46 protein-coding genes are annotated in these 51,827 nt (G+C 37.9%); 4 read left to right on the top strand and 42 right to left on the bottom strand.

Features of this window, described 5'->3' with window-relative positions; genetic code table 11:
* Positions 1-370: 370 nt before the first annotated feature.
* Positions 371-1,450, bottom strand: a complete 1,080-nt coding sequence (locus ACO6FI_RS09045; protein WP_485457048.1) for a hypothetical protein — start codon at positions 1,448-1,450, stop codon at positions 371-373.
* A gap of 384 nt (positions 1,451-1,834) precedes the next feature.
* Here ACO6FI_RS09045 and ACO6FI_RS09040 point away from each other — a divergent pair, with 384 nt between their 5' ends.
* The gene (locus ACO6FI_RS09040) at positions 1,835-2,413 is read left to right on the top strand and encodes an OB-fold protein (RefSeq protein ID WP_485457047.1); all 579 of its coding nucleotides are present in this window, start codon (positions 1,835-1,837) and stop codon (positions 2,411-2,413) included.
* Between the two features lie 125 nt (positions 2,414-2,538).
* Here the strand turns inward: ACO6FI_RS09040 and ACO6FI_RS09035 are convergent, their stop codons facing one another.
* The 17 genes from ACO6FI_RS09035 to ACO6FI_RS08955 all read right to left on the bottom strand — a co-directional run bounded on the left by ACO6FI_RS09035 (position 2,539) and on the right by ACO6FI_RS08955 (position 21,040).
* Positions 2,539-2,751, bottom strand: a complete 213-nt coding sequence (locus ACO6FI_RS09035) for a hypothetical protein (RefSeq protein ID WP_485457046.1) — start codon at positions 2,749-2,751, stop codon at positions 2,539-2,541.
* 112 nt (positions 2,752-2,863) lie between these two features.
* The gene (locus tag ACO6FI_RS09030) at positions 2,864-3,313 is read right to left on the bottom strand and encodes a hypothetical protein (protein WP_485457045.1); all 450 of its coding nucleotides are present in this window, start codon (positions 3,311-3,313) and stop codon (positions 2,864-2,866) included.
* Position 3,314: 1 nt separating this feature from the next.
* The gene (locus tag ACO6FI_RS09025) at positions 3,315-4,673 is read right to left on the bottom strand and encodes an AAA family ATPase (protein ID WP_485457044.1); all 1,359 of its coding nucleotides are present in this window, start codon (positions 4,671-4,673) and stop codon (positions 3,315-3,317) included.
* A 494-nt stretch (positions 4,674-5,167) separates the two neighbouring features.
* Positions 5,168-7,408 (bottom strand): DNA internalization-related competence protein ComEC/Rec2, encoded by a 2,241-nt coding sequence (locus ACO6FI_RS09020; RefSeq protein ID WP_485457043.1) that lies wholly within the window; start codon positions 7,406-7,408, stop codon positions 5,168-5,170.
* Positions 7,408-8,334 (bottom strand): GerMN domain-containing protein, encoded by a 927-nt coding sequence (locus tag ACO6FI_RS09015; RefSeq protein WP_485457042.1) that lies wholly within the window; start codon positions 8,332-8,334, stop codon positions 7,408-7,410. Before ACO6FI_RS09015 ends, ACO6FI_RS09020 begins: the two co-directional genes overlap by 1 nt.
* On the bottom strand, positions 8,331-9,791 hold the full coding sequence (locus tag ACO6FI_RS09010) for a sensor histidine kinase (RefSeq protein WP_485457041.1): 1,461 nt from the start codon (positions 9,789-9,791) through the stop codon (positions 8,331-8,333). The genes ACO6FI_RS09015 and ACO6FI_RS09010 overlap by 4 nt, the downstream gene beginning before the upstream one ends.
* Position 9,792: 1 nt before the next feature.
* The gene (locus tag ACO6FI_RS09005) at positions 9,793-10,659 is read right to left on the bottom strand and encodes a DegV family protein (RefSeq protein ID WP_485457040.1); all 867 of its coding nucleotides are present in this window, start codon (positions 10,657-10,659) and stop codon (positions 9,793-9,795) included.
* Positions 10,659-10,838 carry an ErpG protein gene (locus ACO6FI_RS09000; RefSeq protein ID WP_485457039.1) on the bottom strand — a complete coding sequence of 60 codons (180 nt, stop codon included), beginning with the start codon at positions 10,836-10,838 and terminating at the stop codon, positions 10,659-10,661. Before ACO6FI_RS09000 ends, ACO6FI_RS09005 begins: the two co-directional genes overlap by 1 nt.
* Positions 10,835-11,815, bottom strand: a complete 981-nt coding sequence (locus ACO6FI_RS08995; RefSeq protein WP_485457038.1) for a dipeptidase — start codon at positions 11,813-11,815, stop codon at positions 10,835-10,837. The genes ACO6FI_RS09000 and ACO6FI_RS08995 overlap by 4 nt, the downstream gene beginning before the upstream one ends.
* A 1-nt stretch (position 11,816) precedes the next feature.
* The gene (locus tag ACO6FI_RS08990) at positions 11,817-13,184 is read right to left on the bottom strand and encodes an MATE family efflux transporter (protein WP_485457037.1); all 1,368 of its coding nucleotides are present in this window, start codon (positions 13,182-13,184) and stop codon (positions 11,817-11,819) included.
* Positions 13,185-13,202: 18 nt separating this feature from the next.
* Positions 13,203-15,224 (bottom strand): glycoside hydrolase family 13 protein, encoded by a 2,022-nt coding sequence (locus ACO6FI_RS08985; protein WP_485457036.1) that lies wholly within the window; start codon positions 15,222-15,224, stop codon positions 13,203-13,205.
* A complete protein-coding gene (gene ftsH / locus ACO6FI_RS08980; RefSeq protein ID WP_485457035.1) occupies positions 15,225-17,051 on the bottom strand; it encodes an ATP-dependent zinc metalloprotease FtsH in 1,827 nt (608 codons plus the stop codon). It abuts the gene before it with no gap.
* 11 nt (positions 17,052-17,062) lie between these two features.
* Positions 17,063-17,593: a hypoxanthine phosphoribosyltransferase gene (gene hpt / locus ACO6FI_RS08975; RefSeq protein WP_448946902.1), complete on the bottom strand. Its 531-nt coding sequence runs from the start codon at positions 17,591-17,593 to the stop codon at positions 17,063-17,065.
* Positions 17,577-19,085 (bottom strand): tRNA lysidine(34) synthetase TilS, encoded by a 1,509-nt coding sequence (gene tilS / locus ACO6FI_RS08970; RefSeq protein WP_485457034.1) that lies wholly within the window; start codon positions 19,083-19,085, stop codon positions 17,577-17,579. The genes hpt and tilS overlap by 17 nt, the downstream gene beginning before the upstream one ends.
* Before the next feature lies 1 nt (position 19,086).
* Positions 19,087-19,404 carry a septum formation initiator family protein gene (locus tag ACO6FI_RS08965; protein WP_448946900.1) on the bottom strand — a complete coding sequence of 106 codons (318 nt, stop codon included), beginning with the start codon at positions 19,402-19,404 and terminating at the stop codon, positions 19,087-19,089.
* 64 nt (positions 19,405-19,468) lie between these two features.
* Positions 19,469-20,476 (bottom strand): aspartate--ammonia ligase, encoded by a 1,008-nt coding sequence (gene asnA, locus ACO6FI_RS08960; protein WP_485457033.1) that lies wholly within the window; start codon positions 20,474-20,476, stop codon positions 19,469-19,471.
* Positions 20,477-20,617: 141 nt separating this feature from the next.
* A complete protein-coding gene (locus ACO6FI_RS08955) occupies positions 20,618-21,040 on the bottom strand; it encodes an Hsp20/alpha crystallin family protein (RefSeq protein ID WP_298057057.1) in 423 nt (140 codons plus the stop codon).
* A 311-nt stretch (positions 21,041-21,351) separates the two neighbouring features.
* Between ACO6FI_RS08955 and rpsT the strand changes: the two genes are divergently transcribed.
* A complete protein-coding gene (rpsT, locus tag ACO6FI_RS08950; RefSeq protein ID WP_060930898.1) occupies positions 21,352-21,618 on the top strand; it encodes a 30S ribosomal protein S20 in 267 nt (88 codons plus the stop codon).
* Positions 21,619-21,656: 38 nt separating this feature from the next.
* Here the strand turns inward: rpsT and trmB are convergent, their stop codons facing one another.
* From trmB to ACO6FI_RS08870, 16 genes are all read right to left on the bottom strand, one after another.
* Positions 21,657-22,310 carry a tRNA (guanosine(46)-N7)-methyltransferase TrmB gene (gene trmB / locus ACO6FI_RS08945; RefSeq protein WP_485457032.1) on the bottom strand — a complete coding sequence of 218 codons (654 nt, stop codon included), beginning with the start codon at positions 22,308-22,310 and terminating at the stop codon, positions 21,657-21,659.
* A gap of 93 nt (positions 22,311-22,403) precedes the next feature.
* A complete protein-coding gene (locus tag ACO6FI_RS08940) occupies positions 22,404-24,047 on the bottom strand; it encodes a S1C family serine protease (protein ID WP_485457031.1) in 1,644 nt (547 codons plus the stop codon).
* A gap of 190 nt (positions 24,048-24,237) precedes the next feature.
* Positions 24,238-25,914 carry an LCP family glycopolymer transferase gene (locus ACO6FI_RS08935; protein WP_485457030.1) on the bottom strand — a complete coding sequence of 559 codons (1,677 nt, stop codon included), beginning with the start codon at positions 25,912-25,914 and terminating at the stop codon, positions 24,238-24,240.
* Positions 25,915-25,927: 13 nt separating this feature from the next.
* Positions 25,928-27,334: an undecaprenyl-phosphate glucose phosphotransferase gene (locus ACO6FI_RS08930; RefSeq protein ID WP_485457029.1), complete on the bottom strand. Its 1,407-nt coding sequence runs from the start codon at positions 27,332-27,334 to the stop codon at positions 25,928-25,930.
* 123 nt (positions 27,335-27,457) lie between these two features.
* Positions 27,458-28,450 carry a glycosyltransferase family 2 protein gene (locus ACO6FI_RS08925; protein WP_485457028.1) on the bottom strand — a complete coding sequence of 331 codons (993 nt, stop codon included), beginning with the start codon at positions 28,448-28,450 and terminating at the stop codon, positions 27,458-27,460.
* 13 nt (positions 28,451-28,463) lie between these two features.
* Positions 28,464-30,677: a glycosyltransferase family 2 protein gene (locus ACO6FI_RS08920; protein ID WP_485457027.1), complete on the bottom strand. Its 2,214-nt coding sequence runs from the start codon at positions 30,675-30,677 to the stop codon at positions 28,464-28,466.
* Positions 30,678-30,691: 14 nt separating this feature from the next.
* The gene (locus ACO6FI_RS08915; RefSeq protein ID WP_485457026.1) at positions 30,692-31,630 is read right to left on the bottom strand and encodes a glycosyltransferase family 2 protein; all 939 of its coding nucleotides are present in this window, start codon (positions 31,628-31,630) and stop codon (positions 30,692-30,694) included.
* Position 31,631: 1 nt separating this feature from the next.
* Positions 31,632-32,693, bottom strand: a complete 1,062-nt coding sequence (locus ACO6FI_RS08910; RefSeq protein WP_485457025.1) for a zinc-binding dehydrogenase — start codon at positions 32,691-32,693, stop codon at positions 31,632-31,634.
* 175 nt (positions 32,694-32,868) lie between these two features.
* A complete protein-coding gene (locus ACO6FI_RS08905) occupies positions 32,869-33,750 on the bottom strand; it encodes a DegV family protein (protein ID WP_485457024.1) in 882 nt (293 codons plus the stop codon).
* 375 nt (positions 33,751-34,125) lie between these two features.
* Positions 34,126-35,298 (bottom strand): glutamyl-tRNA reductase, encoded by a 1,173-nt coding sequence (gene hemA / locus ACO6FI_RS08900; RefSeq protein ID WP_485457023.1) that lies wholly within the window; start codon positions 35,296-35,298, stop codon positions 34,126-34,128.
* Positions 35,295-36,590, bottom strand: a complete 1,296-nt coding sequence (gene hemL, locus ACO6FI_RS08895; protein ID WP_485457022.1) for a glutamate-1-semialdehyde 2,1-aminomutase — start codon at positions 36,588-36,590, stop codon at positions 35,295-35,297. Before hemL ends, hemA begins: the two co-directional genes overlap by 4 nt.
* Complete coding sequence (cobA, locus tag ACO6FI_RS08890) at positions 36,571-38,064, bottom strand: uroporphyrinogen-III C-methyltransferase (RefSeq protein ID WP_485457021.1); 1,494 nt, start codon at positions 38,062-38,064, stop codon at positions 36,571-36,573. Before cobA ends, hemL begins: the two co-directional genes overlap by 20 nt.
* Positions 38,057-38,983, bottom strand: a complete 927-nt coding sequence (gene hemC / locus ACO6FI_RS08885) for a hydroxymethylbilane synthase (protein WP_485457020.1) — start codon at positions 38,981-38,983, stop codon at positions 38,057-38,059. Before hemC ends, cobA begins: the two co-directional genes overlap by 8 nt.
* Positions 38,973-39,743: a sirohydrochlorin cobaltochelatase gene (locus ACO6FI_RS08880; protein WP_485457019.1), complete on the bottom strand. Its 771-nt coding sequence runs from the start codon at positions 39,741-39,743 to the stop codon at positions 38,973-38,975. The genes hemC and ACO6FI_RS08880 overlap by 11 nt, the downstream gene beginning before the upstream one ends.
* Positions 39,740-40,714 (bottom strand): porphobilinogen synthase, encoded by a 975-nt coding sequence (hemB, locus tag ACO6FI_RS08875; protein ID WP_485457018.1) that lies wholly within the window; start codon positions 40,712-40,714, stop codon positions 39,740-39,742. Before hemB ends, ACO6FI_RS08880 begins: the two co-directional genes overlap by 4 nt.
* A gap of 20 nt (positions 40,715-40,734) precedes the next feature.
* Positions 40,735-41,241, bottom strand: coding sequence for a precorrin-2 dehydrogenase/sirohydrochlorin ferrochelatase family protein (locus ACO6FI_RS08870; RefSeq protein ID WP_298051859.1), 507 nt, complete (start codon positions 41,239-41,241; stop codon positions 40,735-40,737).
* A 402-nt stretch (positions 41,242-41,643) separates the two neighbouring features.
* Between ACO6FI_RS08870 and ACO6FI_RS08865 the strand changes: the two genes are divergently transcribed.
* Both ACO6FI_RS08865 and ACO6FI_RS08860 read left to right on the top strand, forming a co-directional pair.
* Positions 41,644-42,606, top strand: coding sequence for an Rpn family recombination-promoting nuclease/putative transposase (locus ACO6FI_RS08865; protein ID WP_485457017.1), 963 nt, complete (start codon positions 41,644-41,646; stop codon positions 42,604-42,606).
* 84 nt (positions 42,607-42,690) lie between these two features.
* Entirely contained in the window at positions 42,691-42,900 is a 210-nt protein-coding gene (locus ACO6FI_RS08860) for a hypothetical protein (RefSeq protein ID WP_485457016.1), read from the top strand.
* A gap of 92 nt (positions 42,901-42,992) precedes the next feature.
* Here ACO6FI_RS08860 and ACO6FI_RS08855 read toward each other — a convergent pair whose 3' ends face one another.
* From ACO6FI_RS08855 to ACO6FI_RS08820, 8 genes are all read right to left on the bottom strand, one after another.
* Positions 42,993-43,880, bottom strand: coding sequence for a ribokinase (locus ACO6FI_RS08855; RefSeq protein WP_485457015.1), 888 nt, complete (start codon positions 43,878-43,880; stop codon positions 42,993-42,995).
* A gap of 2 nt (positions 43,881-43,882) precedes the next feature.
* Complete coding sequence (locus tag ACO6FI_RS08850; RefSeq protein WP_485457014.1) at positions 43,883-44,521, bottom strand: dihydroxyacetone kinase subunit L; 639 nt, start codon at positions 44,519-44,521, stop codon at positions 43,883-43,885.
* A gap of 8 nt (positions 44,522-44,529) precedes the next feature.
* Complete coding sequence (locus tag ACO6FI_RS08845) at positions 44,530-45,519, bottom strand: dihydroxyacetone kinase subunit DhaK (RefSeq protein ID WP_485457013.1); 990 nt, start codon at positions 45,517-45,519, stop codon at positions 44,530-44,532.
* A gap of 17 nt (positions 45,520-45,536) precedes the next feature.
* Complete coding sequence (gene mtnA, locus ACO6FI_RS08840) at positions 45,537-46,628, bottom strand: S-methyl-5-thioribose-1-phosphate isomerase (protein WP_485457012.1); 1,092 nt, start codon at positions 46,626-46,628, stop codon at positions 45,537-45,539.
* Positions 46,629-47,849 carry an S-methyl-5-thioribose kinase gene (gene mtnK / locus ACO6FI_RS08835; RefSeq protein WP_485457011.1) on the bottom strand — a complete coding sequence of 407 codons (1,221 nt, stop codon included), beginning with the start codon at positions 47,847-47,849 and terminating at the stop codon, positions 46,629-46,631.
* Positions 47,850-47,868: 19 nt separating this feature from the next.
* Entirely contained in the window at positions 47,869-48,840 is a 972-nt protein-coding gene (locus tag ACO6FI_RS08830; protein WP_485457010.1) for an ABC transporter permease, read from the bottom strand.
* Positions 48,840-50,375, bottom strand: coding sequence for a sugar ABC transporter ATP-binding protein (locus tag ACO6FI_RS08825; protein ID WP_485457009.1), 1,536 nt, complete (start codon positions 50,373-50,375; stop codon positions 48,840-48,842). The genes ACO6FI_RS08830 and ACO6FI_RS08825 overlap by 1 nt, the downstream gene beginning before the upstream one ends.
* Positions 50,376-50,515: 140 nt before the next feature.
* Entirely contained in the window at positions 50,516-51,703 is a 1,188-nt protein-coding gene (locus ACO6FI_RS08820) for a substrate-binding domain-containing protein (RefSeq protein WP_485457008.1), read from the bottom strand.
* Positions 51,704-51,827: the final 124 nt, after the last annotated feature.

Here is a 51,827-nt window from a genome sequence, read left to right as displayed (position 1 = left end):
TGTGCCTTAAACACAGAATCGGAAAATTGATTAGTAGCAAATATAAACACGCAAGATCTCCCAAAAGGCATAACATTTTGCCTGATTTACAGTCAACAACAATTACTTTCCCTTGACCGACAGGTCTTTTGCAACAGCACTTTAATTCCGAGTATATTCTGATAAAGTACTGTAAAATAAATGATAAAGCAAGTGCTTTTCATTTAATCTATGTAAACGGACAATATCCGGTCAATATAAATATCAAACATAGCACCCGCACAAAACCGTTTCACGGCAGCACGGGGCTATACAATGAGCAATGTTTTATAGTGAATAAAACATTACTTTAAAATCATTAAATCGTCAATGTGTAGAAAATAAGCAGAGATTAAGCTCCTACACTAACATCATCAGCAGTAACACCCTCAGGAAGCTCCGGTCTGGGATTACCCTCTTTCATAGCCTCTTCATCAGACTTTCTTCCAAGTGAAGGTCTGTTACCTGACTGATTATCCCCTGTTCCAAATGTTGGTCTATCATCTGACTGGTTGTTACCACCTTCAAATGCAGGTCGTTTGCCCGACTGGTTGTCTGCTACTCCAAATGTAGAGTGTTCACCCGACTGGCTGTCTGCCTCTCCATATGCAGGGCGCTCACCTGACTGGTTGCCAACTACTCCAAATTTAGAGCGTTCGCTTGACTGGTTATTATCAGATTCTTCAAATATTGGTTGATCAGTTGACTGATTATCACTTCCTGCAAACGCCGGTCTGTATGCTGAAATACCGGAGTCTTCTGCTGCATTGTAACTTTGTTCGTCCCTTGCATTTTGGTTCATACCGAAATACTTAGAACTGTTTCCGGCAGAAAAGCCCTGCTCCATCATACCGCCCAATCCAAAAGCAGAATTATTCATATTTTCTATTCCCGTATTTTCCATAGTAACACCCTCAGGAAGTTCCGGTGTAGGATTACCCTCCTTCATAGCCTCTTCGTCAGACTTTCTTCCAAGAGACGGTCTGTTGCCTGACTGATTATCCCCTGTTCCAAATGTTAGTCTATCATCTGACTGGTTGTTACTTCCTTCAAATGCAGGTCTTTCAGTTGACTGGTTATCAACTCCGCTAAATGCCGGGCGCTTACCTGACTGGTCATTATCTGTATCACTTAAACTATTTTCAAAATCACTAAAGCCTTCGGTGTTGTTTTTATTCTGTGGCATATCCGAAGGTATGTTGCTTTCATCAAAAGCTCCATTATTCATCATTCCCTGACCTATATTGCCACCGTTAAAAAGTCCGCCTCTTTCAAAGCCTTTATCAAAAGATTCTCCAAAGTTTTGATTCTGCATATTTCTTACCGGCATATTCTGATTTCCAAATTCCTGTGATGCCAATGCTGTGATTCCTGCCATAGTTGTAATAGCAAACGCTGTCATCCCTGCTGCAATAATTTTTTTCTTAAACATAATATTTTCTCCTTTCGGGCTTTGCCCATATAAATCATTATTTTCTTCGGCTCTGTTCAATATGTTTTTCGCCGATAATATAGTATTCGGGAAAGGAAATGAAAAAAATGGGGGGAGGGAGAAATTTTTTTTAATAATTTTTATCTATATGTACGCATGTTCCGAAATAGCTATATATTTTTGCATACGAATTATATTATTACTTTTTAACCATTCAAATATCTGGGGGGATTATAACTTGGTTTATATTTTTATAAACCGAGACATAACTGAACTATATCTCGTTTTATGAGCGATTTTACCCAAAATATAACTTGACAAATATATATATATATATAATAGTATCGTAAGCTTTTCTTAAGTTTTATTTAATCAGGAGGAAATATGAGTAATAACAAAATGACCACTTGCAAGACTTGTGGTAAAGAGATGGCTAAAAATGCCAAAGTTTGCCCACACTGTGGTGCAAAAAATAAAAAACCTATTTTTACAAGACCATGGTTTATAGCTATTGTTGTAATAATCATTATTATAGCGGCTATCACTTCAGGTGGCAAGAAAAACAGCAAAACGACAGTATCGGGCAAGCCTGATTCAACTAATTCATCAGCTGAAAACTCCACCTCGGAAAGTACTACAGCATCAATAGAATATACCTCTTACACTGTAGATGATTTAATGGCACAGCTAAATGACAATGCACTAAAGGCAAGTGATGCACATAAGGGAGAATATGTTCGTATTACAGGTAAGCTAAGCAATATTGACAGTTCAGGAAAATACATTGATTTAGTACCTGAGACTGACTTTGCTATCATTGGTGTTCAATGCTATATAAAAAATGACGAAACAAAAGCTAAAGTTGCTGAATTATCTAAAAACTCAATGGTCACACTTACCGGAAAAATCACTGATGTAGGTGAAGTCCTTGGATATAGCTTAAATATTGATAATATTGAATAAAATAAGGCTATCACTTTAAGAACTAAAAAGCTTAAAGTGATAGCCCATTTTTATCTGTTTCAATTTATAAACTATAATAATACACAATCTACAAATTCAATTACTTTTATACTTAAGGCTCGTCTTTAGTCCATAAACATGTACTCGTATGCTTTATGCTGTTCCGGGCTTTCATCCATGGTATCAGACAGATGAACTTCTTTAATCTGCAAACCCAAACCATCTTTCCTTAAAACCAATATACCGTCAAGACTGATTTCAATATCATTGTCAATATATTTTACTACCATACCTCCATGCAACCCTACCGTAAACTCCGTCTCTTTAAAATAAGCCATATATTCAGTATCAAAGTATGAAATCAATTTATACCATTTCTTTCAAAAGTACCTTGTTCAATAAACTTATCCAGTATTGTTAATATATTACTTGTATTTATTTTGTATGTTGTTACTGATATATTTTTTTATTTATATTATCAATCATTCTATTTTTCTTGAAACTTATAGCTTTGTTTTTCTTCTGGTTGTTAGACCCTTTCTCGCCCCAATAAACGCTTTCAATATCTTTACAAAACCATACACATTCATAGTCATGTTCTTCACAAAACTTAATAATATTATCAATGAAATTTTTATCGTCCGGTTTACTATCATAATTATCACAGTCAATACAGTATATAACCTTTGATGTATTATTTATTCTATCATATTGATTAATCAAAGACCGGACTTCCTTTTCTTTACTTCTGTAATTTGTTTTTCCATTCATATATATAATAGATAACTTTAGGCTGTTGGCACTACATTTATAAAACCTGTCAATCGTATCTTTAATATAAATCCAATCCGACTTGCAGGTCTTATTTGTTTCCACAGCAAAAATTAACTGAAGCCCCATATCAACCCTCCGGTGTATCAAAGACATCTATAAAATCAATAGCATCAATATTAAAAGGTGAACCCTCTATCATTCCGTTTCTATACAGTTTTGCAGGCGAATAATTACCGTTCGTCTTCCACGGATAGATTTTATTATCAATCGAAAGGAAATCTATAGATTTCTTATTTCTCTTTAATATATCCATAGGACCGACATTATGAGTTGTAAAACATAGCTGCCCCTGTCCGTAATCCATTAAATATTCCAGTAATGCACATAGGTACACATCATGAAGATTTGAATCCAGCTCATCAATAAACACAATCCCCCCTTTTACCATTTCCTGTAAATAAGCGTACAGTTTTATAAGTTTTTTGATTCCCGTACTTTCAAACTCACTATTAATACTAAATCCTTCATATACCATATTTAAACTACAAACATAATCAACCCCCTTATCCTTTTTTTCAATCTCAATATCCTTTAATTCAGGCTTAAAGATTTGAATAAACTTTTTTAGCTTTTTAACAGAATCTTTATATGATTCATATTTATCTACCGGAATAGTGTCTGTTTTACATGAGAATATACTCAAGTTCGGCATATCAAATATATGTAATACATTCATCTGAGCGGCATGAATTTTTATATTTTTTTCACTATTTTTATTTAATATATCATTTACAAAATAATCAGTATGATTATCTGATTGATCCATATATACATGCATATTAAATGAATACCACAGCAATGCTAGGGTTCCCACAATAATTGAAGCAATATTAACAGTTTTAATTTTATTATGAAGAAATTTCATAAGAAACAAAGATGATGCAGATGAGTTTGATAGTAAATTCTTAGTTTTCTCTCTAAAATCTCTTTCCAACACAATATCTTTATTGGTATTAATATACTCTATCTCGCCTTTTTTAACCTTGAATACAGGAATAAATTCATCTTTTTTATAAAACGCATTTCTACATGATAACTGTTCACTGTCAATTGCATATTTCCCAAAATTATTCTTTTTAAGTACAACCTCATATTCATATAAATAAGCTGTATCTTCGGTCAATTTAAGCAAAAATTTTGTACCTATATGTAATTCCTCTATCTTTTTATTTATAATCTCATCTAAGCTATTTTGGATTATAGGATTATTAAGGTAATTTTCATTAACAAGAAGATTCCTTAAAATATCTACAGAACTGATTATAGCCGACTTTCCGGAGCCGTTCATTCCATATATCCCCTTAACATTATAATTACCTGTATCTATGGGTTTGGTAATTGTTTTTTTATAAAAGGAAAGAGAGACTTCTTCTTCAAAATTTTTAATACCTTTTACTCTATAACTTACTAAAAAAATGCCATTCATCAAAACTCCTCCTTATAAAGAATCATATCATATTTTATAATTAAAATAAATACATTTTGTATTTATTAAGTTCTAAAATTTAATTATAGGTTACTGTACATGGATATTATATTTCCATTATAAAAGTACCGAAATTTTTTTTGATTTATTATGATTGATTCGGTTGGCAGGGTTTTTGTTGGTAACTCTGCCAACCGAATTTTTTGTATCCGCGTTATCAACCGTATTGACTTATTATTTAGAACAGATAATAATATTTTTAATAAAGCAGTGTTTATATAGGGAGAATAAATGTTTATGATGGGATTTACAGTAAATGGTTCATGTATAACAAACAAAAATACAAAAGAAATATTAAAAATATTTGATAAATTTTCTTTTGTGAAAATATCAAAAGATAAATGGAAATCAATTATTAAAGATATAAGACGACAGAAAACCATCTATCGTCTTTTTCTTTGCTCAAAATTAAAAAGATATTTGTGTACTTTCCTTCACCTAAGCTTCACCTCTATTGCCCCCATCTTTGCCGTTTCATAGATAATACAACCTTTTTCTCTCAAGGTATCCAAAGTTTTAGGGCTTGGATGACCGTAGTGATTGTTTTTTCCATATGATATCACGGCATAGGTCGGACTTACATCCTCAATAAAGTCCTTTAGAGAAGAGTTTTTTGAGCCGTGGTGTGCCACCTTCAGTATATCTACCTTGCCGATACTACCGTATTTTAAAATACTCTCTTCACTTGACCTACCTATATCTCCTGTAAACAACAATCTTTTATTAAAAGCCTCTACAATAAAGGTCTGACTTTGCTCATTTACATTTTCCTTAGGCTCTTTATCAGGCCACAGACATTCAATCTTTAAATGCCCGAGGTTTAAGTGATCACCTCTGCTCAAATACACCACATTAGTCCCGCAATTTGCAGCTTTTTGCTTTAATTCATCATATGAAGCATCATTCATTGCCTGATAAGGCAGGTACAAATTTTCAATCCTTATATCACTGTCAAGCAAATACAATACTCCGCTTATATGGTCAATATCTGAATGTGTGACAAAGGACATCTCTATATCATCCACACCCTTATACAATAAAAACGGCTCCATAGTGTACTCGCCCAGTGAAAGCTTGGAGGTACTGCCGCAATCTATCAAAATATCATTATCATCAATATGCATATAGATGCCGTCGCCCTGCCCCACATCCAAATAAACCACTTCATCACTCCTAAAAAACGGAAACAAAATAAAAACGGACGGAATACAAAGCAGTAAAAAAATTCTTTTCTTCTTAAAGATTGCCAAAGCCGCCAATACAGTCAAAACAGTGTAATAAATAAAAATCTGTATAATATTCGGTCTTCCGAAAATAATCCTATGCATAGGAAGATGACTTGCAGCTGTACAGATAAACTCATAGAAGTTTAGGATGCCTACAGCAATAAGGCCGATATACTTATATAAAAAAAGACTCATTATATTCAATACAAGTGATAATATCGCGGAATACAGTACAAAGCTCATCAGAGGTATTACCGCTATATTTAATAAAAAGGCATATACAGGAAAGGTATAAAAATAGTAAAGAACAAGCGGCAATGTCAGAATCTGAACTCCCATACTTACAAGCATTACTTCAAATACTTTTTCACTGAAGTTTTTCTTTTCTTTCTTTAATTTCTTAAACACAAATGAAAGCACTCCGCCAAGACTTAACACTGCCCCGAATGAGAGTTGAAAGCTTACTCCGAAAACCTCAAACGGCGCTATAAGACATATACTTACCGCACTTATACAAAGTGCCGATATCAGACAGTAGCTTCTTCCAAGTACCTCCGCGATAAAATAAAGTACAAGCATAGCTCCTGCTCTTGCAATGCTCACTCCGTTACCTACAAGCAGTCCGTAAAACAGCAGAAATGTACTTGCAAAGCCTGCCGAAAATAAAAAGCTTCTTTGCAATATTTTCCTTAAAAGCTTATAAAGACCGATTCCAAGCAATGAGACATGCAGACCGGATATTGCCAACAAATGTGCTATTCCGTTTTTTTGATACATTTTGTATACATCTTTGTCAAGGTCCGCTCTTACGCCAAGTAAAATTGCTTTTAAAAGTCCCGCAGTTTTTTCATCAAAGATACTCTCTATCCTTTTTATCAGATACTGCCGCAGATTAAAGAAAAAACAACCTATAAGGTCACAGCTTTTATCTGTAACGGTATATTTGTTTACCGTCATTTTACAGTATATACCTTTGGTTCTATAGTAGTTTTTTGCATCAAATTCACCGGGGTTTTGGTTACTTTTTATCTCTTCCGCCTTTCCGTAAAAGTTGACACTGTTTCCTATACTTATATCACCGTAAAACTTATCCGCGTCCAGATAATATATCATACCCCTTGATGTAAAAATCACCACATCATCCTTGAAGCTTATACTTTTTATATTTTTGCAAACACATTTATTTTCTTTTTTATTGTCCACATTCTGTGATACAAATTCTCTTTCAAACCGGATTTCATACTTGATTCTAAGCGTGAATATAATAAAGACAATAAAGAAAATAAGAATATATATTTTTTTGATTTGAATTATTTTTTTGAATACTAAGATAAGACAGACCGAAACCGGGATGATGCAAATCACCCCAAGTTTCAATATACTTATATAACATCCTAAAAGCTCTCCAAGCAGGCAGGCCGTTACTATAAGTACACATGGTCTTTTCATTATTTTTCCTCTTTTACATAGTCAAGATTTCTCTCTACGGAAGTTCCCAAAGAAATCGAATTATAATTTTTATCTGATTTTCCGTTTACCAGTATCTGTACACGAGATATATTCGGCAGTTCAGAAAGTGAATCCACTATTGAATATATTGTAATACTGTCCAAAACATCCGGCAATGCATTTAAAAAACCTTCATCAAAATTTACATAGCAAATACCTTCGTTCACAGTTACACTTATAACCTTCGTGTCATTCGGGATAGTGGCCTTAAGTTTCGTATTGGCCGGCCCTTTCATAAGCTCGTCTATTATAAGCCTCTCTTTTGAAGTATTAATATCGTAGAACATCTCTCTGGTCTCAGGCACAAGCTTCGTACCCTCTTCATCTGCAAAATACAGTGTAAGGGTGGCCTTTTCAAAGCTGTTTACATTTGAAATACTGTTTATAAAATTGCTTGAACTTATAAGTCCTACATTCTCTCCAAGTGCATTGATAAGCGACTGGTCTCCTGAACTAATACTTATATAATCTATTCCGTCTATCTGCGTCAGAGTCTTTGCCAGCGCCGCTCTTGCAAGCACCTCTCTGCTGACATCCATACTTTGATAATTGGTATCAAAGTTCAAATACAGTATATTACCGTCTCTGTTAAATCCCTGATATGTGACCTTGTCAGGCAATGCGCTTACAGCCTCCAAATCATCAGGTACCTTCAAAAACTGTGCCATAAGCTCATCCACCAATCCGTCCACATCATCACTTGGAAGAGAAACCGTATATCTGTTTTCTACAAGCTTATCCATTGCGGTGTTTATATAATATACATAATACTCCGTGTCTGAAAGAGGTTTATCATCTTTTTTCTTACAAGCTGCAAGAGTAAATGAAAATATAATCATCAAAAAAAGTAAGATTTTATTTTTCATTTTTTATCCCTCCTTTTTACATGATTCAGAGGAATTCTTACTGTGAAGGTGGTTCCCTCGCCCTCTTTACTTGACACCTTTATAATACCGTCATGCAGATGCACCACATTTCTGGTAATTGCAAGTCCAAGCCCGGTACCGCCTGTCTGTCTTGATCTTGCCTTGTCAATACGATAAAATCTTTCAAATATAAGGTCCTGATACTCAGGTGCAATGCCGTCTCCTGAGTCCTTTACCTGAATATAGAAAAACTTATGGTCGGCATCAATACTTACCTTTACAAAGCCGCCGTCCTTATTATATTTTATGGCATTTTCTATCAAATTGTTGATAGCCAGTGAAAGCTTGGTCTCGTCCACATCCGCATTCACCTCTCTGACAGTCTCAAATGTAAGCTCAATATCTCTTTTATCGGCTATAGGCCTTAGTCTCTTCAGTATTTGCTTTATAAGCTGATTGATATCCACCTGCTCGGTTACCAATGTGTTTGCCGCCTTGTCAAGCTTCACAAGTGATAAAAGGTCGTCAATTATCTTTGCCTCTCTGTCTATCTCATCCGAAATATCGTGCATAAACTCCGCATACATCTCGTTCGGTACATTCTCCATACCTATCAGCGAGTCCGCCAAAACTCTTATTGAAGTTATAGGAGTCTTCAGCTCATGTGACACATTTGCCACGAACTCATCTCTTAACTTATCCGCCGCCTGTAACTTTGAAAGTGTCGCATTGATATTCTCCGATATGGACTTTGTGAGCTTATACTCATTATGCTCAAGCTTTTGGTCAAGCTTTCCGTACCCTATGCTTGCTATATCGTCCCTCAGTTTTGTAAGCGGCCTAAGCATTCTGCCTGCCGTTATTATAGAGAGTACAGCCACTATGGCGGATAATGTAATATAGAGGAACCGTTCCGTATTTCCTACCCCTTCCGCTACCGCAATCAGGTTGTCTGTAGATGCAATAAAGAGCAAAACTCCGTCTATATTTTTATTGTCTATTGTCTCATATATAGGCATTGTCTGCAAAATATATGACTTTTTCTTGTTATAAATATTTGTATTTGTACCGTTGAAAGTATCTATTATCTCAGGTGCTATATTTATCTTTCCGACCGCCAGATTGAAAGTATCCACAATGGTATTATATGACTTGTCTATTACAACTATTCTACCGTTATAGATTTCCGCCATCGTATCTATCTCCGAATTAAGACTTCCCCTTTCTTTGGGATCTTTCAAAAAATTGCCTCTTGTAAGCTTATTGCTCAGCATAAGTCCCTTGGTCTGAAGTTCTATCTTTCTGGCATCAATCCTTGATGAAAGATTGGTACGGCTTACCATTCTTCCATATATAAATACAGGTGTTATGCCGAACACTATAAATACTATTGTAAGCAGTAAACGAAAGCTTACGGCCGGTATTTTAAACTTGAATTTCTTCTTCTCCTCATCCATATCAGTCTGTACTTATCTTTCTTGCAACAGCCAAAGCAACTGTTCCCGGACCTATATGTGTGGCAACCGACAGTGACAGATTGACTATCTCAACCTTACCGAACTCAGCCTCAAGCTCTGTGGCAAACTCTTTTGCAAAATCAAGATAACCGTACTGTGCTATCATCAGTCTTGAATCCTTACACATAGGATCATTCAGTCTTTCGCTTAAGTCTTTTTTTATCGCTTCCACCATTATCTGTTTTGCCTGCTTAAACGTTCTTGCCTTGGCATAAGCGTCTATCTTTCCTTCATGAAGCTGAAGCACAGGCTTTATCTTCAAAAGTGAAGCAAGTGCGGCCGCCATAGGTGTTATTCTGCCTCCCTTTTTCAGGTATTTTATATCACTGACCATTACATAAATTCCGGACTTCAAAGCATCGGCTTCAAGCTTTTCTTTTATCTTATCAGGTGTAAAACCGGCCTCAATCAATTTCAGTGCATCAAGCCCTGCACTTATCTGTGTAACAGATATCCTCTTATCATTCACCACAAATACTCTGCCTAAATACTCATCCTCACTTGCAAGCATGGTTGCCGTATCACACGAACCTGAAAGACCTGATGTCATAGGAATATGTATTACAGAGTCATATGTCTTTAAAAGCTCATCCCACAGATTCATAACATTTTCAGGGGAAGGCTGTGAAGTGATTATACTGGCTCCCTCTTCCTGTTTCCGTAAAAACTCTTCACGTGTGATATCTATCCCGTCCAAATGCTCCTTGCCGTCAATCATAAACGGCATAGGTAAAATATACATCCCGTATCTTTTTGCCTCTTCACCGGTCAAACCGCAATTACTATCTAATACCACTGCTGTACTCATTAGCCTCTATCCTTACCCTTTGCTATTTCATCTATTACATTGTTCTTTATCATATCATCTATGATTTTTTCACCGCTTTTTTCACCCTTTTTCGCCTCGGTTTCATCCATCTTTGCATGTAGTGTATAAACTGCACATACAGCCGCAAGTATTAAAATAAGTATTACAAACCTAATCATTTTACCACTTCCTTTATTACTCTCAGTGCGTTTTTATATGTTATGTTTTCAATAAGGCTGTGACTGAATCCTTCTCTTTCCATCGCATCAATCAAATCCTTAGTCCCTGAAGCGTCTTTCCACTCAATAGTATCACAAAAGCCGTCATAGTCGGAACCGAGTGCAACAAACTCACTTCCGCCCACCTTTACCATGTATTTTAACATCTCTACGGCGTCCTTTATATAAGCTTTTCTCTCTCTGTTTGAAAAATCTGCAGATAAAAACTCAGGATAAAAATTAAGCCCCGATATACAACCTTTATCCGCCATCTTTTTTATCATATCATCTGTAAGATTCCTTGCATGATTACAAACTTCTCGGGCATTTGAATGACTTGCAACAAAAGGCCTCTTTGCCACATCAATTATATCATAAATTCCGGCATCCGACATATGTGAAACATCTACAATCATTCCCAGTTCTTCCATTTTTTCTACAACTTCAAAACCGAAAGGCTTCAGTCCGTTCTCTCTATCCGGAACATATCCTGCAAATTCACCGTTTTTTGTGATTCTTTTATTACCAAATCCGATAGAGTTCTCAAAATTCCATGTCAGAGTCATCATTCTCACGCCTCTTTTATAGAAATGTTCAAGCTTTTCAATGCTGCCCTCTATAGCCTCTCCCTCTTCTATGGTCAAAAAAGCCGATATCTTCTTATTATCCGAATTCCTTAAAATATCATCATAAGTTTTTGCAAAATCAATATCACTTTTATTTTTATTTATCTCTTCTTCATATAGGTCTATCAAAGCATTAACATACTTATACGGTTCGCTCACATACTTAAGATGGGTAAACATTGCAAAGCACTGTACGATTACATTTGATTTTTTAAGCTTTTCTATGTCAATCATCAGATTGTTTTCCCTTAGAGTCAGCCCTGTTTTCTTATATATTTCGCTTATCGTATCACAATGTAAATCTACTATCATATTACTCCTTTTTTAAATTCTTATGCCACCACTTTCCGGATGCGAATCTGTATACAAAATTGGAGGATCTGAAAATCCAATCTATTATCATTGCGCACCATACTCCGACAGCTCCTATGTGAAATACCTTTGCTATAAACATTGATGTGCCGAATCTGAATACCGCCATTGAAAACAGGCTGATACCCATTGTAAATTTGACATCATTTCCGGCTCTTAACGCGTTCGGAAGTATAAAGCTTAACGGCCATAAAAATATGGCAACACCCATATGTATCCAAACCAAAACAGCGGTAAGTTCCTTTGTGGCATCAGTTACATTGTATATTGAAATAAAGGAATTTTGGAATAAGAAAATAATTAAAGCAGGTACTATAATAACCAGATATCCGATAAACATAAGTTTCTTTACATAATACTTGGCTTCCTTATACTTACCTGCTCCCACACAGCGACCTATTACCGTAATCATTGCAATACCTATTGCATTTCCCATATTTACACCCAGACCGTCCAGATTGTTGGCAATAGCGTTGGCGGCTATCTGAGTTCTTCCGAAGTTTGAGATAATGGAGACAACCGCCACTCTTCCGACCTGAAATAGTGAATTTTCAATACCTGAAGGTATTCCGATATAGAGGATCCTTCTCATAAAGTCAGACTTTATACCAAAGACTTCCTTAATCTTCAAAAAAACCGTTGCGCCCTTATTTTTAGATGCAAGTATTGTTATCACAACCGCCGCAACACTTCTTGATATAACACTCGGTATTGCCACACCTGCAACACCCAGATGAAGTATAAAGACTCCTATATAATTACCCACAACATTTATTATATTCATGAGTATACTTACCTTCATGGAAGTCTTTGAATCTCCGATACTTCTGTATATTGCCGCTCCGGAGTTATATATTGCAAGCATGGGAAAGCTTATTGCGGTTATTATTAAGTATTTCTTACTAGCCTCAAAAACTTCGCTGTCTATATTTCCGAAAAGTACGGATATCAGAGGATGTGCAAATACTACTGAAAATATTGATATAAAGACGGCTACAATAAAAGCCATCAGCTCAAGCTGTGCAGCAGCCATGCAGGCATCCTCATGCCTTCTTGCGCCGATAAACTGGCTGATTACAACCGCACCGCCTGTTGCCAGTGCCGCAAGCAGTGATATTATTACATTGTTGACCATGTCCACAAGAGATACCCCGGATACCGCAGCCTCGCCTGCAAAGCTTACCATTACGGTATCCGACATACCTACCGTTATAGCTGAGAACTGTTCTATAATAAGCGGGACTATAAGTAGCTTCAAGTCCGTATTGTCAAACATCTTCCCGATATATTTTTCATTATCCTTTGGCATATAATCTCCATGTAGCCCTTATAAGTTTTCGCTGACCAGTAAATATCCGGAATGTGGCTCTATATCCATGTTCAAATATCCGTTGTCATTTACATAAGTCACTCTGCCAACATTGTAACCTGTTTTATTTGTATAGATTACCCTGCTTATTATCGCATTATCTCTCATTCCTGTGAGGTAAAGCGGTATATCTATTTTCTTTGTATACTCCCCGGTATTGATAACAATTACCGAAACATTGTCCTTTAAAACTCTGGCATAACATACCGTTCCGGCGTCTGAAATAAGCTTTATCAAAGAACCGCTCTTTAATTCTTTTCTGACCTTATGCCATCTGTTCACATACCTGTGATACTCTAAAAGCTCAAGATTTTCATGTCCCCAAGGATATGTTCTTCTGCTGTCGGGGTCTGTAAATCCGCATACACCCACTTCATCGCCGTAGTATATTGTAGGTGCTCCCGGTAATGTCACCTGCATCATTATAGCCTGTCTCATAACCTCAAGCTTCACGCCGCTACTTGCATCCTCAGACTTATGAGTATTTATTCTTCCCACAATACCGTTGGTTCTGGTAAGAAATCTTGAGTGGTCATGGTTTGAAAGCTGAATCATCGATACAAGTGCGGAATCATAAGGCATCTTTCCAAGTGCATTGTTAAGCATAAGAAAGAATGCATCCGAGTTTCCTTTCAGATTCATATCAGCTCCGTCGGAGTGCTTCTCAAGTCCTGTCAAAAACCAGCTTACAGGCTCCATAAATCCGTCGTAGTTCATTACGCCGTCCCAACATTTGCCGTCCAGCCAAAAACTCGGATCACCATAATGCTCTGCAAGAATCACCGCATCATTGTTGGCACTCTTTACCGCCTCTCTGAACATAGACCAGAATACATGATTAAACTCATGGCTATATCCCAAATCCGCCGCAACGTCAAGTCTCCAACCGTCTACATTAAAAGGCGGTGATACCCACTTTTTCGCTATATTAAGCACCTCATCTATAAGTTTTTTACTGTTTTCATAGTAAAGCTTCGGCAGAGTATCATGTCCCCACCATCCGTCATATTCATTACCGATAAAGTTAAAATACGGCCTGAACTCACTTTCCCTTGACCAGTACGCACCTATCGGATATTTATCTTCGGCTCTTTTATATATGCCTTCTTTATCCATCCACTTGTTAAATGAACCGCAGTGGTTGAAAACTCCGTCAATTATTACCTTAATATTTCTCTTATGTGCTTCTTCTACAAGTCTTATAAACAGCTCATTACTTGCTTCAAGATTTTTCTTGCAGGTAACTCGCTTTACATACTTTGTGGCATTTTTATTGTCCGTATCGTCCTCGCCGAGTACTCCGTCGGCGTCTTTTACTATCACACCGATATGCGGATCTATATAGTCATAATCCTGAGTATCGTACTTGTGGTTTGACGGTGATACAAAGAGAGGGTTAAAGTAAATTACCTCAACCCCAAAGTCCTTTAAGTAGTCCAGTTTTTGTAAAACTCCTGCCAAGTCTCCGCCATAGAAATATCCGACATCAAAGTTTGAAGGATACTCGTCCCAGTTCTCCTTATGCTTCACAGGCAAACCTATGTAGATATACTCATCATCTACAACATCATTTGTCTCATCTCCACGATTGAATCTGTCAATAAAAATCTGATACATCAAAGCTCCCTTTGCCCAATCAGGCAAAGTAAAGCTCTTGTTGTATTCAAATAATGCGTCTTCCTTCAGATAATCCGTAACTCCGAACCTTGTAAAAAACAAAGTTTTTTCGCCGTCAATTATCTTAAAATAATACTTTAAATAATCCCTATCCTCTAAATCTGCGTAGTAAAAGTCGAAATACTCGCTTGAGCGAAGCTTTGACATCACTACTTCACTGTTATCTTGGTGATTTACCAATATAATATCCGGTTTATCATCCTTAAAAATTCTAATCTGTATTCTTATATTCTGTCTATTCTTAAGGCTTTGTATTGATACATATTCGTTTGTCTCATCACTAAAAATACATTCAATATTCATCTAAAACAATGCCTCAAATTCTTCAAAACCAATTTTCTCTTTTTCTATAAGAAGGGCCGCACATGCGTCAAGCACATATTTTCTCTTCATTATTATCTCTTTTGCCTTTGTATGACAATCGTTTATAATCTTTCTGACTTCCTCGTCAATCATATTTGCAGTCTCTTCACTGTATGACTTTGTCTGTCCGAAGTCCCTTCCTATAAAAATCTCATCTCCTTCATTTCCGTAGTTTACAAGTCCGGCTCTCTCGTTCATACCGAATTCCATAACCATTGCTCTTGCTACGCTTGTCGCCTGCTTGATATCCGAACTTGCGCCTGTTGTAATATCTCCGAAGATGATTTCTTCCGCTATTCTTCCGCCAAGGCTGACCATGATATCATTAAGCATCTTTGACTTGGTATTAAACATCTGATCTTCACCCGGCAGCGGCATGGTATAACCTGCCGCACTTACACCTGTAGGTATAATGGATATGGTATGTACAGGTCCCACTCCGTCAAGCTCCCTAAAGAGTATTGCATGTCCTGCCTCATGATATGCGGTGATTGACTTTTCCTTCTCACTTACTATCCTTGACTTTTTCTCCGTACCTATTCCTACTTTTATAAATGCCTTGTTTATATCATCAGCCGATATGAATCTCTTTCCCTCTCTTGCAGAGAGTATTGCCGCCTCATTCATAAGATTCTCAAGGTCGGCACCTGTAAATCCTGAAGTCTGTCTTGCAACCGAATGTAAATCCACATCATCACCCAAAGGTTTTGACGCCACATGTATCTTTAAGATTGCCTCTCTTGCCGCCACATCAGGTCTGCCTACAGCAACTTTTCTGTCAAATCTTCCCGGTCTTAGAAGTGCCGGATCAAGTATATCCACTCTGTTGGTCGCAGCCATCACTATAATACCCTGATTGCCTGCAAATCCGTCCATCTCCACAAGCAACTGATTGAGTGTCTGCTCTCTCTCGTCGTGGCTTCCGCCAAGTCCTGAACCTCTTCTTCTGCCGACCGCATCAATCTCATCTATAAAGATTATACACGGTGCATTCTTTTTGGCGTCTTCAAAGAGGTCTCTTACTCTGCTTGCACCCACACCTACAAACATCTCTACAAAGTCCGAACCTGATATTGTGAAAAACGGTACTCCCGCCTCTCCTGCAACAGCCTTTGCAAGAAGTGTCTTTCCTGTTCCGGGAGGTCCTACAAGAATTATACCTTTAGGTATTCTTGCACCGAGTTTTGTATACTTGCCCGGATCTTTTAAAAAGTCCACCACCTCATCCAGCTCTTCCTTTTCTTCTTCAAGCCCCGCCACCTTTGTAAAATTCACATTGGTGGATTTTACAACCTTTGCTCTGCTTTTTCCGAAGTTCATCATCTTGTTATTGCCGGCGTTTCCGCCTGCTGCCATTCTGCCGTTCATATACATCATAAAAAATATGATCATTACGGCGGTCAATCCTATCGGCAATATGGTGTTTGTAAATACACTGTCTCTCGGAACATCATCCAATATATAGGTGATATTCTTTCCTTTAAGTTCCTTTGTGAATTCGTTTACATCCGATACAAAATAATGTACCTCCGATTTCCCGAATTCCTGTTGAGTGTTAAAGTGTATTATCGCCTCACCTGTAGGTGTCTGTGAATTCTGTCTTATCTCTATCAGTGAAATATTGTTCTCTTCAACCACTTTTTCAAATTGCTTTGAATCCAGCTTTATGCTACTTAGTTGATTTCCCATGTTAAAAATAAGCCAAACTATAAGTCCTAAAACTAACAGTAAGAAAAATACTCTTACCGGATTATCTGCTCTTTTCATCTTTCTCCTATCTAGTCTGAGAGTTCCATAACTCCGATATACGGTAAATTCCTATATCTTTGATCATAGTCAAGCCCATATCCCACAACGAACTTATCTTCTATTTCAAAGCATACATAATCTACGAATACATCCTTTTTCTCTCTTCTTGAAGGCTTATCAAGAAGTGTACAAAGCTTGATAGACTTCGGGCCTCTCTTTTTTAATATATCCATAAGGTATGACAGTGTGTTTCCGGAGTCGATAATATCCTCAACCACCAAAACATTCTTGCCGTCTATACTGTTATCCAAATCCTTTATTATCTTTACCACTCCGGAGCTCTTTGTCTCCGAGCCGTAGCTTGATACACTCATAAAATCAAGTCTTACATTCAAATTCAGTCTCTTTGCAAGGTCACACATAAACATGACTCCGCCCTTTAAAACACATATAAGTGTAAGCTCTTCGCCCTCATAGTCCTTATTGATTCTGTCTGCAATCTCCAAGATCCTGTTCTCTATTTCCTTCTCGGATATCAGCACATCAACTTTCTCTTTCATATTTATCTCCTAATACTTCTATTTTCAAAACCTTGTTTGTATACAAATCTACTTTGTATAGCTCACTTATCCTATCAAGCCCTATCATATCGTCAGGTGATTTACTGTCTTTAAATATCCAAACTACACATGATCCGATTGCAAGTACTATATGTTCCTTCCTTATACTTGTAGGTATCTTTTCATCTGTAAAAAGCTTTTTTATAACCTTTTTGCCGCTTTTTATCTGAATGAAATCACCGCTCATATACCCTCGGACAGCGATATTTTTCTCTATAAATTTCAAATTGTTGTCTTTGCTTACAGCACTGTTAATACACAAGCATTCCCTTGTATATTTTACTATATCTCTAAGGACTTTGTCAAAATCCAGCCATTTTACATTACCGTCACCGGGGATATCTTTCATACTGAAGTCGCTAAAAACGCCGTATCTTATTTCAGGAAAACCGCTCTTACTCTCCTTTTCATCTTCACCCTGTACAAATCTTAAATACTTATAATCATTATATACTTTTATATCGTATTTTAAATCCAGCTTTTTTCCGTTCTCTCCGTGAGCCAATTGCCATACATCCTCTATATGCACCATTCCGATATCTTTGATCCCGAATTTTTTTTCTCTCAGCAACTCTTTCAGTGCATACCTTATTATATATGTGCCTAAAATATGCGGATGCTTTATCAGCTCATTTCGATCGAGTGTATACCCGCTATTCCCTTCAGCTTTTAAATTATTTTCACAAAATTTTTTGGCTGAATCCTCAAAATATTCATCGGCCTCAGCCGCAACTGTTGAAGTTTTATAAAAGTTATTGACTACATTGCTGTTTACGTACTTTGTAAGTATCGGAAAGACTTCATTTCTCAATACATTTCTTGTGTATTCATTTTCAAGATTTGTGCTGTCTGTCATGTACTCTATTTTATTTTCATGCATATATTCTTCTATCTCGGCTCTTGTAAAGATAAGCAGCGGTCTTATTATCCTGCCGTTCTTTACCGATATGCCCTTAAGCCCCGATATTCCGCTTCCTCTTGAAAGATTGTGCAGCATTGTCTCCGCATTGTCATTTTTATTGTGTGCAACCGCAATCTTGACTTTTGAAATATCTGTTCCTTCTGTTTTGCTTATATCGGTTGCAATATTTTCAAAGGCTTCATATCTTGCCTTTCTTCCGGCTTCTTCCTCACTGATTTTTAACATAGACGCCATCTTAGGAATATTGTAATGAACCGAAAAAAATTCCACACCGAGTTTCTTGCAAAGTTCTTTTACATAGTTTTCATCACGGCTTGCCTCTTTTCCTCTGATGCCGTGATTTATATGTACAACAAAAAGCCTTATTTCTAAGGCTTTTTGCAACTCACTGAGTGTATGCAGCAGGCAAACCGAATCTGCCCCGCCGCTTACACCAAGTACAACTCTATCTTCTTTTTCAATTAGTTTGTTGTTTTCTATAAAACGACTCAATATATCTATATTCAACATATCAATTCTCAGGCTTTATGGCAATTTCATTCGGAAAAACCAAGCCCAACTTCTCCCTTGCCATCTCTATTATATAGCTGTCCGTCTGAACATACTTCTTTTTTTCATCAAGTTCCTTGGCTCTTTCGCTTTCGCTTTCCAGTTCTTTGACTATTTTTTGATTATAAGCTTCTCTGCTTGCCAACTCTTTTTTTATACTTCTTACCTTTACTCCTAGGACTATCGCCATAGACACTACTACCATAGTAATAAATACTATCGAAAGTCTGTTCTCAAATATTCCTTTGGTTTTTTTCTTTTTAACTGCTTTTTTAGCCATAAACTTCCCCTTATAAAACAATCCGATGAAAAACTTTGTAAGTCCTTATTAAGACGTCTATATACTATAGTAATATCATTTTATTCTTTTTGCAAGCCTCTATCATATCTGCCGGCCATACGCTTGACTGTACTTCACCTACATGAGCTTTGTTAAGTAAGAGCATACAAAGTCTGCTCTGTCCGATACCGCCACCTATTGTATACGGCAACTCACCTGCAAGTAATGACTTGTGGAAAGGAAGATTCTTTCTATCCTCGGCATTTGCCGCTTTAAGCTGTGACTCCATAGCAGCCTCATCCACTCTTATACCCATACTTGAGATTTCAAGTGCACTGTCAAGGTTTTCAAACCAAAAAAGAATATCTCCGTTCAGTTCCCAATCGTCATAATCAGGTGCTCTTCCGTCATGCGGTTTGCCGTCTCCAAGTGCTCCGCCTATTTTCTCAACAAATACACAGCCGTGTTCCTTTGTTATAAGATTCTCTCTTTCCTTAGGAATCTTATCAGGATACATTTGTCTAAGCTCTTCAGAAGTAATAAAGAAAATATCATCAGGCAGGTGCTTTACAGCTTGCGGATACTTATACCACACCTCATGCTCCATATGCTTGATTACTTTAAAGATAGTCTTTACGGTATCTTCCAAAGTCTTTATATTTCTGTCTTCTTTTCTTATTACCTTCTCCCAGTCCCACTGGTCCACATAGCATGAATGAAGATTGTCAAGCTCCTCATCTCTTCTTATGGCATTCATATTTGTGTAAAGTCCTTCACCCGGAGCAAAATTGTACTCGCCAAGTGCCATTCTCTTCCACTTTGCAAGTGACTGAACCACTTCGTACTCTTCATTCGGTATACCTAAAATATCAAATGATACAGGGCGCTCAACACCGTTTAAGTTATCATTGAGACCGCTTGACTTTGATACAAATAACGGCGCTGAAACTCTCTCCAAATTCATCTCTTTTCCGAATTCTTTCTGGAAAGTATCTCTGATATACTTTATCGCTTCCTGCGTCTCTCTCACACTTAACACCGGGTCATATCCCTTTGGTAAAATCAATGCCATAAAAACCTCCATTCTGAATATGCAAACATATCTCTTTAAAAAACTTATGATAGCACTAAGTATAATAATATACAAGATGGAATTTAGCACTTTAAAATAAAAAAACTGCCACTTTCGTGGCAGTCAAAATCATTTGATTTATTATTCAATTGCTATTGTCTTTGGAGGCTGTGGTAAGCTCTCTTTTTCTTTAGGCAATGTAAGCTTCAATATACCGTTGTTGTATGAAGCCTTGATATCTTCTTCTGTAACGGCATCTCCGACAAAGAAGCTTCTCTCGCATGAACCGAATCTCCTCTCTCTGCGGATGTATTTATCATTTTCATCCTTCTTGTCATCGTTTTCTTCATGCTTTGCACTGACTGTAAGGTATCCGTCCTTAAGGCTTGCTGTAATATCTTCCTTATTAAATCCCGGAAGCTCTATGCTGAGCTCATAATTACCGTCTACATCCTTTACATCAGTCTTCATGCTTGGAGCTTCAAACTTACTAAAGCCTTTGCCCCAAAAATCATTATCAAAAAACTCATCAAACAAATTATAATTTCTTCTAGGTAGTAACATATCTATATCTCCTTTATTATCAACATTATTAGTATTCAAATAGAACCTTATCGATAACCTTTGCTGTTATCTATGTCCTATTTGTTATAGTAATAATATAGCAAATATTATTAGCAATGTCAATGGGTGAGTGCTAATTTTTTTAAAAAATTTATATTATAAATCTTTCGCTTAAACCTTGACTTTCCACTTAGAATATCCTAAAATTATGGTTGCGTTTAGATTGAACTGTCCGTGTCCAGGCTTCAATATAAACTTTCGAAAGTTTAACTTTCATAAAACAAAAAGGTATTTATTTATTGGAGGTAAATGTGGCTAATATCAAATCCGCAAAGAAAAGAATTCAGGTTACTTTAGTAAGAACAGAGAGAAACAAGGCAATCAGATCAAAAGTGAAGACTGCCATTAAGAAAGTTGAGAGTGCTGTTGCAGCAAATGATAAGCAGCTTGCAAAAGACAACCTTAAGAACGCTATCGTTGAGATTACAAAGGCGGCATCAAAGGGTGTATATCACAAGAACAATGCTTCTCGTAAGGTTGCAAGACTTTCAAAGGCTGTTGATAGTATCAACGCATAAAATAAACTCCAATGACCGTCATCATTGGAGTTCTTTTTTTATCTGCTTATAATCATCTTACAAATCTTATTTCCTTGGCCTGCAAATTTTTCCTCATACTCGGTCATTATATTCCCTTCGCTCTCCTTTTCAGAGTGAAAATCAAAACTGCAAAAATCAAGCTTCCACTTAGACTCTTTAACCACTTCCAGTGAATATTCAAAAAGTCCCACATTGTCTGTCTTAAACTCTATCACACCTTCAGGCTTTAATATCCTGTCATAGACTTGTAAAAAGTCAGGGGAAGTAAGTCTTCTGTTTGCATGTCTGTCCTTCGGCCACGGGTCCGAAAAGTTCAAAAATATCTTATCCACTTCACCGGTCTCAAAAATATCTGCAAGTTTTCTTGCATCCGCACATAAAAATCTCAGATTGTCTATTGCTTTGTCACTTTCAAGATTTCTCTTTCTTTGTATAGCCTTCATCAGTACACTTTCATATCTCTCAATACCTATAAAGTTTATACCGGGATTTTTAAGTGCCATATTTCTGATAAACTGCCCCTTGCCCATACCTATTTCTATCTGCAGCGGCCTTCTTATATCAAATATATCCTGTATCTTACCTTTTAAGGCTATAGCTTCATCCTCTCTGAGGCATTCTTTCGCATCAGTTATAAAGTCTTCACAACCCTTTATATGTCTAAGTCTCATATCATATACTCCATTTCCTATATAGCAACTTAGTATACCGTAAAAACGACAAAAAAAGCAACAGGCTTTCACCTGCTGCTTAGAAAATCTATATTACTGTTCCTGTGCTTCTCTCTTACCGAGAGTGATGCTTACAGTCTTCTCAACATATTTACCGCTGTCGTCAAGTCTTTGAACAGTCAGATCCACCTTTCTGCCGCTCTCATAGTATGTAAGCATATTTTTGAGTTCTTCCATACTTCTTACACTCTGTCCGTCAAACTTTGTAATGATATCCTTTGCCTTCAAATCTGAAGATGCTGCGGCACCGCCTTCTACAACTTTGTATACATAGATACCCTGCGGCATATCGTAAGCCTTTGCCATCTCCTCGTCAATATCCTTACCCTGTATACCGAGGTATCCCTGATTTTCCTGTGCTACTACAGTTCTTGTCTCCTTGCTTGAAAGTTCCTTTATGAGATCCTTTACTGTAGATATAGGGATTGCATAGCCCATTCCCTCTACAGCTGTATCTGAATACTTGGCTGAGTTGATACCGATTACCTGACCCTGCATATTAAGGAGTGCGCCACCTGAGTTACCGGGATTTATAGCCGCATCAGTCTGTAAAAGATTCTTTGAAGTGCCGCCCTCAGTCTTTACCTCTCTGTTAAGTGCCGAAATATATCCGACTGTTACGGACTGACCGTATCCCAGTGCATTTCCTATAGCAACAACACCCTGTCCTACCTTAACATTATCACTGTCTCCGATATTTGCGATGCTGATTCTTGACAATGTGTCTTCTCCCATATCTGAGAGCTTTACAGCCACTACAGCCACATCATTGTCACTGTCTCCACCCTTTACAGAGGCACTTGCCTTCTTACCGTCTGAAAACTCTACCTCAAGACTTGTAGTATCCGCAATAACATGGTTGTTTGTTACAATCAAAAGCTCACTGTCCGTCTTTCCTACTATTATACCTGAACCGCTTGACTGTGCTTCGTAGCTTTGAGGACCGAAGAAACTGTTCTGTGTAACCTCTTCCTTTCCGTAGATGGATACTACTGAAGGCATTGCCTTATCCACTATAGTTGAAACATCCATGCTTGAAAGGTTGGTCGCAGGTGCCGCAGTACTCTCACTCTTATCGGTATTCTGACTGCCTATTGTAATATCATCAACCTTTGTCTTTGTATTTGTTCCGACGTAGCTGCTTGCCACATTGTTTACACCCACCATTACTCCGCCGGCTACAAGTCCGAATACTGCAGCACTTGCTACAAATCCGAATGCTCTTCCTACTTTTGATTTCTTACGTTCTTTACCCTTACCCTTGCCTTTTTGAGGCTGTGCGGCAAAAGTTTGTGTTCGTACATTTTCTGACTGAGTTCCTCTATTATCTTCTCCAAAATTTCCGCTATCTGTTGCATTGTTTGCCTCCTTGATATCAGATATATTTATATTATGTGTATTGTCCAAATCCTCACTTGCATTTGAAGCAAAGCTTGATACCGCTTCCTTGTTCATATCACTGTCACTTTGCACAGCATCATATGAAGTATCGCTGCTTCCTTCATTCCTTGCTATATCTTCTGCAGCCTTTGCAAGACTTTCACTGTGCCTTCTTATAATGCTGTCTATGTCCTTAGGTTCATCATTTGAAGCGCTGTTTTCTATCTCACTGTTGTTTGTATTGTTCTCCATATTTGTATTAACCTCATTGTCAAATTCATCTCTTTCAAATTCCATAATATCTTCCGTACTAAAAGTACTCCCCTTTCATAAAATATATAGTCTGCTGCAGCGGATATACTCGCTGCGGTTTATTATCTTTGCCACCTCCGTAATAAAAAAGCATTGGTGACTTTCCTTTGATGGTTATAAGTCTACCAATGCTTTGTGTCCACTTTGTGTACAAAGTAAGTTTATTTTATGTTTTTTATTCCGCTTTCGGTTCCACCGTCTGAGCTGTAGGTACAGGCGGCACAGTCTCCTCCTTACGATCCGCGGTAGTAGGTACAGGTTCTACCGTAGGCTCCTTTGTAGTCTTTGTCTCTCCCGGTCCCTTAGCATTTCTTGACTCCTCGGTTTCTTTGGCTGTCGTAGTCTCTCCCGGTCCGTTAGGCTTCTTTTTAGGAGCTGCAGTTTCAGTCTCCGCCGTCTCCTTCTTTGTATGAGGCTCCACTATCTCAACACTTGAACCTTTGTTGGCCTGTGTAGACTCTGCAGGAGCTTCTGTTGTTGACTTGGACTTGTTGCTCTTTTCCTTATGTGTAGACTCTTTCTCCTCAGGCTGCATATAATTCTTGTTTCCTGCACCGTCGGTGTAATAGTCCTCACCTTCGTTTTTGTCTATCCAAACCGTCTCGCCGTCCTTATCAAGATGATAATATCTGCCGTTATTGTCCATATAGATATCCACACTCTTGCTCTTTTTTGTCTCTTCTTCGGTATTTGACTTCTTTTTCTTACTCTTAGTCTCATCTTCGTCATCACTATAACTCTTATTTGACTTATATCCGTCATTGGTCTTTACACGTTTGACTTTGTCGCCGTCCTTATAAAAACCTGTATCGTCAGATATTCTCTCACTGTAAGCCTTTACCTTTGCAGAAGCCTCATAGTTCTCATCACCGAAAAGATAGCTGTGAAGCTTTACAACATTACTCTCAAGATCTATAGGAACTACTATAAATCCCTTTGTTCCCTTTGTCATATCGTCCTTATCAAAAGGGAAGCCCTGTGTATCTACCAGCTTGTACTTGCCTATATCATTGATTACATCCAAACCGTCCTGCCATGTAAGGTTTGTAGCCACCATTGAAAGTACATTTCCAAGCAAATCATTCAGAGTCTTCGGATCCGCCCTTTTTGCCTTCTCAAAGGCAAGCTCAACAACCTTTCTCTGTCTTTCTGTTCTTTGATAGTCTGTATCCATATATCTGAGTCTTGCATAAGCCACCGCCTGAACACCGTCAAGATGCTGCATACCCGGCGCCTTAAGCTGTACGGAACCTATACCTGTTCCCTTTACGGTCTCTGTGATATATGAGTTGATATACTTAAACTCGGCAGGTGTAATGTCTATATCCACACCTCCAAGTATGTTTATAGCTGTTGCAACCGCCTTCCAGTTGAATGTTATATAATCTGTGATATTGAGATCCAAACTGTCATTCAGCATCTTAACCGCTCTTGCAGGTCCGCCGTAGCTGTATGCATGAGTCGCTTTCTGGAAAGAGTTCTTTCCTACATCAAGGTAAGTATCTCTGTATACCGAAACCAACTTGATTTCACCGTTTGACTGATCTATTGAACAAATGATTATAACATCTGATCTGTTTCCCTTACCTACACTGCTGTCTCTGGAATCCACACCGAATACGGCAATATTTCTGTATCCTCTCATCTCCGCCAGCTTCTTCTCGGACAAATCGGTATTTAAAACCTGTTCAACATTGTAGTCGGGTCTTTGTATCTTAGAGTATTGCTTAAGTGCATATGCATACGCAAATATTACACCCAACACGAAAACTTCCGCTATAAGCATTGTAAAGAAAAAAGCAACCTTAGATTTTTTCCTCTTCTTTTTAGGCTTCTGATTATCTTCGCTCATTATATTCCTCCTGCTAATAAGCATTTTTATTTATAAATCCCTTAAATATCGTCAAAAACATTATCTTGAAATCAAAACCCAAGGTCCAGTTTTCAATATAATATAAGTCATGGTCAATTCTTTTTTGTATGGAAGTATCTCCCCTGAATCCGTTGACCTGTGCCCAACCGGTAAGCCCCGGTCTTACCTGATGTTTTATCATATAATGCGGTATCTCTTCCCTGAACTTTTCCACATAGAAAGGTCTCTCAGGCCTCGGACCCACAAGTGACATATTACCCTTTAACACATTGAAAAACTGCGGAGTCTCATCAATGCTTGTCTTTCTGATAAACCTGCCTACAGCCGTGACTCTCGGATCGTTCGGTGTAGTCCACTTTGACTTCTCCTCTGACGGCTTTTGAACAGCCATGGAGCGGAATTTATACATTTTGAAAGGTTTGTTGTGCAAACCCACTCTTTCCTGCGAATATATTATCGGTCCACCGTCTGTCAACTTTACAAGTATTGCAGTGATTAACATCACAGGTGAAAACAATATTATACCAAACAATGCCCCAAATATGTCAACAATTCTTTTTATATATGCATTGTGAAGTTCTGTAAGCGGCACATGTCTGATATTTATAACAGGAAGCCCTTGCAAATCCTCTATATAAGGAATGGTCGGTATAAAATTATTGTAATCCGGTATAAACTTTGTATGCACACCCGATTTCTCACAGTCGTTAACTATAGCTTCAAGATGCTCATACTCCTTTATACTAAGTGTAATGGCAATCTCATCAAGCACATTCATCTCTAAGATCATATGCAGATTTGCTATTGTGCCTATTACCTTAACCCCGTTGTAACAATATCCCCTTTCCTTGTGGTCATCTAAAATACCTCTGATATTGTAGCCCCACTCGGGATTTTGCTTAACTCTGTCTATATACCCTTCCGCCGCTCTTGAATACCCGATAAGCAAAACATGCTTTTGGTTGTATCCCTTCGTCCTGATGCTCATCAAAAAGCTTCTTATAAAGCTCCTCTCAAAGACCATCAGTACATTTGTAAGAATATAAAAGATGATTACCAATCTTCTTGAGAAGTGGTGCATATTCATATTCTTACCGCCAAGGTACAGTGTCAAGGTAAATATCAAAAATCCTATGGAATTGGCTTTAAAGATATTTGCTATCTCACTTCTTCTACCTGAGATTCTTTTAGGTGTATACAGTTCAAAGAATTCATACAGTATAAGAAACCCCGGTATTATAATAATCAATGCACTGAAATATACCTGTGCGGACAATGCCAGTATCGCATCATCATTGTAATACATTATAAGATAAGCTATCAAGTAGCTTGTGAATATAACAAGGGCATCCAAGAGTATATGCAGCCTATTCAGTCTCTTTTGGTTTTCTTTAATCATATATTGCTCCATATCGCACTTAAAGTGTTCGATTTCTGCCTAAATTTTGTAAAACCCTGAAACTATTTTACAACTAAAAACAAAATCATTTATTACATTTTATTTAATCTTTAGTAACAGTTCTTAACAGGTATGCCTTTTTATAAATCTGTACACATATTCAAAGGTGCCGAATATGATTTCACCCTCCAGAGCCAATATATTTGATTTCTTTATCTCACTAAAATCCACTCTGTCACATTCTTTTAAGTTTTTAAATCCTTCGATAAGTCCGCTTACATAATCTTTTATAAATCCTTTTTTTAAGAAAAATCCCATCTTTATAAATGTACCGAGTGCAAGCGGCAAAATATTGAAAGCTATCTGCAAATTGGTCATATTCTTGTATATAAGATAAATATTGTTTCTTGCGGCCAGCCTTACCTTAAATGAATTGTACTTTGACCCTGATGTGGCGCTTCCAAGGTGATATACCTTTGCAAGCGGCTCAAAACCTATGATATATCCTTTAAGTCTTGCCCTGAAGCTTAAGTCCATATCTTCAAGGTATGCAAAGTGCATTTCATCAAAGTATCCGACTTCATCCAAGATACTCTTTCTGTATATGCTGGCACCTGCGCAGGCTGAAAATACCGCTCGCTTCTTTGTAAAGTCGCTTACCTTCTCGCCTACACCTATCTGATATCCCCATCCAAGAAGTGAATATCCGTCTCCGGCATCATCCACAAGTTCCTTATTATGTGCGTTTATCATAAGCGGGTTTACCGCAAATATCTTTTCCGACTTTTCTATCGCATTCACAAGTTTTTCCACATAGTCATTAAAAACTTGCGTGTCGTTGTTTAATAAAATAATATATTTACTGTCGCTTGCAGCCAGTCCGACATTTACTCCTCCTGCAAAGCCCAAGTTTTCATCCAAGTATATCACCCTTATATTCAGATTTTTTTCATAGCTTTCCAAATCTCTTAAATACTCAAGTGAAGCATCCTTTGAGCCGTTATCTACCACCAGCACATCAAAGTTTTTATATGTCTGATCTCTCAACGACTCTATGCAATCGCCCAAAAAGGCGGCACCGTTGTAATTCGGTATTATTATTGTTACTTTACTCATATTTCTCCCATACCTACAGGTATTTTTTTATCTTCTCATCTATAAAAGGTTCACCGATCTTTTCATGTAATAAATCTCTGAGTGCAAAGTTTGACTTTCTAAGCGTGAGATTAGGATTGTAATACGGATCGCCCTCAGCCAAAATCTTCGGCCATCTCTTCATAAATATAGCAGTCTCTCTGTTGAATCTTTCAATCTTTTCAGGGCTGTCCTCAAGTCCTCTTGACTTTGATTCATAGTGATAAAACAGCGCATAAGGATTGTACACCACCAGATAATCTTTTGATCTTACCTTCATACAAAAATCAATATCGTTAAAAGCTACCGCAAGCTCCTCACTGAATCCGCCCACTTCGTTAAAGACGGATTTCTTTGTGACAAGTGCGGCTGCCGTTACGGCTGAATAATCCTGCAATGTAAGCGCTCTGTGGAAATAACTGTTTTCCACATCCGACAGTCCTATAAATGTATGACCTGCCACACCTCCGAAACCGACTACAACACCTGCATGCTGTATGGTATCATCATTGTAAAGCAGTCTTGCACCTACTATTCCCACATCTTTTCTAAATGCATACCACATCATCTCCTCTATTGATGTAGGATTTATCATTTCGATATCATTATTTAAAAAGAACAGATACTCACCGCTTGCATAGCCGACACCGAAGTTGTTGATAAGAGAATAATTAAATTCTCTCTCCCAGAAAACCACCTTGATATTGTCAAATTCCCTTTGAATCTTTCCATAGTAATCAAAAGTTTTTTTCTCTGTGGAATTGTTCTCCACAACAATAAACTCAAGGTTTTTATAGGTACTCTTTGTCACTATGGAACGAATTGCAAGGTCAAGGTCTTCACTGTGGTCCTTGTTCGGAATAATAATTGATAAAAGCGGCTGCTCTTTCATAATAAAGTACTTGTGATAGATGCCGTAGTCCACACCTTTTTCAATCTTTTCCACAGGCAGTGAATTTCCCGTTCTCTCTATATGTGCCTTTATCGCTCTTGCACCTGCCTCAAAAGCATACAACTTACTTTGAGGATTGGATGCTGTAGAGTTCATATGACATCTCCAGTGGTACAAAACCTTCGGAATATGTACGATCTTTTTTGCATTCTCGGTAACTCTGAATATAAAGTCATAGTCCTGCGCACCGTCATATGCCGCATCAAACATTCCGGCCGTATCCACAAGTTCTTTCTTTACTACAAAAAGATGGCAGATATAGTTCACACTCTCAAGCATATCAATATTGAAGTCAGGCTTAAAATGAGGATCAAACAGTGAACCGCCGTCCATATCAAGCTTATCTTCATCGGAGTACATACAGTCACATTCCGTCTCATTTATCGCCTTGGCACATTCATACAGCGCATTTTGCGTTATCACATCGTCATGGTCGGCAAGTACTATATAATCACCTGCAGCCATCTTTAGAGCTTCGTTTGTATTGCCTGCAATCCCAAGATTTTTTCCGAGCTTTTTATACTTTATCTTATTTTGTGCACTCTTTTCTTCGATATATTTTTTTATAAATTCTTCTTTATCCTTACCGCCCTCAGAGCCGTCCGCAAGGCAAACTTCAAAGTTTTGATAAGTCTGATTCATTATGGAGTCAAGCAACTCTCCAAGAAAATTGTCAGGTGTGGCATAAAGCGGCACCACTATAGAAAATAAAGGTGAGTAATCAAATTTTACATCTCTTTGTGCATTCAGTTCTTCTTTGGTAGGCTTGGTTTTTTCGTACCACTCCGCGTACTCGTAGTCATTGTCCATACCTTGAATCTTACTCTTTGACTTTCTTATAAGCGCCCTAAGACCGTTCTTTTTCATAAAGTTCATTGCAACCCTTACAGTTTCCATATTGCAAAGGTCCTTTAACTTCTCCATCCTCTTATAGGCGACACTTGAACGTTTATATATCAGTTCTTCATTGTACTTTATTCTCTTTTTTTGCTTGTCAATTGCTATCTCAAGGTAGTAGTCATCGCCCCTTCTGTAGTCAAACTTTATATCAAATCCGTAGTCCTCGTCATATACCTTGCCGAAGTATGTCTGGCTTACATCGTCTCTTCTGGTCTTTACATATTTGAAATCCACACTCTCCATCTTACTGTTGTAGACATGAAAAGAGGGCTGTGAAGTCGGCTTTTTGCCTACAACCCAACCGTTCAAAGTAATATAGTTCTCGCGTATGCGAACGTAATCCACCTTATATTTCATAAAGTACTTTCCTTTTATTCTTCAAAATTGATTCTTTCTTCTTCCACTACAAGAGGTCTGTTCATCACTCTTTGGTTTATAGTCATTATATACTCACCGACAAGTCCTATAAAGAATATCTGTATAGAACCTAAAAAAAGCATACCTATAAGAATAGGTGCCATCCCCGCCGGGAATCTGTCCCAGTATAAGAGCTTCATAATCAGATATATTACCGCTATTATCATGGACAGACCTGAGAGTATAATCCCCGCAAAGGTTGCAAGACGAAGCCCGACCTTTGTATATGCGGTAAATGAAAGCATTGCCGCATCATAAAGCTTATACAAATTATTGCTTGTCTTTCCGGCTCTCCTTTGCGGCTGGTCATATGGGATCTCTTTTCTTCTGAATCCAAGTTCCGCCACTATTCCTCTAAGGAAAGGCACAGGGTCGTCCAATTCTCTCATCACATTGATAAATGCCTTGTCGTACAGTCCGAAACCGGTAAAATGCTCTATCTGTTCCACCTCCGAAAGCTTCTTTATGGTTCTATAATAAAGGCTTCTAAGGTGATACATTATCTTATTTTCCTGACTGGATTTTTTGATTCCGATAGCTATCTTATAGCCCTCTTCCCATGCCTTTACATACTTGGGTATCATTTCCACCGGATCCTGAAAATCCGCCGCCATCAAAATAGTCGCATCTCCGCTGCTTTGCAACATTCCGTAATATGGAGAATTGAACTGTCCGAAATTCTTTGCATTGAATATACCCTTGATACCTTTGTCATTCTTACAAAGTTCTCTTATCAACTCTCTCGTTCTGTCTTTTGAATCATTGTCAATAAAAATAATCTCATATTTGTAAGCTGAAAGATCATTTTTGAATACTTCCCTTATGGCATTTGCCATAGGTACCACATTTTCTTCTTCATTATAACATGGTACCACCACACTTATTTTTTTCATTCTACCATCCTGTAAGTATCATTGTCTTTATAACATCATTACCCTTATCTTTCATAAGCTGTAATGCTTCTACCACATTTTCAAATCCTTTGAATGTATGTGTAATCATCTTGTCGGGTTCAAATCTTTTGTACTTTACCATGGATAAGAGTCTTTCCATCCTGACTCTGCCGCCTTTTCCAAGCTCCATATATATACTTTTGCCTGACATACCTCTTCCTGAAGAAAACTTCGGTATCTCCATACTTCCGTCTCCGGTAAAAAGCTTCAGATTCACAACCTTTCCGACACCATATCTTACCATATCTATCGCATCTGAAAAAGTCCTATCATTACCTCCTGCAATTATTACCACATCTGCACCCTTACCACTTGTCGCTTTAAGAACATATTCAACTATATTGTGGTCTTTGTAAGATATCACTTCACTTGCTCCGTACTCATATGCAAGAGGAATACTTGCTCCTCTGCTGCCTACCGCAATAATCCTTCCCGCACCGCGAAGCGCTGCACCGCATATTGCCATCAGACCTACACCGCCTATGCCAAGTACTGCAACAGTATCACCAAAGTTCACCCTCTCTGCACCTGTGAATCCCGTTGTTGCCATATCCGTACACATAAGTCCGCTGCCAAGGCTTACCCCTTCCGGCAAAAGTGCCAAGTTAAGATTTGCATCCGCCACTTCAAACTCTCTTGCAAAGACTCCCGGAGTGCTTCTTCCAAGTGTATTTGCACTGAAGTTTGCCCCTGCATGCAAAAGATTACCGTCCTGTATATCCTTGTCGTGAAAATTCGGAGTCATGGAAGGCACTGCCACAATATCTCCCTCCTTGAAATCTCTTACACTTTCACCTACCTTAACCACTCTTGCTACCGCTTCATGCCCCAAAATAAGATTGTCAGGTTTTTTTGAACCCGAGCCGTATACTGTATTTACATCTGATGTGCATACCGATATAGCTACCGGAGTCAGTATAGCATTGTACTCACTTTTAAGTACCGGTCTTTGTGCATCTATAATCTCGGCTCTGTTTCTTTCTACCAGTGCAAATGCTTCCATTACTTCTTTTGCCTTTTCCTTTCAAAATAATACACTTATTACTTCAATCAAATACTATTATTATATATCCTAAACGCCGATGTAACAATAGTGAGAATGCAAACAAAAAATGCTTGGACAAGTATTGAAATAAAACTTTTCAATACTGATCTAAGCATCTTTTACTTCTTAATGATTATCTTTTGTCTCCAATAAAAAATACTGCGACTGTTCCAGGACCGGTGTGTGCCCCTATTATATGACCTATCTCTTTTACTTCAACATTCCCTTTCAGATTTGGGAAACGGGCCTCAAGCATACTTGCAAGTTTTGTGGCCTCTTTTTCTGAATCTGCATGACTGATAAAACATTTTCCTGCATATCTCTTTCCGTCAACCGCCTGTACTTCCATTCTTGAAACAATGGCTTCCATAGTCTTTTTCTTGGTCTTCACTTTTTCAATCACGACCAGCTTACCCTCTCCGTCCACACACATAAGCGGACAAAAGTTAAGTGTCTTACCTATCTTATATGTAAAGTTTGTCAAGCTTTCTTCTTTCAGATAAGTAGTCAGGTCTGTTGAGAAAAACCAATGATTGATATACTTTTTTGAATTCTCCGCATAGAGCTTCAATTTGTCAATAGGCATTCCCTCGTCCCTTTTGTCCGCCAAAATGTCAATCAGCAAGCCCATGCCTGCCGATGCGGACAGAGAGTCTACTACATGTAATTGTCTTTCAGGATATTCCCCCTTTAGTTCCTTTGCTGCTGCCGTCGCGGTCAGATACGAATCGGATATACTTGATGAAAGACAAATATGCAATACATCCTTACCGTCTTCCAAAAATTTCTTAAAGTATTCCTTGTAATCTGCCATGTCGATTTGACTTGTTGTCGGATTTATACCATTTCTCATCTTCTCATAGAAATCCGATAAAGGCACGCTCTCTCCCATACTTTCATCATATATCTGTCCATCAATAGAATATGTACTGTCAATATGATGAATATCCCTACTAGAGTAATACCCGTTAGTCATATCTGCGGTGGAGCTGCATGATAAAATATAGTCCTCCATGACTATACCTCCTAACGTTTTTTTGTAACCTAACCGAATGTATTTAATATTGAAGTAGTGCTTACGTCCATTAAAAATACTTCAATATAAGGACCGGTTCACCCTTTATTTCTGTCTAACATATCAAGTCAATCTACTGTCAATTTGTGCAAATCTTTATGCATCTATATAATAACATACTTTTAAGCTATTTTTCAATATTTTATTATTTGATTTATATTTTTTATGCTATTTTTTATTTGCAAAAACTTTTCAAAAAATCTATTTTCGCTATATATATATTATTATCTGATATAATTGTATATAATGATGTTTTTTAGAGTCAAAAAAGGCCTTATATTTTAAATAAGACCTCATAAAAAATGACACAAATTTTTAACTTGAAAGCGTTTCAATCAGTGATTGTAGTGCCTCCAGACTTCCGTTATCCCTAATCTTATAAAATAGATGTTCAAGTGTCTTTCTCTCACCGATTCTTGCTATTTCTTTTTCAAGACTCTTTGTTGCATCTGAAAAGACTTTCCAATTTTCCTGAAACAGTTCCCATTTTAAGAATTTTTCAACGCCGTCTTTTGCCATCTCACTTGCTTTTTCAATACTCATCTTTTTCTTTTCATTGTTTTCCTTGGCATATTTTTTCATATCGTCCATATTGTAATAGGATATACCTTCCAAGCTTCTTATTCTCTCATCAATATCGCATGGCAGAGCCAAATCCACAAACACCTTTTTGCAGGCTTTACTTAAGTTGTTTTTTATATGCTCCATAGTCAATGTAAAATGCGGTCCGCTTGTGGAAGAGATTATAATATCCGCATCATCTACATACTTATATCTGTCATTATATTCGATTATTCTTACCTTACCCTCTGCATTCGGCGACATATCTATATTGTGGCTTCTCTTTGTGACATAAATCTGTGAAAAATCGTAGCTTAGTGCATTCTTTAACACAATGCTTCCTATCTTACCTGAAGCACCTATTATAAGCAGCTTCTTTCCTTCAAAACCTGACAATTCATCCTTTGCAACTCTTAATGCAAGAGTTGCGGTAGATACTCCGGACTTTGATATAAGAGTATCCGTCTTTATCTTCTTTGCCTCGGTAACGGCATCTCTAAAAAGAGTATTCAGGTAAAGATGTGAAGTGTTACATTTTCTTGCAAATTCTATAGCATCCTTTACCTGCCCAAGTATTTGGTCTTCTCCGATAAGCATTGAATCAAGCCCGGCACTTACCATATATAAATGGCTTACAGCACCCCTTCCGGTATAGCACAGTATATAATCTCTCAAATGTTCTATATCCCTACCTATAATATCTTCACATTTTTTTACAATAAGGCTTATCAAAGTATTGGTATTCTCTTCATGTGTACTTATATATATCTCAGTTCTGTTACAGGTCACAAGTACAGCCGCCTCATCTATAGGTTCTTCACTGCACAGTGTAAGAAGCAGTTTTTTCTTGTCCTCATCCCCAAAGGCAAAATATTCTCTCACCTTTTGCGGAGTATTCTTAAAGCTGAGACTCAGAAGTAAAATCATTCCACTCCCCCGAATCTCTTTATTACATTCAGTGTATTCTTTATATCCTCACTGTCATGTGCAGCAGATATGAAAGCCGCCTCAAACTGACTCGGCGCAATATATATACCGTTATCTCTTAAAAATCTGTAGTAACTTGCATATTTCTCAAGGTCACAGCTAAGTACATCCTCATAACAGTTCACTGATTTTGAGGTAAAGAATACAGACATCAAAGAACCTACTCTGTTTATATGTACTCTCTTTTTATCTGAATTCATTATTTTTTCAATACCTTCAGCAAGTGTTTTTGTGCTCTCATCTATATTCTTATAGATTTCAGGATGTTCAAAAAGCTCTTTCAGTGTGGCTATACCTGCAGCGGTGGCTATAGGATTGCCACTAAGTGTACCTGCCTGATACACATCACCCAAAGGGCTGATACATGCCATGATTTCTTTCTTTCCACCATAAGCTGCAAGAGGCATACCTCCGCCGACTATCTTACCGATTGTAACAATATCAGACTCTATATCATAGTACTCACAGGCACCTCCCTTTGCCAATCTGAATCCTGTTATAACCTCATCAAATATCAAAAGTGCATCATTCTCCATTGTGATTTTTCTTAAAAACTCAAGGAAACCTTCTTTTGGAGGTACTACACCCATATTTGCGGCTACCGGCTCCACTATAATTGCGGCAATCTTTCCCTTGTACTTATCAAATAATGCACTTACACTTTCAAAATCATTAAAATCCGCTACAAGAGTATCCTTTGCATAGTCACTCGGTACACCGCCGCTTGAAGAAATCGCCTCGGTAAGTACGCCGCTTCCGGCCTTTACCAAAAGCCCGTCGGAATGTCCGTGATAACATCCTGTAAACTTTATAATCAAATCCTTCTTTGTATATCCTCTTGCCAGTCTTATAGCACTCATAGTGGCCTCAGTACCTGAGTTTACAAGCCTTACCTGCTCCATAACAGGCATTGCCTCATTTATCATCTCCGCAAGAATATACTCCTTTTTTGTAGGCGCTCCGAAGCTTAATCCCTTTTTCAGCGCCTTCTTTACCTTCTCTGTTACTGTAGGATAGGCATGTCCCAATATCGCAGGTCCCCATGAACATACATAATCTATATATTCGTTGCCGTCTACATCATATATCTTTGAGCCGAGAGCCGATTTTATAAAAACAGGGTCACAGTGTACCGCTCTTGCGGCACGAACGGGAGAGTTCACCCCTCCCGGAATATATTTCTTTGATAAATCAAAATACTTTTCCGATTTTTTATAAATTTTTGATTGCATCTATTATTCCCTCTACATCATATTGCTTTGCTGTAATTATATTTTCTATACCAAGTTCTACAAGTGCCTTTGTGGTCACAGGTCCTATTGAAACCACTTTTCCTGAAAGTTCTTTTTTATCTTCAATCATTTCCACAAGAGCCTTTGCCCCGCTTGCACTTGCAACCGCCACATAGTCAAAGTTTTCTATATCCTTGTTAAGTTCAAACTTTTTCCTATAATCAATGATTGTATCATAAACAGGAATATCGCTAAAGGCGATCCCCGCACTCTTAAGTCCTTTCGGCAATACATCACTTCCAATCTTTGCCCTGAGCATAAGGACCTTACTGTCTTTATCAAGCTTCGGCAGGATTTCATCCAGGAAGCTTTTTGAATCAAATTTACTTGGAATAAAGTCGGCATTTACTCCATATTTATTCAAAGCTTCCCCGCTTCCGCTGCCTATAACGCATATCTTCTTATTATAGAGACTTCTGATATCAATACCGTATCTTTTTATCTGTTCAAAAAATATATCCACACCGTTTGAGCTGGTAAATAAAATATGTGTGGAATCATTAAGCTCAGATACAAGCTTTTCTTTTTCTATCTCTATCTCTTTGGTTACAATAAGACTCATCTCACATATATTGGCACCCGTCTCCTTAAATCTTTTTGCCATTTTTTCTACAAGCTCTCTTGTTGCAGTCAAAAGTATATTTTTACCTGAAAGCGGCAGCTTGTATTTATTAAAGAATGACAAATCCTTTTTGCATACATCACCTATTACAATCAATGCAGGCGAAACTATATTTTCTCTTTTCGCAATGTCTTCTATACTGCAAAGTTCACCTCTGAACACTCTTTGATTGTACCTTGTACCGTTTTCAACAACAGCGGCACCGATATACGGATTCATACCGTTTGAGAGCAGTCCGTTCACTATCAGCGGAAGATTGGATATTCCCATCAAAAATACAAGACTGCCGTCAATCTTTGCAATATTTTTAAAATCAAGATCAAGCGGCTCTCCCTTTTTCCTGTGCCCGGTAAAGACATGAAATGATGTCGCCTCACCTCTGAATGTAATCGGTATACCTGCATATCCAAGTCCAGCATAAAAGGAACTGACTCCATGCACTATCTCAAAATCAATTCCTCTTTCTATAAGGTATTCGGCTTCCTCACCGCCTCTGCCGAAAATATAGGGGTCACCCCCCTTTAATCTGACTACATATTCACCGCTCTCAGCGTGCTCTGCAATAGTCTCATTTATCTCATCCTGAGTCAGGTAGTGATTCCCCGATATCTTTCCTGCATAGATAAGCTTTGCGTCTAACCTAGCCTTGTTTAAAACAGTAGGATTTATCAAATTGTCATATACCAACACATCCGCATTTTGTATACATTCCAATGCTTTTAGTGTGAGCAGACTTTCATCTCCCGGCCCCACACCTACAAGTGAAACCCTTTTTACTTCTTTATTAAACATCTTTCCTCTTAAGTTTGATTGCTATTTTCTCCACTGTATCTAAAAGTTCTTTGTCATTTGTATCGGCACTTTGATATTCACCTTCAAAGTAAGCATTTATACTGTAACCTCCAGAATTCTTTTTTATATATATACCTGCGCTTGTATGACAGTCCGCCTGTAATACTCTTAAGTATCTTCTTTCAGCATTAAATAAGATATTGCAGGTCTCATCCTGTATTTTTTTTAAAACCTCTACCATATCATCAGACGCATACTGTGCACAAAGTATTCCCTGAGCCGGTGCCGGCAGTATATCAGTCTCTTTTATATCTATAATATTGACTTTCCCAAGCAGTTCTTCATATTCCGCTGCATACTTTTTATCACCCAAAAGTCTGTCAAGCCCTGCCTTAGCCAAGATAACTCCGTCGGTATCACCTGAAAATATCTTACCGATTCTTGTAAGTACATTTCCTCTTATAGGTACCAATTTTATATTATCATTTAAAAGCATGGCCTGTTCAGACCTCCTTTTTGAGCTTGTGCCTATTCTGAACCCGTAAGGCAGATCTCTTATCTCCAAATCTGTGGGACAATCATTTTTTACAACCAGTACATCTCTTACAATTCCTCTTTTTAATACAGGCATCAGCTTCAGTCTGCCGTTAAATTCAAGCGGCAAATCCTTTGCGGAATGTATCGCCAAATCTATATCACCGTTTATAAGCGCTTCTTCAAGCTCCTTTGTAAACAGTCCCTTTCCTCCTATTTCCTGCAAAGAGATATCAAGCCTCTTATCTCCGAGTGTGTTCATAGGAATATATTCTATTTTTATATGGGGGAAGCTATTTTTTATAGCATCCCCCACCAATTCGGTCTGTGCAAGTGCCAAAGCACTTTTCCTGGTACCGATTCTTATTATTTCTTTATGAAACATATTTCGCCTCATCAGCATGTTTTAGTATAAGCCTTCTGACAAAATCATACTCTCCAAGACCCTTAAGCTCATAGTCTACATTCTTGTTCATCTCTTCAAGTATACTCTTAAAGCTCTCTTCATCACCTGCCATATCATTCTTTGCGTGATCTCCCGCCACTATCATAAACGGAGACAAATGCACAGTTTTATATCCTGACAGATGTGGAAGTACATCCTCAAGATACGGATAACCTTCTACACAGGCTATGTAAATATCATCTCTGCCGCATTCTGCAAATCTGTTTCTGAGTAACTCATATATTTTGTTTGACTCATGGTCCGATCCGTGCCCCATCAAAAGATAGGCCGCTCCGTCTTCCTTTTCATATAGTGAATCAAGCTCTTTTACAAGATATTCAAAGTCTTCATCACTTTCAAGTAACGCATTACCCATCCTTATCCTTGAAAATTTATCCTTATATGAAGCCGCCACTTCTTTGACCTTATTGTTTTCAATCCCGTCCATGATATGAGTGCTTATAATAAGCAAATCCTCGACCCCAAGCTCAAGAGCCTCTTCCATAGCTTCTTTTATATCATTGATATGAACTCTATGTCTCTTTTTTAACTTTGCCCTTATAATATCGCTGGTCCAAGCTCTTAATATAATGCTGTCTTTATATGTGTTTTTGATGTCATTTTCAATTACATCTATTGTCTTTTTTCTTGTGTCTTCATGTGTTGTTCCAAAACTTGCAACTATTACTCCTTTTTTCAACCTATTAACCCCTTATCTATACATTTTGCCAGTTCTTTAGCGTAGTATGTGATATATATATCGGCTCCCGCTCTAAACGCCGAGACTGCCATCTCACACATTATTTTCTCTTCATCTATAAAGCCGTTTTTTGCTGCGGACTTCACCATAGCATATTCTCCGCTTACAGAGTATGCAGCCACCGGAATATCCGTTATTTCCTTTACCTTTGCCACAACATCCAAAAAGCTCATGGCAGGCTTTACCATAACTATATCTGCACCTTCTTCCACATCGTCATAAACTTCTTTCAATGCTTCTCTTATATTGTGAACATCCATCTGATATGTCTTTCTGTCTCCAAATGCAGGTGCGGAATCCGCCGCCGCTCTGAAAGGTCCGTAAAATGCTGAAGCATATTTTGCAGAATATGACATTATCGGTATATTCTTATACCCGTTTGCATCAAGCAGCTCTCTAATCTCACCCACTCTTCCGTCCATCATATCTGAAGGCGCCACCATATCGGCTCCCGCCTCCACCTGTGACAGTGCAATCTTTGCAATGTACTTTATAGTGGTATCATTGTCAACATCATGTCCTTTTAATATTCCGCAATGTCCATGTGAAGTGTACTCACACATACATACGTCACCTATCACATATATATCAGGATAGTTCTTCTTTATATATCTGACAGCTTCCTGTACAATGCCGTGATCATGATACGCTTCACTTCCCACCTCGTCTTTATGTTTTGGTATACCGAAGAGAATCACGGATTTCACTCCCGCATCAAGCAGTTCTTTTATAACACCGTCACATCTGTCTATACTCATGCGATACTGCCCCGGCATGGACTCTATCTCTTCGAAGATATTCTCTCCCTCTTCAAAAAACATAGGATAAATAAGCGAATCCTTACTTATTCTGGTCTCCCTGACCATACTTCTGATATTTGCATTTGCTCTTAATCTTCTGGTTCTAAACATATCTCTCCTCTTATATAATATCAGTCAAATTTTTCTGCGTTAGGATCTTCTTCCAGTTCTTTCTTGCATCTGCTGACCACATCTTTTATATTGTATCTGATTTCACTTGCAACCCTTCTTGCCAATCTGTGATTGCTTCCTGATGATGTCACTCCTATTACCATCTCTTCTTCTGTCACAATTCCCGGAAAATAAAAATCACAGTTTTTATAGTTGGACGCATCATTTACCATAATTCCTGCCTTATTACAATCCCAAACTATTTTCTCATTGAGTTCTTTATTATCTGTTGCTGCAATAACATAGTCAACTTCCTCTACATCGGTACTGTCATAAGCTCTTTCTTTCAAAATAAGCTTATCATCCTGTTGGTCCATAATAGTTGCCGCTATTGTCTTTGCTACAACTATTATCTTGCAGCCGAACTCTTTAAGCTTCAGAATTCTTCTGACCGCTATATTGCCTGCTCCGACTACCAAAAAAGTCTTGTCACTTATGTCAATAAACAACGGAAAATACTTTGCCATATTCGCCTCCTCTTACATAAAAACCTACCAAACCCTGTGGCAAAAAACACTGCATATATTATAACATATTCTTATATATTTTTTGATAGAAATATGAACTCCAATCACTTATGTTTATCAAAAAAGGTATAAAGTAATCTCATTTAAAAACAAGGTGCTTTAACATTTAATTCAGCATCAAAATATTAAAAGCTTATCCGATAATTGTGTATTACCTACATATTTTATCACTTATTTTTATACACGATGTCAATTGTTTATGATTTCAAACTTTGCTACAATCAAAGTACTTATTCTTATATGTTCGTGATTTTATTCTATATACTTTCTGTTCGTATATTCTAAATTTCACAGGGGACATGGATTCTAAAAAATTTCTTTGTTATAATAGAAAGGAGAAATATGCAAGAAAAAGATATTACTCAAAAAATGCTTGAACACTACAATGACGTCTTTGCAGACATTGTAAATGTATTACTGTTTAACGGTAAGCGCATTGTTAAGGAAAACTCTTTAATTGACACGCCTACAGTCAGCTCACTTAAGATGGACAGGCGTATACACCATCAGAACAGAGATGTATCAAAGTATTGGCAGCACAATAAGATAAACATTGCTATGATGGGCTTTGAAAACCAAACATCTCCCAACAAGCTGATGCCTTTTAGAGTTATCAGTTATGACGGTGCCGAATACGGCAGGCAAGCCAACAAAAAGCATGCTGATGAAGATAATTATCCTGTAATCACATTGGTACTGTACTTTGGCTACTCACAAAGATGGAACTATCCCAAAAACATCTTGGGGCTGTTAAATGTAGACGACCGCTTAAAGCCGTTTGTCAGTGACTACAATATCAATGTTTTTGAAATCGCCTTCCTCAATGAAGAAAAGCGAAAGCTGTTCAAAAGTGACTTTAGGGTATTGGTCGATTATCTTTATCAAGTGAGGACCAACCACAACTATAATCCTGAAAAATATTTTGTACAGCATATGCAGGAAGTTTTAGACTTAATGTCTGCTATGACCGGTGACACGATTTTTGAAAAATCAATTAAAAATACTAAAATAAAGGAGGCTCATTATATGTGCGATGTTATTCATGCTATGATAGACGAAGGTGTTGAAAGAGGGATTCAAGAAGGCCTTCAAAGGGGAATCCAAGAAGGAATTCAAAAAGGAAAGCTGGAAGGGATTCAAGAAGGTATCCAAAAGGGCAAGCTGGAAGGGGCTAACATTGTAAGCCGTCTATATGAAATCTTGCTTAATGAAGGCAGTATGGACAAGCTTAAAAGAGCTACCAAGGATGAAGCCTACAGATACGAGCTCTTAAAAGAGTATGATTTATTGAAAGACTTCAGCTGATATACCACTAAAAACTTTTTTACTTATATTTACAATCAATTACTTTAAAGTTCTACAATACTAAATGCAAAGGAGCATCTCTATATGTTCGAATATAATACAAACAATGATTTTGAAACAAGCAGAAAATACGGATTCAGTAGTCGCATTATAAAAGATGAAAATATATATAAACATATTGTAAACAAGCTCTATGAAATATTACTTGCCGAATGCAGCTTTGAGAAATTAAAAAAAGCTGTGGGAGATGAAGAGTATCGAGATATATTATTGAAAGAGTACCATCTCATATAATTTTACATAACATCAAACTTCCTATCGCTTTAATAATTTTACTTACTGCCGAGATTTCAAAGTCTCGGCAGTATTTCATTAGATCTAAAATTTTATTTTTCACAAACCTCTTTTGCAAACGGAATACTTGGTGAGGCTCCTTTTCTACTGACTGTTATGCTTGCAGCCTTTGAGGCTTGTTTGAGTGCTTTTGATACATCTTTACCTACAACCAGACCTGCTATAAAATAACCTGTGAAGGTATCGCCTGCTGCCGTAGTGTCAACCACATCAGCCTTATATATTTCCTGTCTTATCTTCTGTGTCTTGTCCACATATACAGAGCCCTTCTCTCCCAATGTGAGCACTATCTTGGTGTTTGGGAATCTTTTTGTCAATTTATCTACAAGTTCATCTTCATCTGTGCAAGCAGCTCTGAGTATATCAAAAGCTTCTATCTCGTTGAGTATCAGATAATCCACCTTCCCCAAGTCACATTCAAATATCTTTTCATTTAGAGGTGAGGGATTTAAGATAATGCTCATCCCCTTAGCTGCTCCCTCATCTATAATAAATGCAAGATTGCTCACCTCGTTTTGAAGCAAAAGTATATCTCCTCTATCAAAATCATTTAATACCTCTTTGATAAATTCAACTCCTATATTTTGATTTGCTCCACCATATAAAAGTATGCAATTATTGCCTGCTCTGTTTTTTTGTATAATGGCATGTCCTGATGACATATCATATTTTTTTATATATGATATATCGGCACCTACGCTTTTTAGTGCCTCCAAAAGCATAGATCCGTCCGCACTTCCGACCGCTCCGGCATGGTATACTTTAACACCTGCCTTTGCCAAGGCTACAGACTGGTTGAGCCCCTTTCCGCCACAAAATACATTCATGTCTGTTGAGGATATAGTCTCTCCCTCTCTCACGAAATGGTCTACATCATATACATAATCCAGATTTAGTGAACCGAAATTAAGTACCTTCATTATCAACTCTTACTTTCTAAAAATAAACATACTCCCTTTACCATCAGATATCCTGCTAGTGCACCCTGATCTGCAATGCCCTTTGCTTTAGCGGAAAATACCGCAGCCTTGCCAAACTTAGGCAACATATCTTTTGTAGCTTCAACACCTTCATTTGCACCCTTTAGTGCTGCGCTTGCTACATCAAGTAAACTTCCATCCGCTGCTTCTTTTGCTCTCTCACCTGCCACTACAAGTGCATCGTATATTGTTCTGTCTCCCGCTTCGCATTTTCCTCTTTTTTTGATTCCTGCTGCAAAGCTTTCAAAATACAATGCCAAATCTTTGGCATCTATTTTATCCTTTTCATTTAATGACTTGCCGGCTTCCATTATACCGCTTGCCATCAATGTACCCATAGTGGACGGTACCACTGAAGCCATCTTCATGCCTGCCTTAAACAATGTCTTTCCCACATTATTTTCTACCGTATTTTCTCTGATAAGATCAGGCATTGCACTATAGCCCTTACTCATAGTAAGCCCAAGATCACCGTCACCCATATTTGCATCCATTGCACATAGCTCATCTTTTTTTTCGACAAACACCTTAGCTATAGACTCAAATAATTCCGGAAGATCCTCTATTCTAATCTCTGTCATAACTGCTCCTATAATCTGATAAATGGAGTCTTTACTTCCATATCAAGCCAAGCCTTTTCCTTGTCACTGTTTAACTTACAAATAGATATGGATGCACCCGCCATCTCCATACTTGTTGCATACTCGCCTACAAATGTTTTATAGATCTTTATACCTTTTGAAGCCAATATTTCACTCACTTCTCCGGAAAGTATATAAAGCTCCTCAATACTGCTTGCGCCAAGTCCGTTTATAAGTACTGCAACTTCATCGCCGTTTCCGATTTCTATATCATCAAGGATTTCTCCGACCGCCTCATCTGCAAGTTCTTTTGCACTCTTTATATCTCCGTTCCAAACTCCCGGTTCACCGTGAATTCCCATACCGAATGCCATTTCATTCTCTGCCAAAGAGAAATTGGCATGTCCAAGCTCAGGTATAACACATGGTGTTAATGCAAATCCTACGGTTCTTGTATTTTGCTTAGCTGTATTTGCCGCCTCATATACTTCATCAAGGCTTCCCATATGTGCCGCTGCCGCACCTGCATACTTATACATAAAGAATATGCCTGCAACACCTCTTCTGGTTTCAGGAAGCTTATTTGAAAGTACATCATCGGCACCTACAATGCTTCTGGTCTTGATATCATCCATCTCAAGCATTTCAGCCGCCATATCAAAGTTCATTATATCTCCGGTATAATTTCCGTATAGATAGAGTATTCCGCTTCCCGCTTCCACTTCCTTTGATATCTCATATATCTGCTCTGCCGAAGGTGATTGGAAAACGCTTCCCACACCGCAGCCGTCAAGTAAGTTTTCACCCACATATCCGAGGAATAGCGGTAAATGTCCTGTACCGCCACCTGTAACTATTGCCACCTTTCCCGGTTTCTTATCTGCTATACAATAGCATCTGAGGTCGTCTGCCACATATTTAACCTGCTTATGTGCACTATAAATGCCTTTTAACATATCATCTGTATAATTCTCAGGAACATTGATTATCTTCTTCATATTTTCTCCTATCTGTACTAAAGTCCCAATTCCTTAAATGCTTTATCAAAAGGATATTTACAAATACCTTTTTCGGTAATAATACCTGTTATAAGAGAGTGATCGGTAACATCAAATGCCGGATTATATACACCTATATTCTCAGGTGCCATTCTCTCTTTATACCACATATCTGTAATCTCTTCCCCGTCTCTTATCTCTATAGGGATGTCCTTATCACTTTCAGCCTTCATATCAATAGTTGATGTAGGTGCACATACATAGAAAGGAATGCCGTAATGCTTTGCTATAATAGCGAGTCCGGATGTTCCGATCTTGTTTGCCGCATCACCATTTCTTGCCACTCTGTCACAACCTACAAATATAATATCTATCTTACCCGATTTCATTAAAATAGATGCCATATTGTCACATTGCAGTGTAGTCTTTATTCCGGCATTGCTAAGCTCAAATGCTGTAAGTCTTGCACCCTGCAAAAGAGGTCTGGTCTCATCACAGTACACATGCATATCGTCACCGCTAAATCCGTTTTCAAGTGCCATATACATCGGTGCTGTCGCTGTACCGTACTTTGCTGTTGCCAATGTTCCGGCATTGCAGTGAGTCATTATACCGATCTCTTTGCCGTTTCTTTTAAGCTTTTTTAAAAGCTTAAATCCCAAGGCTCCTATTCCACGGCTTATTTCAACATCCTCATTTCTGATATCCTCAGCTTCTTTAAATAAAGCTTCCTTTATCTCATCAATGCTTTTTTCTTTATTTGCTTTCAGGGCATCTTCCATTCTGTTAAGTGCCCAAAAAAGATTTACTGCTGTAGGCCTGGAAGAGGCAAAATACTCTTTTAATTCCAAAAACTCTTTCTCAAAATCAGCATAGTTGTCTGCCTCTATCTGTGAAGCCGTCTTTGCAATACCATATGCCGCACATACTCCTATTGCAGGAGCCCCACGTACTCTAAGCTTCTTTATAGCTTCCCAGATTTCTTCCTTTGTATTTAAGTTTATTCTCTTTATCTCTCCCGGCAGAAGGGTTTGGTCAATAATATTCAGTTCTCCACCTTCTGTCATCTTCACTGAGATTATATTGTCAAAAAATTCTTCAATACCCATTTATAACTCCTCTGCCAAAGCTTTGCACTTTAGTATAGTGTCTACATAATCTTTACCACATTTAAAGCTGTCCGCTTTCAAAATAAACTCCTTACCTGCCAAAATATTTATTCTTTCAGCCACAAGTCTCTTTTTCTCATCTTCAATTGTAGTTACATCGGTAACATTGGCCATTCCTACAGTTCTTCTGTGAAGCTCCGTTCCGGTAAATCCTGCCGTATCTCTAAGAATACCGTTTAAATAATATTCTTTAAAGCCTTCTACCATTGCCATCGGCTCACTTACCCACTCATCATAATATTTATTATACTTTTCTATGAATAAATCTATGACCTCTTCCACCGATTTTAATATCCAGTCAGTGAACTCTTTCTTTCCGTAAGCAAGTCCGTTGTCATAAGCAAAAATAAGATTTGCTATAACATTTCCAATATCATATCCACAAGGTCCAAGTATACCGAACTCCGGATCAAATACTTTTAAACCGTCTTCTTTTATAAAAATAGAACCTGTATGTAAATCACCATGTATCAATGCCTGTGCATTTGTCATGAAATTGAATTTAAGCTTTGCAACTTCAAAATGCAATGTCTTATCCTCATAAAGCTCCTTCTTTACAAAGTCTGCATTTGGAGGAAAAACATTATTTCTATGATTGAGGTCATTGTATGGCTCCATAAAAACCAACTTTTCCGTAATATCACAAAGATCAGGTGAAACAAGCTTCCCTCCGATTACCTTCTTCTCTTTATGGTCTATTACCACATCACTGCTCTTTAGTAATGTCTCTATCAAAAAGTCCGTTATCTTTTCTGTAAAATGAGGATATATTTTATGCTCAAGCATTGCCTGACGCATTACCAAAAAGTCTGAACAGTCCTCCATACCGCAGGCACACATCACAGTATCATAAAAATAAATATATGGTACCATTCCGCTTGCAAATTTTTCCTGTAACATTAAAATCTCCGATTCCAACCTGTTTCTGTCTCTGGAAGGCTTCATATCCTTTGAGATTCTTGTTTCGGTACCTGCCTGCTTTATATAAATCGAATGTCCCTTATCATCCGTCACTCTGTAGACATAGTTTAAATTTCCATGTTCTTTAGGTATAACAGCCTTCATGCTGTCCTTATCCCAGTCTATAGATGTTGCTTTTAATAAAGTATACTCAACTATATCCTTTTCTTCCATCTGAAAATATGTGTCAAATCTACTCATACTGACTCCCTTTTATATATTATTCTCTCTTATATGCATATGCCGCTATAAGTGCCAAAGCAAGTACCGCACCCTTTACCGCCGGCAATACAAAGAAAGGTACTGCACAGATAGTAAGTCCGTTTTCAAGTGTTGATACAAGCATTGAGCCTATCATTGTTCCAAGAGCATTAGGTTTTTCAGCACCACCAACAGTTCTTCCAACGAAAACTGCCGCAAGTGAAGGCATCAAGTAGTTGTCACAGCACATAACCTGTGCAGAACTTCCTCTTGATGAAACTAAAATACCTCCGATAGCTATAAATACAGCAGTTATCATACCTGCTACATATCTGTATTTCTTAATATCAATACCTGAAAGTTTTGCGGCCTCCTTATTTCCACCCATTGCATACAAATATCTGCCAAACTTTGTAAAATCAAGGAAGATATATGCGGCAAGCACACAGCCAAGCATAATGATAATGATCCAAGGCGCTCTTCCTATCGCTGAGAATGAATCTGAAAGAGCTATTCTAAGAGGTTCCGCATTCCAAGGTGTTCTCATACCCGTAGATACCGCACCACCTCCTATATACCACTGTCCAAGTCCCTGATGCACAAACATCAAAGCACAGGTTGCAAGCATATCCGGTATCTTACATACCAGAATAAGGAACATGGTAAGCTGATACAAAACCAAAGTTGTCACTATAGTTATTACTACCGACATAAACAGTGACTGACCGAACCAAAGGTATGACGATACAAACGCATAAGCTGAACAGCTTCCCAAAGTACCGGCCGACATATCAAATCCGTCAGGTGCCATGGTAATTGTAGCCGCAATACCGAATACCGTAGTTATTGCCATCGCTCTTAGAATATTTACCATATTGCTCTGAGACATGAATGCACCGCCCTTAATTGCTGTAAATACTATGAAACATAGAACAAGTGCCAGGATAGCAGCCCAATCTATACCAAACTTTATTAATTTTTTGCGTTCCATCAAACTACCTCCTCTTGACTTTGCTTACCACCTACGCTGTAAAACATTATTTCATCTTCATTTGTATTCTTTGTAACAAGTTCCGCACTTATACCGCCGTTGTACATTACATAAATTCTGTCTGTGAGGGCCAAAAGCTCTTGGTTCTCACAAGTTGCATATATAACCGCATTACCTTTTTTAGCTATCTCATGGATAAGATCAAAAATATCCTGCTTTGCACCTACATCAACTCCCTTTGTCGGCTCATCAAATATATAAAGTTTGCAATCTGCAGCCAGCCATTTTCCTACAGCAACCTTTTGCTGATTTCCGCCTGAAAGTTTCTTGACAAGCTGTCTTGGACTCGGTGTTGATACATTAAGGCTCCGGATATAGCTCTTTGCATTATCTGTTACCTTTTTCTTGTCTATGAAAGACAATTTACAAAACTTTTCCAAGGATGCCGCGGATAAATTAAAGCTTACACTCTCTTCTACAAGTACACCTTCTTTTCTTCTCTCCTCAGGTACCAGTGCTATTTTATTTTTAACTGCAAGTGCAGGATTTTTTAGATTCAGTTCTTTACCGTTTAAAATAATTTTTCCGGTACTCTTATATGCTCCGAAAAGAGTTTTACAAAGTTCGGACTTACCCGCTCCGACAAGCCCTGCTATACCAAGTATTTCACCTTTTCTGACATGTAAATTTATATCCTTTATTCTTCCGTTGATTTCGCTCAAATTCTCTGTTTTAAAAATAGTGTCACCTATCGGAATCTCTTCTCTTTTGTATGCCTCCTCAAAGGTTCTTCCAAGCATAAGTTCTACTATTTCCTTTGTGGTAGTTGACTCGCCTATAGGATATGTACCGATCAACTTTCCGTTTCTCATTACCGTATAACTTTCACATATTTCCAGTATCTCGTTTAATCTATGGGAAATAAACAGTATTGCTATATTCTCCGTTTTGTGTAAATGCTCAACAACTTCAAAAAGCTCTTTTGTCTCCTGATTACTAAGCGGAGCCGTCGGCTCATCAAGTATCAGGAAATTACACTTTCTTCTAATCGCCTTTGCTATAAGTACCATCTGCTTATCTGCAAGTGAAAGCTTCGAAACCAGATCCCTTTCATTTATCCTTTCCTTGCTGATATGAAGTCTGTCAAGAGCTTTTCTGCCCTCTTTATAAACCTCACTCCAGTTTAAGATAGCATTTCCCTTATCCATTACCAAATCGCCCTGAATGATATTCTCAGCTACGGTGAGGTTTGGAAACAGCGCAGTATCTACTTCCTGATACACTATCTGAACACCGCATTTTTTTGCATCTACAGGAGTTCTAAGCTCCACATCTTTATCATTTAATAATACTTCTCCGGTGTATGTAGGATTGGCACCTGATAATACCTTCATAAGTGTGGACTTTCCGGCACCATTTGCTCCTACAACAGCCCTTATCTCTCCCGTACTTACCTCAAAGTTTATATCCTCTAAGGCCTTTACTCCCGGGAATTCTATCGACACATTTTTTGTGCTTAACTTTATTCTGTCCATAATCATCCAATCTAAAACGGGTGAGTCATCAAAATTTCAATGACTTTTAAAAATAAAAGTAAATGTATCTGATAAACTCACCTCATTCATTAATTTTATAAGTCGCTACTGTTTAGCAGCCTTATATTTACATACCCTTATTATTTGTGTAAAAGATCCTTCGGCATCCAATCCGCTTCTGAGAGATAGTTAAGATTACCATAAGTTTCTCCTGCTACATTTCCAAGATTCTCTACATTTGAATCTGTCTTTAAATCTGATGCCTTAATAGCCGTACCCGGAACCTCTACAACATCAACTCCCATTTTTCCTGTTGCCGGATCATAAATCTTGTCATACTCTCCTGCCATCTCAAGTAAAAGAAGTCTCATAGCGATCTCACCGTTTAGTGTCCAGTCTGTAGTTCCCGCCGCTGTCCATATGTCAGGTCTTGTCTGCATATTTGTAATATCTACAGGGTCGATGTCTACCGATGCCATAGGAAGTGCATCGCCGTTCTTACCGTTCATATTGTCGTTCTCGATAAGTGCATTATATACACCCTGTCCGTACATATCGTAGTATGCAACAACGCCGTCAACATCTTCTCTCTTTAAACTCTGAAGATAAGCTGCCGTCACAGTATTTGCAGAGTCCACAGAATCTTGTAAAGGCTGTACCTCACCTACAGTTACGATCTTTCCCGCCTTCTCATATTCCTTCCAGCCTTCTTCTCTTCTGTCAAACGGACTGTTGTAGTTAGGACCTCTCCATACCTTTACAAGTCTTACACCCTCACCGTACTTTGCTATCATCTCATCCAGAAGAACAGTCACCAAAGATTTATCCTGCTGGAACATCTGAGTAACACCGTCAAGTTTTTTATACTCACCGTCCGCATAGAACTGTGTATCGAATGTAACGATTTTTAAATCCTTGTACTCATCCAAGATACCCTTTAAGAATACATATGAACCGTCCTGGTTTCCATGGCTGACAATAAGTCCGTCATAACCTGCAGATGCACATGTTCTTATAGTGTCCTGCCACTTGTTAAAGTCACCGTCACAGAAGAAGAAATCAAACTGTACTCCAAGCTTATCACATAGCTTCTTACACGAATCCTTCCACATCTGGAAGATAGTAGCTGAAGGCATTATCATAATATATGCAACCTTCTTACCTGCAACAGGATTGCTTGCATCAGCCACCTTAGTATCCTCGGCCTTTGACTCAGCCACACTTGCAGTAGTAGACTCCGCACTCTTAGAACCACCACATGCCATAAGTGAACCGCTCACCATCGCTCCAATCAATAAAGCACTCACAAATTTCTTGATATTTCTCATATACCCTCCTTGTTTACTAAATATTTAACAAATCAAGAACTATTATTTATATAAACAATAATATGTTTATGTATAAAAGTCAATACAATATATTATCTTCTACCTATTGAACAATTTTACTCAA

The sequence above is a fragment of the Lachnoanaerobaculum sp. genome (assembly GCF_057250505.1).
Note: the sequence above shows the minus strand (reverse complement) of the source record. Positions and strands in the feature narration are given on the sequence as shown.

What these genes read in the sequence shown, in the direction of transcription:
- ACO6FI_RS08940 (WP_485457031.1), bottom strand. Translation starts at nt 24,047, where the DNA reads ATGGAATTTGAAAGAGATGAATTTGACAATGAGGTTAATACAAATATG.
- ACO6FI_RS08990 (WP_485457037.1), bottom strand. Translation starts at nt 13,184, where the DNA reads ATGCCAAAGGATAATGAAAAATATATCGGGAAGATGTTTGACAATACG.
- ACO6FI_RS09005 (WP_485457040.1), bottom strand. Translation starts at nt 10,659, where the DNA reads ATGAGTACAGCAGTGGTATTAGATAGTAATTGCGGTTTGACCGGTGAA.
- ACO6FI_RS08845 (WP_485457013.1), bottom strand. Translation starts at nt 45,519, where the DNA reads ATGAAGAAGATAATCAATGTTCCTGAGAATTATACAGATGATATGTTA.
- ACO6FI_RS08965 (WP_448946900.1), bottom strand. Translation starts at nt 19,404, where the DNA reads ATGGCTAAAAAAGCAGTTAAAAAGAAAAAAACCAAAGGAATATTTGAG.
- hemC (WP_485457020.1), bottom strand. Translation starts at nt 38,983, where the DNA reads ATGTTTCATAAAGAAATAATAAGAATCGGTACCAGGAAAAGTGCTTTG.
- ACO6FI_RS09000 (WP_485457039.1), bottom strand. Translation starts at nt 10,838, where the DNA reads ATGATTAGGTTTGTAATACTTATTTTAATACTTGCGGCTGTATGTGCA.
- ACO6FI_RS09040 (WP_485457047.1), top strand. Translation starts at nt 1,835, where the DNA reads ATGAGTAATAACAAAATGACCACTTGCAAGACTTGTGGTAAAGAGATG.
- ACO6FI_RS09035 (WP_485457046.1), bottom strand. Translation starts at nt 2,751, where the DNA reads ATGGCTTATTTTAAAGAGACGGAGTTTACGGTAGGGTTGCATGGAGGT.
- ACO6FI_RS08935 (WP_485457030.1), bottom strand. Translation starts at nt 25,914, where the DNA reads ATGAGCGAAGATAATCAGAAGCCTAAAAAGAAGAGGAAAAAATCTAAG.
- ACO6FI_RS08925 (WP_485457028.1), bottom strand. Translation starts at nt 28,450, where the DNA reads ATGAGTAAAGTAACAATAATAATACCGAATTACAACGGTGCCGCCTTT.
- asnA (WP_485457033.1), bottom strand. Translation starts at nt 20,476, where the DNA reads ATGGCATTGATTTTACCAAAGGGATATGACCCGGTGTTAAGTGTGAGA.
- ACO6FI_RS08905 (WP_485457024.1), bottom strand. Translation starts at nt 33,750, where the DNA reads ATGGAGGACTATATTTTATCATGCAGCTCCACCGCAGATATGACTAAC.
- tilS (WP_485457034.1), bottom strand. Translation starts at nt 19,085, where the DNA reads ATGTTGAATATAGATATATTGAGTCGTTTTATAGAAAACAACAAACTA.
- ftsH (WP_485457035.1), bottom strand. Translation starts at nt 17,051, where the DNA reads ATGAAAAGAGCAGATAATCCGGTAAGAGTATTTTTCTTACTGTTAGTT.
- ACO6FI_RS08920 (WP_485457027.1), bottom strand. Translation starts at nt 30,677, where the DNA reads ATGAAATATAAGGTGGATTACGTTCGCATACGCGAGAACTATATTACT.
- hemB (WP_485457018.1), bottom strand. Translation starts at nt 40,714, where the DNA reads ATGTTTAGAACCAGAAGATTAAGAGCAAATGCAAATATCAGAAGTATG.
- ACO6FI_RS09045 (WP_485457048.1), bottom strand. Translation starts at nt 1,450, where the DNA reads ATGTTTAAGAAAAAAATTATTGCAGCAGGGATGACAGCGTTTGCTATT.
- ACO6FI_RS09010 (WP_485457041.1), bottom strand. Translation starts at nt 9,791, where the DNA reads ATGGATGAGGAGAAGAAGAAATTCAAGTTTAAAATACCGGCCGTAAGC.
- ACO6FI_RS08930 (WP_485457029.1), bottom strand. Translation starts at nt 27,334, where the DNA reads ATGATTAAAGAAAACCAAAAGAGACTGAATAGGCTGCATATACTCTTG.
- ACO6FI_RS08995 (WP_485457038.1), bottom strand. Translation starts at nt 11,815, where the DNA reads ATGATAGTAGATTTACATTGTGATACGATAAGCGAAATATATAAGAAA.
- hpt (WP_448946902.1), bottom strand. Translation starts at nt 17,593, where the DNA reads ATGAAAGAGAAAGTTGATGTGCTGATATCCGAGAAGGAAATAGAGAAC.
- ACO6FI_RS08910 (WP_485457025.1), bottom strand. Translation starts at nt 32,693, where the DNA reads ATGGAAGCATTTGCACTGGTAGAAAGAAACAGAGCCGAGATTATAGAT.
- ACO6FI_RS08825 (WP_485457009.1), bottom strand. Translation starts at nt 50,375, where the DNA reads ATGGACAGAATAAAGTTAAGCACAAAAAATGTGTCGATAGAATTCCCG.
- ACO6FI_RS08985 (WP_485457036.1), bottom strand. Translation starts at nt 15,224, where the DNA reads ATGAATATTGAATGTATTTTTAGTGATGAGACAAACGAATATGTATCA.
- ACO6FI_RS08820 (WP_485457008.1), bottom strand. Translation starts at nt 51,703, where the DNA reads ATGAGAAATATCAAGAAATTTGTGAGTGCTTTATTGATTGGAGCGATG.
- ACO6FI_RS08955 (WP_298057057.1), bottom strand. Translation starts at nt 21,040, where the DNA reads ATGTTACTACCTAGAAGAAATTATAATTTGTTTGATGAGTTTTTTGAT.
- ACO6FI_RS08870 (WP_298051859.1), bottom strand. Translation starts at nt 41,241, where the DNA reads ATGGCAAAGTATTTTCCGTTGTTTATTGACATAAGTGACAAGACTTTT.
- ACO6FI_RS08830 (WP_485457010.1), bottom strand. Translation starts at nt 48,840, where the DNA reads ATGGAACGCAAAAAATTAATAAAGTTTGGTATAGATTGGGCTGCTATC.
- ACO6FI_RS08860 (WP_485457016.1), top strand. Translation starts at nt 42,691, where the DNA reads ATGTTCGAATATAATACAAACAATGATTTTGAAACAAGCAGAAAATAC.
- hemA (WP_485457023.1), bottom strand. Translation starts at nt 35,298, where the DNA reads ATGATTTTACTTCTGAGTCTCAGCTTTAAGAATACTCCGCAAAAGGTG.
- ACO6FI_RS08915 (WP_485457026.1), bottom strand. Translation starts at nt 31,630, where the DNA reads ATGAAAAAAATAAGTGTGGTGGTACCATGTTATAATGAAGAAGAAAAT.
- hemL (WP_485457022.1), bottom strand. Translation starts at nt 36,590, where the DNA reads ATGCAATCAAAAATTTATAAAAAATCGGAAAAGTATTTTGATTTATCA.
- ACO6FI_RS09020 (WP_485457043.1), bottom strand. Translation starts at nt 7,408, where the DNA reads ATGAAAAGACCATGTGTACTTATAGTAACGGCCTGCCTGCTTGGAGAG.
- mtnA (WP_485457012.1), bottom strand. Translation starts at nt 46,628, where the DNA reads ATGGGTATTGAAGAATTTTTTGACAATATAATCTCAGTGAAGATGACA.
- ACO6FI_RS08865 (WP_485457017.1), top strand. Translation starts at nt 41,644, where the DNA reads ATGCAAGAAAAAGATATTACTCAAAAAATGCTTGAACACTACAATGAC.
- ACO6FI_RS09025 (WP_485457044.1), bottom strand. Translation starts at nt 4,673, where the DNA reads ATGAATGGCATTTTTTTAGTAAGTTATAGAGTAAAAGGTATTAAAAAT.
- cobA (WP_485457021.1), bottom strand. Translation starts at nt 38,064, where the DNA reads ATGTTTAATAAAGAAGTAAAAAGGGTTTCACTTGTAGGTGTGGGGCCG.
- ACO6FI_RS09015 (WP_485457042.1), bottom strand. Translation starts at nt 8,334, where the DNA reads ATGAAAAATAAAATCTTACTTTTTTTGATGATTATATTTTCATTTACT.
- ACO6FI_RS08855 (WP_485457015.1), bottom strand. Translation starts at nt 43,880, where the DNA reads ATGAAGGTACTTAATTTCGGTTCACTAAATCTGGATTATGTATATGAT.
- ACO6FI_RS08850 (WP_485457014.1), bottom strand. Translation starts at nt 44,521, where the DNA reads ATGACAGAGATTAGAATAGAGGATCTTCCGGAATTATTTGAGTCTATA.
- mtnK (WP_485457011.1), bottom strand. Translation starts at nt 47,849, where the DNA reads ATGAGTAGATTTGACACATATTTTCAGATGGAAGAAAAGGATATAGTT.
- ACO6FI_RS09030 (WP_485457045.1), bottom strand. Translation starts at nt 3,313, where the DNA reads ATGGGGCTTCAGTTAATTTTTGCTGTGGAAACAAATAAGACCTGCAAG.
- trmB (WP_485457032.1), bottom strand. Translation starts at nt 22,310, where the DNA reads ATGAGACTTAGACATATAAAGGGTTGTGAAGACTTTATAACTGATGCG.